Here is a 57671-nt window from a genome sequence, read left to right on the forward strand (position 1 = left end):
GGCCTGACTCCCAGTCAGCGGGGTTTGCCTTCCGGGCTGTTGGGCCCTTCCGACTCCCGAACTCTAGTGGATTTCCCCGGCGATTCATAATCGGCCTTCGGAAATGAATTCGGGCACGCCGAATTCGTTCCCAGTGGGAGATCGTGCTGAGTTGGGTGCCGCAACGAGGCGGCGGGATTCGTTGTCGCCGAAACCTTCCGGCTCAGGGACAACTCGAAGAACCTTACGGATCCACGGGGCTGGTGTCAACCCCGGTGGTCAGCTGGGTGACTGGAGGTCTTCCACGCGGTCCAGCAGGCGGGTCAGCATGTCGCCGAGCACCCCGCGCTCCGCGGTGGAGAGGTCCTGGAGGAGGTCCTCCTCGAAGACCGTGGCCGCGCGCATCGCGTCCAGCCACTTGCTGCGGCCCTCGTCCGTGAGCTCCACGATCACGCGGACCCGGTTGGACTCGTCCCGTTCGCGGGTGACCAGGCCCTCCGCCGTCATGCGATCGATCCTGTGGGTCATCGCCGCCGGCGTGAGGCCCAGCTGCTTCGCCAGTTCGCTCGGGCCCATCCGGTACGGGGCTCCGGAGATGACGAGGGCCTTGAGGACCTCCCACTCCGCGTTGCTGATGCCCAGCGCCGCCGTCTGGCGGCCGTAGGCGACGTTCATACGTCGGTTCAGGCGGCTCAGTGCCGAGACGACCTTCTCCACCTGGGGGTCCAGGTCCTGGAACTCACGCTGATAGACGGCGATCTGTTCGTCGAGGCTCGGCTCGTGGACGGGCGCAGTGCCGTCGGGGGTGTCACCCATGGGTCGAAGTATCGCACGAGCCCGTTGGCATCTAACTCCTTCGATGTGTACTGTTAAGGCTTGAAGTTTAGGTATGAAGTCTTCAGGCTTCAGGTCTCAAAGGCAGGTGAGAAGTGACCAAGGTGATGGGCGCTGCGATGCGGCGGATCCAGGCCGGGAACGCGCTGACCGCGTTCGGCATCGGCTTCACGGTTCCGTTCCTCTACATCTATGTGGCGCAGGTGCGAGATCTGGGTTCCATGGCCGCCACGTGCGCGTTCGTGGCCTTCGCCCTGGGCGCCCTCGTCGCGCTGCCCTTCACCGGTCGGGTCATCGACCGACGTGGTCCGGTGCCCGTGGTCATCGGGGCGGCGGTCACCGCCTCGGTCGGTGCGCTCTCGCTCGGGCTCTCCTCCGGCATCGCGCCGATCCTGCTGTCCGCCCTGGCGCTCGGCGCCGGGCAGGCCGTGATGCAGCCGGCGCTGGCCACGATGATCGTGTGGTGTTCCACGCCGTCCACCCGGACCCGTGCCTTCGCCCTCCAGTTCTTCATGCAGAACCTGGGGCTGGGCATCGGCGGTCTGCTCGGTGGCCAGATCGTCGACGAGAACCGGCCCGGCAGCTTCACCCTGCTGTTCGGCATCGAGGCCGTGATGTTCCTGGTGCTGGCGGGGGTCATCCTCAGCGTGCGGCTGCCGCACGTGCCGACGATCAAGGACGCCATGCCGAAGGACCCGTCCCAGGCGGGCGGCAGCGGCTGGAAGCGGCTGCTCCGGCACAAGGCCATGGTGCAGCTGTGCGTGCTGGGCTTCGTGGTGTTCTTCGCCTGCTACGGACAGTTCGAGTCGGGTCTGGCCGCCTTCGGTACCGAGGCCGCCGGGATCTCCCCCTCCACCCTCGGTTTCGCGCTCGCGGCCAACACCGGCGCGATCGTCGTCGCGCAGTTCGTGGTGCTGCGGCTCGTCGAGAAGCGGCGCCGGTCGCGTGTGATCGCGCTCGTCGGGCTGATCTGGACCGTGGCGTGGGTCATCGCCGGGTTCTCGGGTCTGGGGCACGGCAGCGCCATGATGGCCGCCGCCGCGTTCATCACCACGTACGCGCTCTTCGGCATCGGTGAGGCCATGCTGTCGCCGACCCTGGCCCCGCTGGTGGCGGACCTGGCGCCGGAGGGCTCCGTGGGGCAGTACAACTCGGCCTTCGCGCTGGTCAAGCAGATGGCGCTGGCCCTGGGGCCGCTCGGGGTGCCGCTCGGTGCGGGTGTTCCGATGCTCTACATCGGGGTCTTCGTACTCGTGTCGCTCGGGATCGCCGCCCTGGCGCTGCGGCTCGGCAGGCGGCTGAGCCCGATGCAGGACAACCCCTGGATGGCGAGCAGGGTCGTGGCTCAGGGCGGTCCGGCCGTCGTGGCGAAGGAACCCGCCGTCGCCGGGGCCGTCGCCGTGGAGCCCGTGCACGCGTAGGTACGTACGTATATATGTGCGGGCAGCAGGAAGGCCCCGGTCCTCGTGGACCGGGGCCTTCCGCGCGTCCGGCTACTTGTCCGGCAGGGCGAACTCGCACCAGACGGCCTTGCCGCCGCCCGGGGTGCGGCGGGAGCCCCAGGAGGAGGCGATCGTCGCGATGATCGAGATGCCGCGGCCGGTCTCGTCGGCCGGTTCCGCGCGGCGGCGGCGCGGGAGGTGGTCGTCCCCGTCGGTTACCTCGATGATCAGCCGGCGGTCGGTTCGGCGCAGGCGCAGGTGCATGGGCGGGGTGCCGTGCTGGAGGGAGTTCGCGACGAGCTCGCTGGCGGCCAGGACGCCGAGGTCGCAGAGCTCGACGGGGAAACGCCAGGAGGCGAGGACGCCCTGGGCGAAGGCGCGGGCGCGCGGGGCCGCTTCGATGCCGCCGAGGAGTTCGAGTGCGGCGTTGTGGAAGAGCTCGGCGTCCGATCCGGTGCGGGCGGGCTGCTGCAGGACCATCACGGCGACGTCGTCGTCGTGGTCGGCGTCCACGCCGAGGGCGCGCATCAGACGGTCGCAGATGACGGCCGGGGTGCCCTGGGCGCCGGAGAGGGCGCGTTCCAGGGCGGCGACGCCCTCGTCGATGTCCTCGCCGCGGCGTTCGACCAGGCCGTCGGTGTAGAGGACGGCGGTGGAGCCGGGGCCGAGGGCGATGGTGCCGGAGGTGTGGAGCCAGCCGCCGGTGCCGAGCGGCGGGCCGGTGGGGTCGGCGGCTCTGCGTACGGTGCCGTCCTCGTCGCGGACCAGGATCGGGAGGTGGCCGGCGGAGGCGTACGCGAGCAGGCCCTCGTTGGGGTCGTGGACGGCGTAGACGCAGGTGGCGATCTGGCTGGCGTCGATCTCGGCGGCGAGGCCGTCGAGGAGCTGGAGCACCTCGTGCGGGGGCAGGTCCAGGCGGGCGTACGCGCGGACGGCGGTGCGCAGCTGGCCCATGACGGCGGCGGCGCGGACCCCCCGGCCCATGACGTCCCCGATGACCAGGGCGGTGCGGCCGGCGCCGAGGGTGATGACGTCGTACCAGTCGCCGCCGACCGCGGCCTCGGTGCCGCCGGGCTGGTAGGTGGCGGCGACGCGCAGGTCGTCGGGCTGCTCCAGCTCCTGCGGGAGCAGGGAGCGCTGGAGGGTGACGGCGGCCTCGCGCTGGCGGCGCTCACTGGCGCGGAGCCGGTCGACGGCCTCGGCGTGGTCGGTGACGTCGGCGAGGTGGATCAGGACGCCGGTGCGGTCGGTCTCCGTGTCGTTCCCGTCGCCGGTCTCGCTCTTGGCCGTGGGGAACTCGACCGGGGTGCAGGTGACGGTGTACGTGCTGCCGCCGCCCGGTGCGGCGCGGTTCTTGGCGGTACGGGACTTGCCGCTGCGCTGGACCTGGTCGAGGAGCGGGAGCAGGCCGAGCTCGCCGAGTTCGGGGAGGGACTCGTGCGCGGGGGCGCCCGAGGTGCGGGCGCCGAAGCCGGCGGTGTAGGCGTCGTTGACGTAGGCGACGCGGTGCTCGGGGCCGTGGACGAGGGCGATCAGGGCCGGGAGCCGGCCGAGGACCTCGCGTACGGAGAGCTCGTCGAGGGAGGGCACGGCGGTGAGGACGCCCGTCCGCGGGGACGGGGCCGCGGTGGTGCCTCCGCCGCTGCCGCTGCTGCTTCCGGTCCCGGAGACCGTGGGGTCGGCGGGGTGTCCGTCGCCGGCGGGCGCGGGCCGCTCGGCTCCGGGGTCGGCGCGGCCGCCGCGGGCTGCCGGGACCGCGCCTTCACCCCGCTTGGCCTGGGCGGCGGCGTGTTCGGACCGGGCGGCGGCGCGGCGCTGCGTTCCGGGAAACCGGGCGCTCCAGCGCGTGAAGTTCACTGCGTTCAAGCCTCGTGGTGTCGCGAGTGGTCGCTGTGTCGCTCGTGGGCGGTCGCTGACTGGACGATGTCACTCTGTGCAGGGGTGAGCCCACCTATGGTCACACGTCCAGTGTGGTCGACCGCACTGACAACGTCAGCCCTGGCCGTTCTGCGGGGGGTTGGGGGCGGGGGGCGGGGGTGGGGGTTTGTGGCCGCCGCCTGCAGCCAGTTCGAATTCTGCCCTGGGGTGTTCGAGGGAACCCAGGGAGACGATCTCACGCTTGAAGAGGCCTGAGAGGGTCCATTCGGCAAGGACGCGCATTTTGCGGTTGAAGCTCGGAACGCGGCTGAGGTGGTAGGCGCGGTGCATGAACCAGGCCGGGTAGGCCTTGAGCTTGCGGCCGTAGATGTGGGCGACGCCCCGGTGGAGGCCGAGCGAGGCGACGGAGCCCGCGTACTTGTGGGCGTATTCGGTCAGGACCTCGCCGCGCATGGCGGCGAGGAGGTTGTCGGCGAGGACCTTGGCCTGGCGGACGGCGTGCTGGGCGTTGGGGGCGCATTCGCGGCCCTTCTCGTCCGCGGTGATGTCGGGGACCGCGGCGGCGTCGCCCGCGGCCCAGGCGTGCTCGACCCCTTCGACGGTGAGGAAGGAGGTGCAGGCCAAGCGGCCGCGTTCGTTCCTGGGGAGGTCGGAGGCGGCCAGGACGGGGTGGGGCTTGACGCCTGCGGTCCACACGACGGTGCGGGTGGGGAAGCGGGCGCCGTCGCTGAGGACGGCGACGCGGTTCTCGCAGGATTCGAGCCGGGTCTCCAGGCGGACGTCGATGTTGCGGCGGCGCAGCTCGCGGACCGTGTAGACACCCATCTCGGGGCCGACCTCGGGGAGGATCCGGTCGCTGGCCTCGACGAGGACCCACTTCATGTCCTCGGGCTTGATGTTGTGGTAGTACCGCGCCGCGTAGCGGGCCATGTCCTCCAGCTCGCCGAGGGCTTCGACGCCCGCGAAGCCGCCGCCGACGAAGACGAAGGTGAGGGCGGCGTCGCGGAGGGCGGGATCGCGGGTGGAGGAGGCGATGTCCATCTGTTCGATGACGTGGTTGCGCAGGCCGATGGCCTCTTCGACGGTTTTGAATCCGATGCCGTAGTCGGCGAGTCCCGGGACGGGGAGGGCGCGGGAGATGGAGCCCGGGGCGAGGACGAGTTCGTCGTACTCCATCTCGATGGGACCGGCGCCCTCGTCGGCGGTGGCGAGGGTGGTGACGGTCACGGTCCGTTTGGCGTGGTCGATGCGCTGGGCCTCGCCGATGACGATGCGGCACTTGCCGAGGACGCGGCGCAGCGGGACCACGACGTGGCGGGGTGAGATGGCGCCCGCGGCCGCTTCGGGGAGGAAGGGCTGGTAGGTCATGTAGGGCTCTGCGGAGACCACTGTGATCTCGGCTTCGCCGGCTCTCAGCTTTCTCTGGAGGCGGAGCGCCGTATACATGCCGACGTAGCCGCCGCCGACGATCAGGATGCGCGTACGGGGCGGGGTACCGGGGTTCGTGCCCCGGGAGTTAGCAGCCTTCACCATCCCATGACGCATCGTGGCCGGGAGTTTGTCCACAGGCCCGACAGATTGTGTGACCGGAGGTGGTGGTGGGGCGGGGTGGAAGAGGACCTCTGGTTGTGGCAGGAGTGCGCAGGTCAGGCCGCCCGGAATGGCAGATTCCGGAGGCACGGATCGGAAAAGTGGGGGTGAATGCTCCGATCGGGGGGTGCTCCGTCCGGGGCTGCCTCTTCTGAATTGACTCTGGCTCAACTATGTTCGTATCTCGTCGAGGAGTAGGACCGGGCCCGAGACCGTGGCCCCCTCGGCGTGAAGGCGGGGAGTGTCTCCGGGGGGAGACAAATGATTACCGGGGGATACATATGAACATTTCCGATTTCCATGGTTCCGCGACCACGCTCTCGGTCGAGAGCAGCGGACGCGGCATCGCGGGCGGCACCACGCACGGCGTGGGCCGCTCCACGCCGCTGCGCGTCGACGCCCAGCGCAACCTCGAGCACGTCCTGCGCGCTGCCCGGGAGGTATTCGGCGAGCTGGGCTACGGCGCTCCGATGGAGGACGTGGCGCGTCGCGCCCGGGTCGGTGTCGGCACCGTGTACCGGCGTTTCCCGAGCAAGGACGTCCTCGTGCGGCGCATAGCCGAGGAGGAGACCGCTCGGCTGACCGAGCAGGCCAAGGCCGCTCTGGGGCAGGAGGAGGAGCCGTGGCAGGCGCTGTCGCGCTTCCTGCGCACCTCCGTGGCGTCCGGCGCCGGGCGGCTGCTGCCGCCGCAGGTGCTGCGGGTGGGCTCGACCGTCGAGGACGAGGCCGAGGAGGCGGAGGCCGCACGGGTTCCGCACCAGCGGCAGGCCATGGCCGGCGCCGGGACCCTCGACCTGCGGGTCGTGGGCACGCGCGCGCCGATCGAGGACGAGCCCTCGGAGGACTCGGGTGCGGGTGCGCTGCTCGAGGTCGTCGGCCGGCTCGTGCACCGGGCGCGGGAGGCCGGTGAGCTGCGCACCGATGTCACGGTGGCCGATGTGCTGCTCGTGATAGCGACGGCGGCGCCCGCGCTGCCCGACCCGGCGCACCAGGCGGCGGCTTCGACCCGGCTGCTCGACATCCTGCTCGAGGGGCTGCGGTCCCGGACGGTGTGACGGTGTGACCACGGCGGCCGGACCGCGCTTCGGCGAGTGCCCAGTTGGGCGATTCGCCGAAATGTGCCCGGATGAGTGGATGGTGCGCAGAGGGGTTCGATGCCCGTCCCCCGTGTGACACGCTGGATCGGTGTACCGGTTGAGTGTGTCGTGCGGGAGTCTCCGCGATGAGCGTTGACGGTCGGGAAGAGCCACTCGGTGGCGGCGGCAGCGAGGTCGAGGCGGGCAGTCTGCCCGCCCGGCAGGTGCCGGCCCAGCGCGGCCCGGGAGGGCGGCACGCACGCTCCTCGGACTCCGCCGGACCCGGCAGGCTCGGTGGCCTCGGCGGTCTGCGTGGCCTCGGTGGCGAACTGCCTCCGTCCGACGGAGACTTGATCACCCGGATGCGAGGGGGTGACGACGGTGCGTACGAAGAGCTGTTCCGTCGTCACGCCGACTCCGTGCGCCGCTACGCGCGGACCTGCTGCCGGGACGGGCACACCGCCGACGATCTGACCGCCGAGGTGTTCGCGCGGACCCTGCAGGCGGTACGGGGCGGGGCCGGACCGGACCAGTCGGTGCGGGCCTACCTGCTGACCACCGTGCGCAGGGTCGCCGCGGCATGGGCGAAGACCGCAAGGCGGGAGCATCTCGTCGAGGACTTCGCCCTCTTCGCCGAGCAGGCCTCCGCGGGTACGGAGAGCGGGGCGGTCCTGTCCGGACTGTCCGGGGGCGACACGCTCGAACTGGGCGCGGACGTCCGGGCGATGCACGAGGCCGAGCAGTCGCTGGCCATGCAGGCCTTCCGCAGCCTGCCCGAGCGGTGGCAGGCCGTGCTCTGGCACACCACCGTGGAGGAGGCGTCGCCGAGTGCGATCGCGCCGCTTTTCGGGCTGAGCGCCAACGCGACCGCCGTGCTGGCCAGTCGGGCCCGGGAAGGGCTCAAGCAGGCGTATCTGCAGGCCCATGTGAGTTCGGCGCTGAGCGAGGGCGGCGACTGCGCGCGATACGCGGACCGGCTGGGCGCCTATGCCCGGGGCGGGCTGCGGATGCGGGCGGAGCGGGGACTGCGGGGGCACCTGGAGGAGTGCGTGAAGTGCCGGCTGGCCGCCGGGGAACTCCAGGATGTCAACGCGGGCATTCCCGCGCTGCTTCCGGTCGCGGTCATCGGGTGGTTCGCCGCCGGGTACGCGGGCAAGGTCGCCGGGGTGCTGGCAGGTGGGGCCGTCGCCGCGGGCGGGGCCGGAGCCGCGGCCGCCGCCGGTGGCGGGTCGACCGCGGGAGCCGGGACGGCCGGGGCCGCCGGTGGTGGGGCCGCCGGGGCGGGCAACGGGGCAGGGGGCGCCCTGGCTGCCGAGGGGCTCGGGCTGCCGGCCAAAGCCGCCATCGCCGCCGGGATCGCGGTGGCTGCGGCCGCCGGGGTGGTGTTCGCGCTGGCCGGCGACGACGCCGCGCCGCAGGCCCGGGCCAAGCCCGCGCCCACGGTGGCCGCGCCCGCGGTACCGGATGCGCCCGCCGCGCCGTCGGCCGAGCCGGAACCGCCCGCGCGGGAGGCACCGGTGGCGCGGGGGGCCGTACCTCCGCGGCCTGCTCCGACGCCCTCGGCCCGGGCCTCGGCCGCGCCCTCTCTCCCGCCCTCCCCGTCGCCCTCCCCCAGCCGGGAGAAGCCCTCGCCCACGCCGTCCCCGGACAGACCCTCGCCGAAGCCGACACCGCCGCCGCCCCCGCAGCCCGCGCAGGGCTTCCCGCTGGCCGCTCTGCCCCACTCGGCCTACGGGGACCACCGCGGCCCCGAGCTGGAGACCTGGCGCAGCGGCTGGGTGTGGCAGCGCCGGGGGCTGGAGGTGGGCGGCCGGCGGTTCGCGCACGGGATCACCGTGAACTCGCGTTCCTCGGTGGAGATCGCCCTCAACCGGCAGTGCACGAGCTTCTCGGCGCAGGCCGGGGTGGACGGGCTGTCGCTGTTCACCGACACCCCGGTGCGGTTCTCCGTGTACGCCGACGGGCAGCGGCTCTGGCAGTCGGCCGCACTCGGCCACGAGGACCCGCCGGCGGCCGTGCAGGTCCCTCTCGCCGGACGCAAGACGCTGCGGCTGGTGGTCGAGAGGGCCGGGCCGGGCAGCCTGCCGACGCTGGCGAGCTGGGCCGACGCAGTGATCAGCTGCCGGTGAGGACCGTGGTCAGCGTCGCGGCGAACGCGGCCGGGGTGAGGGCCGCGCCGGCCCGCTCCTCCCGGCCGTAGCGGTCCTGGCCGAGCACGGCGCGGGTCCGCTCCGGGAGGCCCTCCACCGCGGCGTTCTCCGGAACCGAGCGGGGATGTCCCGCGCGCCAGACGGTGGCCGCCGCGAGGGCCCGTACGGCCTCGGCGGGCCGGTCGGCGTCGGCCAGCAGCAGGGCCGCCGCCTCGGCCATGCCGGCCAGGATGCGCTCGGCGCACCGGGCGTCGACGGCGGCGGCGAGGGCGGGCCCGATCCGGGCCAGACCGGCGGCCGGACCCCGTTCGCGGCCGGTGAGGACGGCGTCGACGGTGTCCAGCCCGGCCGTGAGCTGAGCGGGCACGGTGAACCGTTCGGCCTCGGCGCGGGCCCGCTCGCACTCCTCGCGCGCCCGGGCCGCGTCGCCCTGCTGGAGGGCGAGGAGGGCGGAGAGGAGCCGGGCGAAGGTGCTGACGTCGTACACCCCGCCGTACCGGTCGGTCTCCTGACGGGCCTCCTCCAGCAGCTCGGCGGCGCCCTCGGTGTCCCCCGCGCGGTAGGCGGTATCGGCGATCCGGGCGATGGCGAAAGGTGCCTCGACGCGGGCCCCGACCTCGCGGGCGAGGCGCAGGCACTCCTCGAACTCGGCGCGGGCGTCGGCGTACCGGCCGCGCGAGAGGGCGACCTCCCCGGCGGCGCTCGCCACCTGGGCGCAGGTCCAGCGGTCTCCGACGCGCCGGGCGATGTCGTGCAGCTCGGCGAGGTCGGCGTCGACGGCGGCCAGGCCTCCGGTGATGTCGATGGTGACGTGGGTGCGGAGCATCAGGACCATGCCCAGCTCCCACTCACCGGCGTGGACGCGGCAGTTGGCGACGGACCGGTCGAGGTCGGCGTGGAATTCGTGGGGGGTGCCGGAAAGGAAGGTCGTCGCGGGCCAGAGCATCCCGGGGAAGAGGGTGGTCTCGGGGGAACCGTGCCGGAAGGTCTCCTTGATGCGGACGGCGAGGTCCCGGTATCCGGGGGTGCGGAACTTCTCGGCGGAGTTGCTCTCCGCGAGCAGGAACATGTCGAGGACCTGCAGGCGCATGTGGCGCCAGTACGCCGGGGAGCCCTCGGGCGGGATCCGGGAGGTGAGGGCGAGGACCCGGGTGGTCCACTCGGCGCCCTCGGCGCGGTAGTTGCGCAGCCACCAGAACCAGCCGAGGGCGAAGACGAGGCGCTCGGCGACCTCGGTGTCGCCGTGGCTGTCACTGTCGCTGTCGCTGTCGGGGTCCTGGACGGTGGTGGTGTGGAGGGCGGCCCGGAGGTTGTCGAGCTCGGTCTCGACGCGCCGGATCCAGGGGAGCTGGGCGGCGGAGCGGATCAGGGGTTCGGCCCCTTCGGCGAAGGCGAGGTAGTGGGCGGTGTGACGGCGGGCGGTGGCGCGGGCGTCGGCGGGGTGGGCGGCGGCGCGCTCGGCGGCGTACTCGTGGATGGTTTCGAGCATGCGGTAGCGCATGCCGTGGCCCTCGTCCGGTTCGGCGAGGACGAGGGACTTGTCGACGAGGGAGCCGAGGACGTCGGCGGTGTCGTACGGGGTCCCGTCGTACGGGGTCTTGTCGCGCGGGTCGGCGCAGACGGCCTCGGCGGCGTCCAGGTCGCAGCCGCCGGCGAACACGGACAGGCGGCACAGGACGGTGCGCTCGGGCTCGTCGAGGAGGTCCCAGGACCAGTCGACGACCGCGCGCAGGGTCTGCTGGCGGGGCAGGACCGTACGGGCGCCGCTGGTCAGGAGCCGGAAGCGGTCGTCGAGCCGGTCGGCGATCTGGCGCGGGGTGAGCAGCCGCAGCCGCGCGGCCGCCAGCTCGATCGCGAGCGGCAGACCGTCGAGGCGGGCGCAGATCTCGGTCACGGCGGCGGGGTCTTCGGCGGGGCTGAAGCCGGGGCGGGCCGAGGCACCGCGGTCGGCGAAGAGCCGGTGGGCGGGATCGGGCGGCAGGGGCTCGACGGGGCGGACGGTCTCCCCCGGGACGCCGAGGGGTTCGCGGCTGGTGGCCAGGATCCGTAGGCCGGGGCAGTGCGTGAGGAGGAGCTCGGCGAGCTCGGCGGCGGCTCCGATGACGTGCTCGCAGTTGTCGAGGACGAGGAGCAGGCGGCGGTGGGCGCAGTGTTCGACGAGGCGGGCGGCCGGGTCGGTGGCGGCCGCGGTCGGGGCCTCGCGGGCGACGAGGGAGCTCTCGCGCAGGCCGAGGGCGCTCAGGACGGCGCCGGGCACGGCGGCGGGGTGGTCCAGGCGGGCGAGTTCGACGATCCAGGCGGCTTCGGGATGGGCCGCGGCGGCGTGTTCGGCGAGGCGGGTCTTGCCGGAACCGCCGGGGCCGGTGAGGGTGACGAGGCGCAGGCGGGCCAGGTCGGCGCGGAGGGCGGCGAGTTCGGGCTCGCGGCCGACGAAGGAGGTCAGACGGGGGCGGAGGTTCCCGCGGGTGGCCGGCTCGGGGCGGGGCGGCGCCGGGGTCTCCGACTGCGGCTCCGGCTCCGGCACCGGCTCCGGCTCCGGCTCCGAGTGCGGCAGCGGCAGCGGCAGCGGCGGCATTGGCTCCGACTGCGACCGCCGCGGCTGGAGGAGTTCCGCGTGCAGGGCGGCCAGTTCGGGTCCCGGGTCGGTGCCGAGGGCGTCGGCGAGGACGCGGCGCGTGCGTTCGTACGCGGCGAGGGCGTCGGCGGGACGGCCTGCGGCACGCAGGGCACGGAGCTGCTGCGCGCGGAGCGTTTCGTCGTACGGGGACTCGTGGAGCAGTGTCTCGATCTCCGGCAGGAGTGCGGCCGGGTCGGTGGCGCCGCTGCGCAGGTCCGCCTCGATGCGGTGGCGGAGGGCGCCGGAGCGGCGGGCCTCGGCCGCGGCCGCATGGGCGGCACGGGCGGGCTCGGGCAGGTCGGCGAAGGCGGGGCCGCGCCAGAGGGCGAGGGCGGTGCGCAGGGTCCGGGCGGCGGCGGCCGGGTCGTCGGCCAGTTCCTGGCCGCCCCGGGCCGCCAGCAGCTCGAAACGGTGCAGGTCGACGTCATCGCGGGCGGCGGCCAGGAGGTAGCCGCCGGTGGCGGCCAAGTGGACGGTGTCCCGGCCGCCGAGGGTGCGGCGCAGCCGGGCGACGAGGGCCTGGAGGGCGGCGGGGGCGTCCTGGGGCGGGTCGTCGCCCCAGACGTCGTCGACGAGTTCGGCGACAGAAGCCGGTCGGCCGGCCCGCAGGGCGAGGGCGGCGAGGAGCGCGCGCAGACGGGCGCCGCCGACGGGGAGGAGGGCGTCGCTCTGGTCGCGCGCCTCGGTGACGCCGAGGATGAGATACCGCACCCGCCAATTCTGCCCCGCGGCCGGGCTCAGGTGATCGAAGTGTCCCCGTTCGCCTCCAGCAGGGTGCGCAGGGCCTCGGCGACCGTGGCGCAGGTGGCGGGGTCGATCGGGGCGAGCAACTCGGCGTACTGGCTGAGGTGATCGGTGATCAGCGACTCGGTGAGCGCGAGGCTCTGTTCCGTGAGGCGGATGCGGACCGTGCGGCGGTCCTTCCCGTCGCGGACCCGCTCGACCAGGCCCTTGGTCTCCATGCGGTCGATGCGGTTGGTGATCGCGCCCGAGGTCACCATGGCGGCCGGGATGAGGGCGCCGGCGGTGAGCGCGTACGGAGGTCCGGACCGGCGGAGGGTGAAGAGGATGTCGAGCTCGCCGACCTCGAGATCCCGTTCGGCCGCGAAGGCCTTGAGGTGCCGGTCGATGATCCGGTTCATCCGCTGAATGCGGGCCAGCACCTCGACCGGCCACAGGCCGGCCGCCAGTTCGGGGCGTTCGGCCGCCCACTGGCCGACGATCGCGTCCACTGCGTCACTCATGTCGCGTCCTCATCCTCGTGCGTCTTCTCGTCTCGTCCACGCCCCCGAGAAGGATATCTCAACGTTGAGACACTTGACGTTCAGAGAACTGCTCTGATTTTATCTCAACGTTGAGATTCTGAGCATTGAGATGGATCGGAGCGGGCACCCCTCATGACCACGACACCGACGCCGACACCGACGGCAATAGCGACAACTACGCCTACGACCACCGCCGGCCGCGCCGGCGGCCGGTCCGGCCCGGTCCCCGTCCTTTGGCTGGCGCTGCTGGCCACGCCCGTCGCCGCCGCGGCCAACGCACCCGTCCTGATCCTTCCGGACATGGCCGGCTCCCTCGGGGTGGGCACCTCGACCGCCGCCTGGCTCGTCGCCGCCTTCGCCTGGGCGATGGCCGTCTCCATCCCTCTGCTGGCCGGCCTCCTGCGCCGCCGCGGCCTGGCGCCGGTGCTCCGGCTGGCCAGCGCCCTCCTCGTCGGCGGAACCCTCCTCGTCGCCGCGTCCCCCTGGCTCCCGCCGATCCTCCTCGGGCGGGCCGCCCAGGCCGCCGGCGGCGCCGGTCTGGTGGCGGCCGCGATGAGCCTGGCCGGTTCGGCCCGCCGGATGGGCGTCATCAGCGCGGGCTTCGGCATGCTCGGCGCGACCGGCCCACTCCTCGGCGCCCAGCTCTCGCACACCGTGTCGTGGCGGCTCTCGCTCTCGGTGTCCCTGGTCTCGCTGCTGGCGGTGCCCGCGGTGGCCAAGTACGCGAAGGCCCCGGCGGCCGCCCCGCAGGGCAGGTTCGACACGCGCGGCGCCGCGCTGCTGACGGTGCTGGCCACGGCCCTGGTCCTGCTGCCCCACGCCCCGGCCGTCGCCCTCGGCTCCGCGGCCCTCGCCGCCGCGCTGCTCGCGCTCCACATACGGCGGCGCCCCGAGGGCTTCGTCCCGGCCGCGCTGATCCGCAGGCCCCTCTTCCTCGGCTCCGCGCTGCTGGCGCTCGCGCTGTCGACCTCGTACTTCACCCTGCTGTTCGCCGTACCGCGGCTGGTCTCGGACCGCGCGGGCTGGGACACCGGCGCGGCCGGGGCCGGTCAGCTCGTGGCGCTGCTCACCGGCTCCGCGCTCTCCTGGCTGCTGGCGGCGGGCTCGGCGCGCATGGGCCGGGTGGCCGTACGCACCGTGCTGGTCGGGATCGGCGTCCTGGCGGCGCTGACCGCGGTCTTCGCGAGCCACGGGCCGCTGCTGCTGCTCGCCACCCTGGGCGGCGTGTTCGGTGCGACCGGCGCCAACGCCGTGCTGTCGACGCACGCCGCGTCGAGCGTCCCCGACGCCCAGCGCCCCACGGCCATCGGCCTGTTCACCCTCTGCTACCAGCTCGGCGGCGCCTTCGGCCCGGCGATCGCGACCGCCCTGGTCCTCGGCTCCTGAACCGGGGCGCCCGGCCCGAGGCGGCCGGCCCTGAACCTCGGCCCGGCGGCATCACGACACCGGCATCACGACACCCGCATCACGACACCCGCATCACGACAGCGGCGTCACGACAGCGCAGGGCGGTGCACCGGGACTCCCTCCGGCACCGCCCGCCTTCGCGCCGTGGAGGTCCCGGTCCAGCAGGTGCCGCGCCGGGCCAGCAGGCGGCGCAGCCACAGTTCCATGGAGACGAGCTCCGCCAGCCCGTCCAGGGGGACCGGGCGCCCGTCCGCCGCGTCGAGCAGCGCCTGGCGCACAACCCGGGCCTCGATCAGGCCGGCGTCCGCGAGCAGCGGCGACGCGAACAGGTCCAGCAGGTCGCTCAGCGCGGCGCGCAGCCCCAGCCGGGTCGCGGTCTCGTTCGGCATCCTGTCCGTGACGCCCCAGCCCGGCGGGAACTCGCGCACCCCGGCCGAGGACAGGACCGTGCGCAGGATCGCGGCCCGGGCCCCGGGCTGGACCCGCAGCGACTCGGGCAGGGCGCGCGCGGCCCGGACGACCTGGTTGTCCAGGAAGGGGGCGTGCAGGCGCTGGCTGCGGACCTCCACGGCCTGCTCGAAGACCCGGTGGTCGGCGGCGTGGCGGGCGAGCAGTGAGCGGGCCCGGGCCTCCCCCGGCCGCAGCGACAGCGGCGGGCGGCCGGCCGCGGCCGTCAGACGGATCGATACTTCCGCCAGCGCCTCCCCCGTGAGCCAGCCGGCCGCCGGGCCGGGCCGGGACCAGGTCAGGGCGGCGAGGGAAGCGTCCACCGGACCGGTGGAGCGCTCAGGGACCCCGCCCTCGCGGAGCCGGGCCGCGGCGGCCTCCATGCCCGCGCGGTACGTCGTACGGGCAAGTCTTCGGGCCGCCGAGTACACGGTGAGCGGGACCATCAGGGACTCCCCGGAGGCTCCCGAGGCGGAGGCCGAACGGGCCAGCGCGGCCACCGGGCGCAGCAGGTGGCGGCGCCGGCGGTCCATCAGGAGGTCGGCCATGCGGGCCGGGTGGGCGTCGAGGACCTGGCGGGCGCCGTGCCCGGTGAAGTGGTCGGCCGAGCCGGCGGCCAGCCGGCGCCGCTCGCGGGCGGCGAAGACGAGCGAGGGGCCGGGCTCGTCGGTGAGCGGTCCGTCGAGTTCGGCGTACGGGAGTGCTTCCTCGGCGGCGGCCACCACGACGTGGTGCAGGCGCGGGTCGGCCGCGATGGCCCTGGCCCGTTCCAGTTCGGCCTCGCGCCCCTGCGGGGTGGCCAGGTCGTTGAAGGTGACGGCCAGCAGGCGCGCCCCGGCGGGACTCAGCAGGGTTCCCGGGGCCCCGGGCAGGCCGGCCGCCAGCAGGGCCAGCGTCGCGGACGCGCTGCCGCCGGAGAGGTCGGCGCCCACCCCGGGGGCCGGGGCGCCGCGGGCGGCCCGGCGGTCGGCGGGGCCCATTCCGGGCACGGGGCCGGGATCGTACGGCGGCAGGGTGTCGGGAGCATGCCGCGGAGCCGTGAGCCGGGCGCGCACCGCGTCCACCAACGCTTCCCGTACGCCCTCCACCGCGCGCTCGGCGTCGGCCTCGGGGGCGGCCACGGCGAGCGAGGCGACCTGCTCGTAGCCGGTGATCTCGCGGGAGCCCTCGCGCAGGATGAGCGCGTGCCCGGGCGGGATGCGCCGGACCCCGGCGTACGGTGTGCCGTCGCCCAGCGCCTCGGGGCTGTCGGGGCAGGCCAGCAGGGCCGCGAGGTGGCCGATGTCGAGCTGTGCCTCGATCAGGTCGGCGAGGGGGAGGGCGGCGGTGGCGTACGCGGTGCCGCTCGCCCAGGGGGTGTAGAAGACGGGCCGGGCGCCCGCGAGGTCGCCGACGACGGTGATGCGGCGGCCGGCCTGGACGACGGCGGTGTAGCTGCCGGACCACTGGGTGAGGTGGCGCAGGGCGCCGCCGCGGGCGGCGTAGAGCGCGCGCCGCAGTTCGGCGTCGGTGGCGCCGCAGCAGCCGAGGACGGCGAGCCGGGTGAAGGGGTCGGCGGGGTCGGCGGTGACGGTGCGGATCTCGTCGGGGCGCCAGTCGCCGACGGCCCAGAGGGGGTCGGGGTCTCCCCAGAGCAGTTGGGCCCCGACGGGGTGGACGGTGCGTTCCGCGTCCGCGCCCGGGTCGCCCGGGTGGGCGGCGTCCGCGATGCCGCCGCGCAGGGGCGCACCACTGTCGCCGTATCCGCCCTGGCCAGGGCCTTGGCCGGAGACTCGTCCGGCCGTGCCGAAGCTCGCGGCGATACTGCTCCAACCCACCAACCAGCGCACCGCCGCCTCCCCAGCCTGTGGGCACATGACCGGGGCACAGGCAGCACGGACGGCGCAGAGCGCGCGGCCGCGGGACCCCGGGTGGCTCGGGGTCCATGCTGCCACGGGACAGGCGTGCGAGAGTGGTTAAAGGGGGCGCACACGCAAACGAACACGCCCCGGCAACGCGGTATTTGGCGTTCCGTTCCCACCGCCCCATAGGTCGCTTTCAGCCATTCTTCGGCCGCCGGAAGAGCCGTCACGGGCTGCCGGCACCCGGCGCGGGGGCGCGGTCCGGGAGGCGGAAGCCACCCCCCGGACCGTTCCGCCACCCGCGGGGATTGAGGCAGCGGCGTCCCCCGGCCCACCCGGTCCACGCAGCGGGCCGACCCACGCACCGCACATCGAATCGCCGGGTCCCGGGACCGGCCAGAGCGCACGGACGGGCGCACGGCCACACGGGCGGAGCACGCGATGACACGTGCGCCCCGGCGCCGGGGTCGGGGCCGACTGTGCAAACGGACAACAATCCCGCCATACGGAAGTAAGGGCCTTAACGCTTGGGAGGCGGGGAACTACGCTGGGTTTACGAAATGCCGGGCGCCTATGCCCCGGCGGCGTCTGCGTTCCGCGTGTGACGAGGGGTGGCGCATGTCCAGGGAGCTCCGCGAGCCCAATGAAAAGCTCGGCGCCGTCCTCGCCCTCGCGGGCATCAGCAACGCCGGGCTGGCCCGGCGGGTCAACGACCTCGGCGCACAGCGCGGCCTGACGCTTCGGTACGACAAGACGTCGGTGGCCCGTTGGGTGTCGAAGGGGATGGTGCCGCAGGGCGCCGCCCCGCATCTGATCGCCGCCGCCATCGGCGCGAAGCTGGGGCGGCCGGTGCCGCTGCACGAGATCGGGCTGGCGGACGCGGACCCCGCGCCCGAGGTCGGTCTCGCCTTCCCGCGCGACGTGGGCGCGGCGGTGCGCTCGGCCACCGACCTCTACCGGCTCGACCTCGCCGGACGGCGCGGCGGCGGCGGGATCTGGCAGTCGCTCGCGGGCTCGTTCTCGGTGGCGGCGTACGCGACGCCCGCCTCGCGCTGGCTGATATCTCCCGCCGACAGCTCGGTGGCCCGGGGACCGGCGGGCTCGGCTCCGCACCTCGCGCCCCACCGTCCGGCGGACGACACCTCCGCGGCGCACGAGCCCGCGGCGCAGCACTCCATGGTCCAGAGCCCCTTATCAGCGACCCCCTCGGCTCACGACGGGCCGGCGCACGGGGCGACGGCACCGGGTCCCCGGCCCTCCCCGGAAGGCCGCACGACCGGACCCGCGACGGGCCCGATGACCGGACCGGTGACAGGGCCGATGACAGGGCCGGGAGCCGGACCGGGAGGCGGATCCGCCACAGGCCCGCCGTCCACCGTTTTGCCCGCCCAGCCCGGGCCCGAAACGCAGCGCGACCACGCTCAGCGCGTGGGCCACAGCGACGTGACGAAGCTGCGCGAGGCCGCCGAGGACGCCCGCCGGTGGGACTCCAAGTACGGGGGCGGGGACTGGCGTTCGTCGATGGTCCCCGAGTGCCTGCGGGTGGACGCGGCGCCGCTGCTGCTCGGCTCGTACACCGACGAGGTGGGCCGCGCGCTGTTCGGCGCGACCGCCGAACTGACCCGGCTGGCCGGGTGGATGGCCTTCGACACCGGCCAGCAGGAGGCCGCCCAGCGCTACTACATCCAGGCGCTGCGGCTCGCCCGCGCGGCCGCGGACGTACCGCTCGGCGGCTACGTACTGGCCTCGATGTCGCTGCAGGCGACCTACCGGGACTTCCCGGACGAGGGCGTGGACCTCGCGCAGGCGGCCGTCGAGCGCAACCGCGGCCTGGCCACCGCCCGCACCATGAGCTTCTTCCGGCTGGTGGAGGCACGGGCGCACGCGAAGGCGAGCGATCCGGTGGCCGCGGGGGCGGCGCTGCGGGCGGCGGAGGGCTGGCTGGAGCGGTCGCGGGAGGGCGATCCGGATCCGACCTGGCTCGGCTTCTACTCGTACGACCGCTTCGCGGCGGACGCCGCGGAATGCTACCGGGACCTCAAACTGCCCCGGCAGGTGAGGCGTTTCACCGAGCAGGCACTGTCGCGGCCCACCGAGGAGTACGTACGGTCGCACGGGCTGCGGCTGGTCGTGAGCGCGGTCGCCGAGCTGGAGTCGGGCAATCTCGACGCGGCGTGCGCGGCGGGCACCCGGGCGGTGGAGGTGGCGGGCAGGATCTCCTCTGCGCGGACGACCGAATACGTACGGGACCTGCTGCACCGGCTGGAACCGTACGGGGACGAGCCGCGTGTGGCGGAGCTGCGGGAGCGGGCCCGGCCGCTGTTGGTGGCGCCGGCGTAGGACCCGTCTTCGGGGGGCCGCGTGGCCGCGTTGTCGGTGCCGGGGTGCAGTATGCAGGGGTGGGAGGTGTCAGCGTGGGTGGCGGCGTGGACTGCGATGTGCTGGTGATCGGCGGCGGAATCGTCGGCCTGTCGACGGCGCATGCCTTGTCGCGCCTGGCTCCGGGGACCAGGGTGGTCGTCCTGGAGAAGGAGCCGGGTCCGGCCCGGCACCAGACGGGCCGCAACAGCGGGGTGATCCACAGCGGGATCTACTACCGGCCGGGTTCGCTGAAGGCGCGCTTCGCGGTGAGCGGGGCCGCCGAGATGGTCAAGTTCTGCGCGGAGCACGGCATTGCGCACGAGGTGACGGGCAAGCTGATCGTCGCCACGGAGCGGGAGGAGCTGCCGCGGCTGCACGCCCTGGTCCAGCGCGGCCGGGAGAACGGCATTCCGGTGCGCGAGCTGGGCCCGGCCCAGATCACCGAGTACGAACCGGAAGTGCAGGGGCTGGCCGCGATCCACGTCGGCAGCACCGGGATCGTGGACTACGGCCGGGTGACCGCCCAGCTGGCGGAGTCCTCGGGCGCGGAGATCGTCTACGGCGGCGCGGTCGACCTGATCTCCCGGCGCGCCTCGGCGGTGGCGGTCCGCACCACGTCCGGCCTGGTGGTCAGGGCGCGCGTGCTGGTGAACTGCGCGGGCCTCCAGTGCGACCGGATCGCCCGCATGGCCGGAGACGACCCGGGGATGCGGATCGTCCCCTTCCGTGGCGAGTACTACGACCTCGCGCGGCCGGACCTGGTCAGGGGGCTGGTGTACCCGGTGCCCGACCCCGCCTTCCCCTTCCTCGGGGTGCACCTGACCCGGGGCATCGGCGGCGGCGTCCACGTCGGTCCCAACGCCGTTCCCGCGCTGGCCCGCGAGGGCTACGCCTGGTCGACGGTGCGGCCCCGCGACATCGCGGACGAGCTCGCCTGGCCGGGATCCTGGCGGATGGCCGCGCGGCACTGGCGGTACGGGACGGGAGAGATCCACCGTTCGCTGTCGAAGCAGGCCTTCACCCGGGCGGTACGGCGCCTCCTGCCGGCCGTCACCGCGGCGGACCTCCACCCCGCCGCGGCCGGGGTGCGCGCCCAGGCCGTGCTGCGCGACGGCACCCTGGTGGACGACTTCCTGATCCGCGACGCCCCGCGCACGGTCCACGTCCTCAACGCCCCCTCGCCCGCCGCGACCGCGTCCCTCCCGATCGGCCGGGAGATCGCCGCCCGCGCGCTGCGGACCCTCGGCTCGGCCTGAACCGCTGCGGCGGGACCCGGGCCGCGGAAGGCCGGCGGGGCCGCCGGGCCGGGCTGCCCGGGTGTGTCCCGGGAGCTGCTCGCGCAGCGACTCCCGGACCCCCCGTCGTAGAATCAACGCATTGTGTCTGAGTCCCTGAACCCCCAGTCGCCCCGCCTCCCGGACGCCGCGCCGGAGGCGAACTCGTACGTGCCGCCCAAGTGGCGCACCGAGCCCCGCTTCCCCGACGGGCCCTCGCCCGACCCGGCCGGCTCGCACCACGAGCGCCGGATCCGCAGCTTCCAGCCCCGCCGCAGCCGGGTCACCACCGGCCAGGGCGAGGCCCTGAAGCGGCTCTGGGGCACCTGGGGCCTGGACATCGACGGCCACCGGGTCATCGACCTCAAGGAGCTCTTCGACGGCCTCCCCGTCGTCCTGGAGATCGGCTTCGGCATGGGTGAGGCCACTGCCCAGATGGCGGCCGACGACCCCGGCACCGGGATCCTCGCCGCCGACGTGCACACCCCCGGGCAGGGCAACCTGCTCGCCCTCGCCGAGCGCGGCGGGATGAGCAACATCCGGGTGGCCAACGGCGACGCCATCATCCTGCTCCGCGAGATGCTGCCGCCGGACTCACTGGCCGGTATGCGCGTGTACTTCCCGGACCCGTGGCCCAAGGCCCGCCACCACAAGCGCCGGCTGATCCAGCCCGACTTCCTCACCCTGGCCGCAACCCGCCTGGCGCCCGGAGCCGTACTGCACTGCGCGACCGACTGGGAGCCGTACGCCGAGCAGATGCTCGAAGTGCTCACCGCACACCCGGACTTCGAGAACACCCGGCCCGACGGCGGCTTCTCCCCGCGTCCCGAGTTCCGGCCGCTCACCCGTTTCGAGGGCCAGGGCCTCGACAAGGGCCACCTCGTACACGACTTGCTCTTCCGTCGCACGGAGAACTGACAACGTCACCGCGCGTGTCCGAACGGCTCGCTAGGGTCATGGTGTGTTCCGAGCGCCCCACCATGTGCTCCCACGTCCGTCCGGCCGGGTCCGCACGTGCGTGCTCCTCGCCCTGCTCGCCGTCACGGGGATCGCGATCCTCGAACTCGTACGGGAGCAGACCGGCACCCCCGGCTTCTTCGTCGGCCTCGGCCTGGCCCTGCTTCCGGTGGCTCCGCTCATGGCGGCCTTCCGTTGGCTGGGCCGGGCCGCGCCCGCGCCCTGGTCGCTGCTGCTGTTCTGCTTCGGCTGGGGCGCCTGCACCGCGGCACTGATCGCGATACTGGCCAACAACTTCGCCACCGAGTGGATAGCCGCGGCCACCGCCGACGCCTCCGCCGCCGACCGGCTCGGCTCGGTGGCCATCGCCCCGGTCGTGGAGGAGAGCGCCAAGGCGGCGGCCCTGCTCATGGTGTTCGTGTTCCGAAGGCGCCATTTCACCGGACCCGCCGACGGATTCGTGGTGGCCGGCTTCACCGCCACCGGCTTCGCCTTCACCGAGAACATCCTCTATCTCGGCAATGCCTTCGTCGAGGACCTGGCCGAGGGCAGCGGCGTACTGGACTCGGTGACGGCGGCGACCTTCTTCGTGCGGATAGTGCTGTCGCCCTTCGCGCACCCGCTGTTCACCGTGCTCACCGGGCTGGGGTTCGGCGTGGCCGCGGTCGGCGCCCGCCGCTCGCGCAGGATCTGCCCGCCGCTGCTCGGCCTCGCCCTGGCCATGGGCATGCACGCCCTGTGGAACGGCTCCTCGCACTTCGGCGACCACGGGTTCTACCTCGTCTACGCGTGCGTGATGGTCCCGGCCTTCGGGCTGCTGGTGTGGCAGGCCGTGCGGATAAGGCGCAACCGGTTGCGGGCCGTCGCCGGGGAGCTCGCGCTGTACGCGGCCGCGGGCTGGCTCGGTCCGGCCGAGGTGCCGGCCCTGGCCTCGATGCCGGCCCGGTCACTGGCCCGCACCCTGGCCCGGCGCAGCGGGGGCCGGGCGGCCGGACGCGCGGTCGCCCGCTACGAGGCGGACGCGGCCGCGCTGGCGCTGCTACGGAACCGGGCGCGGCGCGGCGGCCCCGTACGGGAGCGGGACTTCGCGGGCCGGGAGCGGGAGTTGCTGCACGGGCTCTGGCAGCGCCGGGCGACGGCGGGGCCCGCGCTGGCCCGGGCGGCGGTCATGGAGGAGCTGATTCCGTCGTGGTTCGACCCGCTGGAGCCGGCGGACACGCTGGATGCGGCGGATGCACGGGCGGACGTACCGGGGCCGCGCCGGACGGACCTCAGACGTTCAGGCCCTTGGACTCCAGCCACGCCAGCGGGTCCATCGTCGATCCGCCCTTGCGCACTTCCAGGTGGAGATGGGGTCCGGTGACATTGCCGGTGGCGCCGACGCGGCCGATGGTGTCGCCGGCGCCCACCGCGCCGGAGGTCACCGACATCGAGGACAGGTGGCAGTACCAGATCTCGGTGCCGTCCGGCAGCTCCAGCACGATCCGGTAGCCGTACGCGCCGGACCAGCCCGCCGACGTGATCTTCCCGGCGGCCACGGCCTTGGCCGGGGTGCCGGTCGGAGCCGCGAAGTCGAGGCCGGTGTGCTGGCCGGAGGACCACATGGAGCCGGAGTCCCCGTAGTGCGAGGTGAGGGTGTAGGCGGAGGTGGGCAGCGAGTAGGTGCCGGCCGGCTTGGCGAGGCGCGCCTGCTCGGCCTTGGCCTCGGCGGCCTTCGCGGCGGCCTCTTCCGCGGCCTTCGCCTCGGCCTGGGCCTTGGCCTCCTCGGCCGCCTTGCGGGCCGTTTCCAGCTTGTCCTTGGCCTCCTGGGCGGCGGCCTGCTGAGCGGCCTGCTCCGCATCCGCCCGGGCCTTCGCGTCGGCGGCGTCCTGCTGGGACTCGGCCTGCTGGAGGATGCGGTTGCGCAGGGCCTCACCGGCGTCCGCGCCCTGGACGGACTGGAGCGCGACGATCCCGGCCCGCTCGTCCGCCGAGCCCCGGGAACCCGAACCACCGTCCGTCTGAGGGGACTTGTCCCCGGTCACCAGGTCGGGCAGGGAAGGCAGAGAGGGCAGGGATATCGCGACCTGGGGGCGGTCCTGCGCGGTGGCGATGCCGCCGGCACCGACCGCCGCGATGACGCCGACACCGAGAACGGTGGAGCTGCGGGCAAGTCCCCCGCGCTGCTTGGCGACCCGGTGCTTGCCCCGGACCGGTCGGACCGAATCCTCGGTGGGATTCCACTCGCCCCAGGCACCCGCGGTGGGCGGCTCCTGGATGTCGATGCCTTCAGGGGCAGGCAAGTTGGAGGCCACCGGGGCACACTCCTCATCGACGCGCATGGACGCGCGCGCGCACGGTGCCGTCTCTTGCGACGGCTGGGACGACCGCGCTGCGTTATCGAAAGGTAATAGACGTAGGGGAGTGATTCCAAGCTTCTCCGCTTGATCGTTCACACCAATCAGCCACGCACTGACTGGCTTTGGCCATGACTTTCTCCAACAAACCCCACTCAACCGGGGCAAAAATCGAGCAAATCCTTTATCTCTTCAGCCACAAGGCCAACATGACGGCCCGTCAATTAGATTGCGGAGAGCACTCCCCTCCTCACGTAACGTCACATCATGTCGTCGCGGGGCACCACCGGCACGGTCCGCCTCCGCTCCGGCTGCCGTTCCCCCGGCCGGCCCACCGCGAGCAGCGCCATGTCGTCCGTCGCCCCGCCCCCCGTATGCCGGCGCACATCACTGCTCAGCGCGCTCAGCAACGCCTGCGGCCCGGAGAAGATCCGCCCGCGCAGCCGGGCCGCCGGATCGTAGAAGTCCCCCGCCCCGTCCCGGGCCTCGGTCAGCCCGTCCGTGTAGAGGAGCAGGGTGGTCCCGGCCGGGAAGGCCCACTCCTGCACCAGGTCCGGCCAGCTGCCCACCTCGCCCATGCCGAGCGGCAGGGCGGGCTCAGCAGGGGCCAGCACCGCCAGATCGCCGTTCCCGTGCAGCAGCAGCGGCTCGGGATGACCCCGGTTGAGCAGCCGCAGCACGTCCGCGCCCGGCGGGATCTCCCCGAGCACGCACGTCGTGAACCCCTCCACCGCGTCCAGGCTGTCGCGCCGGGTGCCCTCGCGGGCCAGTGCCCGCTCCAGCCGCTGCGCCAGCGCCTCCAGCGTGGCCTCGGTGTCCGCAGCCTCCCGGAACGCCCCGAGGACCACCGCGACGGCCTCCACCGCCCCGAGCCCCTTGCCGCGTACGTCACCCACCGCGAGCCGCACCCCGTACGGGGTTTCCTGGACGGCGTACAGGTCCCCTCCGATGAAGGCGTCCGCCTGCGCGGCCTCGTACCAGGCACAGACGTGCAGCCCCCCGATGCGCTCGGCCGGCTTCGGCAGGACCGCCCGCTGCGCCGCCTCGGCGATCCCGCGGGCGGATGCGAGCTGCGCACCGCTGCGCCGCACCACGCGGTTGATCAGGAGGGCCAGCCCGGAGACGGTCACCACGGTCACGAGCTCGGTCACGGCCTCGCCCCTCCAGCCGATGCCGCTGAAGAGCTGCAGCAGGAACACCGCGAGCACGGCGATCGCACCGGTCACGGCCGTGGCCCAGAGGGTGAACAGCGGGGCGGCGATCAGCGGGGCCGCGGTGAAGAGCGGGGATCCGGTGAAGCTGGGCGGGGTCAGTACGGCGAAGACCACCCCGAGGACGATCAGCGCACCCGGCAGCACCCGGACCACCTGACGGGCCACAGCGCTCCCGGTGCCGCCGCCACGGCCGGCGCCACGGCCACGGCCGCCGCCACGGCCAGTGCTGCGGCCGGCGCCACCGCCGTCCGCGCGCCCGTCGCCGCTGCCCTGCCGGCCCAGCCCCACCACGCTGTTCTCCTGCCGCCCGGTCCGTCGCACGGGTGCGGGCCCGCCGCCGCCCCGCCCCTCAAGGCTGGCGGCAGGAGGGTCCCCACGGCGAGCCGGCGGCAGCCGGACGGGTGACGGATCGTGAGAAGGGCGGCCGGACGGGCCGGAACACGACGAAGGCCCGGTTCCTGTAAAGGAACCGGGCCTTCGTACTGAGTAGCGGGGGCAGGATTTGAACCTACGACCTCTGGGTTATGAGCCCAGCGAGCTACCGAGCTGCTCCACCCCGCGTCGGTAAACACAACTCTACGCCATCCGGGGGGAGCCCTCCGCCAATTAACCGCCCACCCGCCCCCGGATCCACATAACCGCAGGTCAGAGCAGTGAAACCGGATCCGAACAGGCCCGGATCGCCCGGCAGTCGGCACGGGTCCGCCGCCCTCCGAAACGAAGATCATCTCTGTTGCGCGCCGGTGACACTGCAGGGATCGTTCCGGGATCCGCCGCGGGCGATGATTCACCTGTCGCAAGGGCCAGGGGGAACACGAACCGGCCGGCGACGACCACCACACCTCTTCCGCCTCGGCGCTCTGCCGATGCTCCTGTGATTCCTGGGGGGAGTCCACCATGTCCGTTCGCACCGCAGCCGCCATCGCAGTCGTCGCCGGCGTTGTCACCACTCTGCTGCCGCTCTCGGCCACCGCCGTGTCCGCCGCACCCGTCGCCGACGATCACGCGGTGCTCCGTACGGAGATGGGCGCTCCCGTCCCCAGCGGCCCGCTGAGCCGCGGCGGCGCCACCGAGACCTTCGACCTCACGGTGAAGAACCCGACCGGCAAGGCCGTCACGTACAAGCCGTGGATGCTCGTCGACCAGACCGGCCCGAGCCGCCTGAAGCACGACGACGTCGTCTTCAAGGTCGACGCGGTGGACGCCCCGGCGACCAAGTCCTCGGTCGGCCAGCAGGACGGCGGCTGGCAGGGCCTGTTCTACCCGGCGACGGCCGGCGGCAAGGAGAGCGGCGCGGGCTTCGACATCCCGGCGAACGGCAAGATGACCTGGAAGGTCACCATCGGTCTCGGCGCGAACTACCCGACCAACGACGGGAACTTCACCTTCACCGCCACCAGCTACAACAACTCGGTGGCGCCCGGCGGCGCGGACTCCCACCTGTTCACGGTCGACCCGCAGATCAAGGCGGGCGAGCTGAAGACCTGGTTCCAGCAGGTCGGCTCCGGCAAGGACGACCCGGAGCAGCTCGCGTACCTGAACCTGAACCACCAGGCCACCGGCGAGGGCACGTTCGACACCGCTCTCGCGACCACCCTGAGCCTGACGCACCCGGGCGAGCAGAAGGCGGACTTCCGCCTCCAGGCCCTGATCGAAGGCCGCTGGCAGGACCTGTCGGGCGAGTACGGCCGCTACGAGCTGCCGCTCATCCCCAAGGGCTTCGGTGCCTCCGCCGGCGTCCGCTCCCTGCCGCTGCGGGTCTGCCTGGGCCTGGACACCCGGCTGACGAAGAAGACCATGATCACGATGGTGGCCGAGACCGGCCACGCCGAGGGCAACACCTACCCCTTCAAGAGCAGCTCGATCGAGTTCCCGCTCACCCCCTCCACCGACCCCGGCCCGTCGGACAAGCCGTCGGACAAGCCCTCCGAGAAGCCCGCCCCGGCCCCCTCCACCACGCCCTCCACCGCCACCCCCGTCGTGCAGCAGGCCGTCGCCGCCTCCACGGGCAACACCGCCGTGACGACCACCGGTTCGTCCACCGGCGCCCTCGCCCGGACCGGCTCCGACTCGGCCACCGGCCTGTACGCGGGCCTCGCCGCCGCCCTGGTCGCGCTCGGCGCGGCTGCCGCCTGGGTCGGCCGCCGTCGCCGCACCGCCGCCTGACCCGTCCCCGTACGACGAAGCGCCCCACCCGAGCGATCGGGTGGGGCGCTTCGCGTAGCGCCGTCAGGCGACGGGATCCCGGCGGCGGGTCAGGACGCGGGTGGTGCTCCCGTCGTCCTCCCTCACGTCCCGGACATGGGTGAAGCCGATGCGCTCCAGCAGCGCCAGGGAGGCCGTGTTGGGGTCGGCCACGGTGGCGTGCACCTCGGCCAGCCCGAGGGTCCCGAAGCCGTACGCGACGATCGCCTCGGCGATCTCGGTCCCGAGGCCCGACCCCCAGGCCCCGGGCGCCAGGGCGTAGATGATCTCGTGCCCGCCGGTCTCTTCGGTCCGCTTGATCTCGGCGTGCCCGACCAGCAGGCCGTCCCTGCGCACCGCCCAGACGTCGAAGAGGCCCCCGGCGTAGACCTTCGAGAAGATCCGCCCGAAGAGCGCCCGGTCCTCGGGCTCGGTGGTGGGCCCGTCCCCCATCCAGCGCGAGACCAGCGTGTCCTGGAAGAGAGCGACGAAGCCTTCCTCGTCCTCGGTGACGTACGGCTCCAGGAGCAGGCGTTCGGTGCGCAGAACAGGGGTCGTCACAGGGGTCATGTCCGGCGACGCTACCGGCTCGGCCCGGCGGCCTCACCTGCATTACGGGCCGCCTGACCGGGCCTGACGCCCCGTCCGTCCCCGTGCCCGCGGCGGCCTCACCGCCGCTTGCGCATCGCTCACGCATTCGGCGGCGCCGACCAGGGCTTTCGGGCCCCTTGTGCCCAGCGGTGGAGCGCTGCACAGGGCCTCTGAACTGCAGGAACGACCGGCGACGGCGACGGGCTTCGTTCCGGTGGGCTCTTCCTGTCTCTCGTTGACCGCTGTTCACCGTCCCTACCAGCACATTGCGGCGCGGCCTTCCGTCATCCGCGCCACTCGAACAGGACGAGCGACGCATCGTCCGAAGTGGTCTCGCCGCGTGCCCTCTTGAGGGTGCGGGACAGGTCCCGGGCCACCCTGCGGATCCCGTGATCGGCCTGCTCAAGCTGGTTCACCCAGTCGATCAGCTGCTTCTCGCCGAACTGCTCCTGCCCGGTTTCGTGTTCTTCGATCAGGCCGTCGGTGAAGCAGAGGACGCGGTCGCCAGGCTCCAGCGCCACTGCGCTGACCTGCGGCTGGGCCCCTCCGAAGCCGACAGGGAGGGTCGTGGGGCTGTCCAGACGGCCTACGACGCGGTGCGCGCGGATCAGCATGGGTGCGGGATGCCCCGCGTTGACCCACTGGAGGCGCCCAGTGTCCGTGTCCAGGCGCATCATCTGGGCGGTCACGAAGTGGTCCGGGTCGAACTGCTCCGCGACGGCCCGGTCCATGAAGAGGTAGATCTCGGAGAGTTCGATGCTGATCCGGCGGGCGTGGCGGTACGCGCCGATGGCCACCGTGGCCATCGTGGCCGCGTCGAGGCCGTGCCCCATGGCGTCGACCATGGCGAGGTGGAGGACGTCGCCGTTCAGGGCGTAGTCGAAGCTGTCCCCCGCCACGGCGTAGGCGGGCTCCAGAACTCCGGCGACGGCGACGTGCGGCATCACCATCGACAACGGTGGCAACAGGGACCACTGGATCTCCGCAGCCACGCTCATCGGTTCACCGCGGCGGGTCCGGAAGAAGAGGTCGGTGAAGCCGTTCTTGGTCTGCAGCAGGTCGGCCGCCAGGCCCGCGATCCTGCGCAGGAGGCGGCGGGTGTCGTCGTCGACCCCGTCCAGGGTGACCGCGAGCACCCCCACCTGGTCGCCGCCGTCCAGCAGGGGCAGGTGGACCCGTATGCCGTCGGGCGTCAGGACTTCGACGGGGCGCGACTCCAGGAAGCACCGGCCGGCTTCGGACCGGTCGATGGGCTGCGGATCACCGGCAGCCCCGCCGTCGGCGGGCAGGGGGACCAACTGTTGCTGTCCGTAGTCCTGAAGCAGGATCTGCGGGTCACGTCCCCCCATGCGGGCCGTCGTCTCCGCAACCAGCGGGCCGACCAGATGGGGTGGCAGCTCGTGCGCCCCGTCCAGGAGCACCCCGAGCAGTTCCTCCCCGAAGCTCTCCGAGCGGTCCGGGTCCGCGCGGCCTCCGACGGTCATCCTGTTGCCTCCAACCAGGCGGCGGGCGGCGTCCGGCTGCACGGGCGGCGTGGCTTCCAGGATGCTCCCCGGCGACCGGGCACGCCACACGGCTTCGATGCTCCGCCCTCAACGGCACTGCCGGGGCGCACGCGGTCGCTGCCGCGCGCGGCCCGGCTCGCATCGGCTGATGATGGGAGTACGGCCGAACACGCGGAGCTGACCATGACGGCGTGGCGTGTCAGGGACTACACCCAGGACGATCTCGAATCGGTGCTCCGAGTCGACGCCGAGAGCGGCACGACCGAAGAGCCACCGCTCTTTCCGCTCTCGGACGCCGTGGCGGCCCTCCAGGCCCTCCACCCGGCGGTGGTGGCCACGGCGGACGACGTGGTGGTCGGTGCCGCGGTGAGCAGGGTGGAGGGTGAGCGGGCGTGGATCTTGCGCATCAGCATGGCGCCCGCCTGGCGGCACCAGGGGCTGGGCAGTGACCTGATCACGGCCTTGGAACACCGGCTGTTCGCCGGTGGAGTCCGAACGGTGCACGCGGCCTTGCCCGACGGCGAGACCGGTGCCGCCGCCCTGTACAACTGCGGCTTCGGCGCCCGTCCGGGCCTGGTCTTCTTCGAGAAGCGCGGGCGGGTGACCCCTCAGGCGGTCAGCATGCTCGCGTCGCTGGGAGCGGAGCTGCCGCCCGGGGGGCTGTGGCAGAAGGTCGCGGGCATGCAGCGGGAGAAGGAGCTCATCGAGCGGCGTCTGGTCCTGCCACTGGCCCATCCCGAAATGGCCGCCCAGCACGGGGTGGAGCTGCCGCGGGCGGTGATGCTGTTCGGGCCGCCCGGAACCGGCAAGAGCACGTTCGCGCACGCCATCGCCAGCCGCCTGCAATGGCCCTTCCTCGAACTGTTCCCCGCCCGGCTGGCCGCCGAGTACGGACTGGCGAGCGGGCTGAACCGGCGCTTCGACGAGATCGCCGGGCTCGACCACGTCCTGGTCTTCATTGACGAGGTCGAGGAGATCGCCGGGACCCGGAGCGGCGCGGACGCGACCGCGGTCGGCGTCGTCAACGAACTGCTCAAGGCGATCGTCCGGTTCCGGGGCCAGGACGGGCGGCTGCTCGTCTGCGCCACGAACGACGTGACCACCCTCGACTCCGCGTTCTTGCGGCACGGTCGATTCGACTACGTCCTGCCGATCGGCCCCCCGGACCACCGCGCGAGGACTGCTCTGTGGGAGAGCTACCTGGCCCGGGCGGGCGCGGAGGCCGACAGCCCGGCGCTGGCGGACGCCAGCGAGGGGTTCACCCCCGCCGACATCGCCCATGTGGCGCGGACCGTCTCCCAAGTCCAGTTCGAGCACACCTTCGACACCGGGACCCGGGCCCGCCCCACCACCGAGGACTACCTGCGCACGATCGCCGAGACCAGGCCCACGGTCAGCGCGGCCATGGCCCAGGAGTTCGCCCAGCAGACCGAGAAGTTCGCCCGCATCTAGGTGTGCTGCCCGGATCAGGCCGGGCCCGTGGCCGTCTCCTCCTCCTCGGCCTCCTCCTCGGCCTCCATGTGCCGGATTCCCTCGTGGGTGAGGGTGACCATCGCCGGGGTGTTGCCGGGTTCCCAGTCGACGGTGATCAGTCCTTCGCCCGCCAGGTAGGTGCAGGCGGCGGCCAGGTCCTGTTCCGGTACGTGGAGGTCGCGCCGCAGCTGTGCTCCGGTGATGCCGAGGAGGCGGTTGCCCTCGACGGCTTCGTACAGGACCCGGAGCACCTGGTCGCGGTAGGTCTTGCGTTCGCGCAGTGTGGCCATGACCGCGTCCTTTCGTGTGTGGGGTGGGGTGGGCTCCGGGGCCGGTCGGGGGCGGGGGCTTGTCAGATCTCGTCGGAGTGTGCGCCGGCGCCGGCGGGGGTCCTGCTGGCGGCCAGCCATGAGGGGGCGGGGCCGGAGGGTGTCGCCGTGTCCACGGTGAGGTGGAGGCGGGTGTTGCCGTCGAGGGCGGGGTAGCTGCGCTGTTCCGCGCCGGCGAAACAGCGGCGGAGCGCCTCCGCGACCGCTCGGGCGGCTTCCGGAGTGTGCGCGATGATCCGGACCTCGGCGTGCCCGAGCGAGGGCAGTGTCTGGGTCTCGATGTACTTCACGTAGGCGTGTTCCCTTTCGGAGTGGGGTGAGGAGGCCGGCGGAGCGGGGCGCCGAGGCGCCCCGACCGCTGCCCCCGGTCGGAGGAAGGTCTGTTCCTCACCGGTCGGCACCCGTGTGGTGGGCTCGACGACCGGTGTCGTCCGGCAGGCCCGGAGGCCTCGGCAGGGGGTCGCTGAAGCGGTAGGCCTCGATCCGCGCGTCGTGCTGGGCGTTCAGCAGGTGGATCCAGCGCATTCCGATGCCGATCATGAGGATGATCACCGCGATGAGGACGACGGTCTCCACGGAGCTCACCTCCAGCCGTTTCCGGACAGCGGCAGGGCGCTTCGGCCCATCGGCTCCCCGAAGGGGGACATGCAGGCCCCGCCCTCGCCCTCCCAAATGTCTTCCCGGCGGCGGGCGTCGCGGATACCGCGCCCGATGACGATTTCGTTGGCCATCAGGACGTCGGCGGCCAGGACACTGCCCGGGATCGCGGCGGCGGCCATCAGCCGGGCCGCGGCCGCGGGCTCGGACTCGGGAGGGATCACCAAGAGGTCCCAGCGCCCGACGGTGTAGGAGAGCAGGATCAGCTTGTCGGGGTCCTGTTCGGTGAACCAGCCCACGTGCAGCACGTGCCCGGCCACGGCAACCGTGCGCGGGACGACCGGCCAGCGGCTGGGGTTCACGCTGACGCGGGTGATGCGCCCCCAGGTCTCGTCCAGAGCGGCGGCGAGAGCGGGGAGCTCGGCTTCAAGGTCACGTGAGTACGGCCACCAGGCACCATCCAGCTGACCTGCGAGGGTGGTCTTCGGCGTAAGGGACAGGCGGGCCGGGCGCAGGACAACAGCCGGCTGCGCAGCGCGGTCGAGGGTCGTGGTCATGTCGCGGACCCGTCCCCGGACCGTTCGTGAACGGTCCGGTGCAGTGATCGCCGGAAACGACGTCCGCGTGGGAGCGGGTGTGCGAAATACTCCCGGTCCCTTCACCGTACTCCGGTTCGCGATCCAGGAAGCCGCTTCTGACCAGGTATTTTCCGGTGCAGTCGGCGAGAGCGGCGCAGTCGGTTCCCCTCGCCGCACTGTGAGGGTGGGCGGAGTACCGTGAAACGACGGAGACCTTCCCCAGCTCAACAGCCTTTTCGACGCCCCTGCCAGCCGTCGAACGGGGGCCGCCGCACCGCGAGACAGGCGGAATCACCATGGCCGCATCCGACAACCCCGACCCTTTGAAGCTCCTCCCGGACGCGATCCACCAAGCGGTCAAGCCGGGCGCCGCCCTGCTCCGGCTGGAAACCACGCAGTCCCGCCAAGGGCTCCTGGACGGCGCCTGGTGGCCTCGCTCCAGGAACGTCACGATCGAGCTGCCCGCACTGATCACGGCACTGACCGCGCACCTCGGGCCCATCACGCGGGTTGGCCTGGACGCCTCCGCCTGGGGGGACGTCCCGACCCGTCTGGTCATCGACGGCCAGGTCGTGCACCTCGACGCCGACCCCGTCGGCGACGACACCGTCCTCGTCACTCGCGGCCACAACGACCACTTCGCCCTGCTGGTGGTCCCCCCGGACACCACCGCCGACGCCGCCCGCGAAGCGATGGCCCGCGCCGTCCGCGCCGACAACATCACGCAGGCCACTCAGATCCTCATCGCCACCACAGCCGAACCTGAGGACGGCGCCGCCGAGGCGGCGGGCTGACCCCGAGTCCCGAGTGGCCGAGTGGTGCGCCGGTCAGAGCCCCTCGTCGTGCAGGTCCTCTTCGCGCAGCAGGTCGTCCTCGCGGCGGCGCGAGGTCTCCTTCTGGCCGGGCTTGTGTCCCTTCTGGCGGGACGACTTGCCGGGCTGGGGGTGCGCAGGGTCTCCGGGGCGATGGTGTTCCTGCGCCTCGCGTCCCTTGCCCGGTTCCTGGCGCTTGTCCTGCCTACCGTCCATGACGGCGACTCCTGTCGATGCGTGGGGTACGGATTCCTCTCCGACCACGCTGACACGCACCGCGACGGCCCGCATCATGTCGACCGCGAAGCGAGGCACACGGATGACGCCCCTCCCCGGTGTGTCAGCGCCGGGGACGGGGACGGGAGATGCTGCACAGCCGGCACCTCGACAAGGGCACCACATGGCGACGGAATGACCTGACGGACATGGTCACCCGTCCTGCGCGGCCGGGTACGCGGACTTCGTCGTCTGCGAGAAGCACACGCGCGATCCGCTGCAGCACGGACTGAAGCGCCTGGGTCGCTCGGACAGGTCTACCGCCAACTCACGTACACCGTAGCGGTCATAGAGGAGGCACTGGAAGCATCTCCCGTCCCCGTCAAGCCCGCGCAGTAGCCCTGAATGGCGCTCCGTCCCGCAGCGTCCGCTCACGCATCGCTCACACACGGGCCCGGAGACGACTGAGCGCCCCATCCGGCCGAAACCAGAAGGGGCGCTCAGGGCCAGGTCGGAGGGAGTTCCCCCGCCTGGGAGCGGTAGGCCATGTCGGACTCGAACCGACAACCAACGGATTAAAAGTCGAAAGGGGCTCGTCCAGCTCAGAGGATCTTGGTCTCGCTCGCCGACTCCTACGCAGGTCAATGGCTATGTCCCATCCAGCTGGGGCAGCCTCAGGGAGTCCGCGAGGGGGCCGATCCAAGGGCATCCGCTCCCGCAATGCTCCCGCATTACGTACGCTCTGATGCGTAAATAGAACCTGGTCAGGGTGGGTGCGGGCTGGCTGACCGGTGGCCGTGGAGGGATGCCGCGTGTCCGGTTCGGCCGGTCAGGCCGCAGACTCGCTCGGGTTGAGGGTGACGGTGTAGCCGAGCTGATTGAGCTGCTTGATGGCCCGGCGGGTGGCCCGTTCGGGGTCGCGTTGGGTGAAATAGTTGCCGCCGAGTTCCTGTAAGCGACGTTGTCGGTTAGCACTGACCTGGACATTACGAGCTCACTGGCACCACAAAGGCTTCAGTTTCGGCCGGAACGAACCCCTCCAGGCTCCCGGACCGGCGTCAGCCCTCGTCAGGGCAGACAGAATCACCTCCGGCACGCGCCAGGGAACGCACCCACTCCGCCGACGCGCACCGAAGGTGCGCTGGTTCGCTGACCTGCACATACGACCAGTTTTCGGCAGGACGATGCGCTGGCGGGCGTGGGCCGAACCTCCATCACAATCCACGAAACCGCCCGGCGCACGGGCCAGCACGCCTGTCTCGGCGACGGGTGAACGGTTCAGCCGCCGCCGGCGGTACCGGGGGAAGGAGTAAGCCCTTTCCATTCCCACGTTGGCCCACCTCTGAACTCCCTCCATCCGAACCCACCACGGTCTAACGCGGGTGGGTGGCGGACGACGCCCACGGATTCCGGAGGGGGCAGCTCGTGGTCACGAGGTGTTCAGGTCGTCGAACATTCCCCCGGTGACGGCCATGTGCGGACGTCGGTCCGCGTCGGAGGCGGGCCACCGTACGCCGACCGCAGCCAGCTCCTCGCGGGTGAAGATCTCGCTGGCGATGACGTCCGTGAGTAGGTCGCTCATCTGGTCTTCAAGATCGACCAGTTGGGTGAGGATGCTGAGCAGGTTGGTGAGTTCGGTAGACCACTGCGAGTCCCACTGAGTGGCGTTCATCTCGTCAAGGGGCGACGTAATACGCCCCTTTGGCTCCGCCAGGCGATAGTTCAGCCAGGAGTCCAGGACCTTCCTGCCTCCCACGGTGTACTCAGCTGCCTGCTTGGTGAGGTGGTCCCACCGCCCGGCCCCCACGTGGAGTGCGTGGCGCGTGGCGTCGTAGCGCCAACTGGTGGGCATGGCGCTCCCTACGGAGACGGCGTAGCTGGGGTGAGTGACGCCGATCGCCGCATCTCGGATGTCAGTGTGCCCGTCCGGGTGTTCACCGGCCTCCCCGTAGGTGTGCAGCCACTGGAAGTGCGCGCCCAGGCGGCAGCCTCGTTCCCACAGATGTGGATCCTTCGTCACAGGAACCCGCACCCCAGGCGTGCGGAGCTCGTCATCGAACTGAGCGACAAAGCCGGAGTGCCCTGCGATGCCCGCAATGTAGGCGAAGACCTCGTCGCCGGCGACAGGTGCGCCCCTACGACGTGAGAGTGCTTCGAGAAGTCCTGGAGCGACGTTCGGTGTGCCGTCAGGATGCAGTTTCGGTAGAGCACGCCCTCCGCCACTGCCGCGGAAGTGATGTACGTCGGGGATGAGGTTGGTGAATACGAGCCCGGGCCCGGTCTTCGGATGCTCGGAGTGGAGTTCAACGGCGAAGACCTGGCCGTCGACGCGCCCTTCCCAGAGGGTGGGCGAGGGCTGACTCAGGAGCCTGGAGTCGGCGATGAGCCACTGCCGGTCGAGCGTCCGGAACCCGCAGCGCACTGTACGCGCTTCGGTAAGCATCGGGATCCGGCCGAACGGAATGTTGGTTGCTTGCTCCGTGTCGGATCCAGGTAGGGCCTTCTTGGTCTTGGTCAAAGAGGCATCGCGCTTCTCCTTGAACTTCTCCGACTTTGCCGCAGGGTCGTCTTCGTTGATGACACTGCGGAGGCGAAAGTCAAGAACGTCGGGAGCAGGGGCGTACACCCAAGAGCGGCCGGCCATGACGCCGTTGGCTCGCCAAGGCAGCAGGTCGTCCACTGCCGGGTACTCGTCCCATTCAGTTCCTGCTGCGGGGGTAAACGGAGCCGTCCACTCGGTCCGGATGCTGCGCCAACGTTCGTCATCGAACGTAAGTGCCGAAAGCTCGTCGAACTTCTGCTTCCTGGTGCCGTGCACATCGATGTACTTGATGTCCGCCGGCTGTTCCGGGTCCGTCCCTTCCTTTCGCAGGAAGAGCGCGATGGCGACGGGTGTCTCGATGTTGAAAACAGCGTTCGAGGACGGGGGCTGCTTCCCCTCAGGTGTGACGTTGATGATCCAGCCGTGGGAGCAGCTTCGGCGGAGGTACTCCCGCATTCCCTTGAAGCCGGGACCCGCGAGGTAGCCAGTGGCCGTGATGAAGCAGATCACGCCGTTGCCGCCATCGCGTACGTCCGGCTGCCTTGTAGATTCGAATACCTTCCAGGTAGCCCACCGCCAGAAGTAAGCATAGAGGTTGCTCAGATGGCGTTCGTGTTTGCCGTTGCCTGCCAGTTTGAAGGCGTCAAGCGGCGGCCTCCCGGTCGCCGGGTCTGCGCCATTTTCGATCCAACCGCCGACGCCTCCTGCGTGGTCCTTGTACGGCGGGTTGCCGATGCACACCTGGATGTTGCGCTCGCGCTTCATCCGGTTGGCTTGCTGGCGTTGCTCGGCGATGAGCTGAGCCGTGAAGGAAAGTTCGCTGTTGCTTGCGCTGTAGGGATCTTCGAGGGTGTCGGCAACGAAGAGATTGAGCCCGTCCGTGGGCAGGTCGGCTCCTAGGTCGCTGATCGTTGAACTGATGCGGAGCTCGGCAACGGAGAACGGACCGGACTGAAGTTCAATGCCGTACATGCGCGAGACAGCATTACTGACGGCCTCGGGTGCGGCTCCCTCGCCGTACTGTTTGGCGGCTTCGCTTGCCACATGCCGCAGGATCGACAGCGGGTAGGTTCCCGTGCCCATCGCAGGGTCGACGATGCTGACGTGAGGGTTGCGGAATCCCTCAGGCTTCCCCATGTGCTTCTTGAGAGCCAGATCCGTGAGCCGGACCATTGCGTCCACCACAGGGACCGGCGTGTAGTAGGAGCCGGAGCTCCGGCGCTTGTCCGGGTCGTACGCGGCAAGGAAGTCCTCGTACAGATGCAGATAAAGCTGGTCACCGCTCTGGCCAAGCCGGTCCCAGTCCGCGGCGGCGAGGACGCGAACGATGATCTCTATGGCTGTCCAGGTCGGAGTCTCCTCGACGTGCTCAGTGAGCAGATTGAGCGCCCTGCCCATGAGCGAGTGGTGACCTTCGAGCTGGTGCGCGATCTCACGGATCGGCTCGTTGTCGAGGTCGATCCCTTCGCTGAGCGCGAGGAGGAGTGCGAAGACGACCGTCTGGGCGAACCCGTCCGAGAATTCGGAATCGGTCGCTTGCGGGAACAGCAGCCTCCGCCAGTCCTTTGAGATGCCCGTAAAAGGCATTCTATTGGCATCGGCGCCCGCCTTGATGGCTCGTCGTTCCGCACGCAGCCCCTCGTGGACCTCCTCGCGAAGAAGGCGAGCCAACGGAGCCAGTACAGTGACCAGTTTGGGCACCGACGAGATAGGCGTGGGGGACCACTGCAGAAAGGCGTTGACGATCAGTTCAAGTCTGCCCGGTGCGGTCAGGCGTCCGGTTTCGCGGGCCAGGTCGACTCGGTGGACGTAAACAGGGGTGTCAACGAGTTCTCCGAAGCGCCAAAGCCGAAACTCCGTACCATTCGTGTGGAGTAGGTTGGGAAGTTCACGGAGGCGCTGCCACTGCTTGTAATTGTGGGTTGAGGATCCGTACGACGAGGGATCGAGGCTGACGCCGGGAGCCTTCAGCTCGACATGGCCGACTAGGACCCCATCGACCCTCACTCCGAAGTCCGGGCGCACGGCTCCATCGAGTTCGGCGACCTCGTTGTGCGCTATTGCGGTGAGACCGAGCAAGGCGCCCGCCTGCTCGACGAAATTTGAGATGGGAGTGACGAGAAGGGCCTCGCGCTCCCCAGGCCCGGACAGCCGCTGTTTGGCGTCCTGACCGTAGGCCGCGACCACTTCTTCGAAATTCATCCGCGACTTCCCCGACAGGTAGACAATGAAAGGCGCCGTCCGACCTGCGGCGATGGGACTGTCGAGCTCGCGTCGCAGCAGGAGTGAGGGCACCTTTAGAGAGTCAGACTCTACTGGATGTGACCGCGAGTTGTCAGCTGCTGTCGGAGTTGAGGTCAAGCGTGCACGTCTGCCCCGAAGGCCGTGTTCCAGTTCCGGATCCCACCGAAAGGCCATCCGCGCCGCTGGCGATCGCAGTGAATCCGGCGCAAGTCAGAGAGGGGTATTGAACTTGATTGGGTGATGTCGGAGCGTTCGCCTCAATTCGTCAGCGTGACTGCCGTGGCGTGAGGTGGCTGATTCATCCCTTTTGTTCGGGCGGGCCTCGAGCGGCCTTCGCGTGTCGTTGCGGCTGCGTCCGGGTTCCACGGCTCAGGAGGGGTGCGGTGGCACTCCTTGCCTGGTCAGGTGTCGTGGCCATGGTCACGACACCTGGGCGCCTCTGGGGAGGGCCCACTGGCCAGCGTCGACGACGAGCAGGTTGCTGGCGAGGACTTGGAGTGATCTCCTTCGGTGCCGCCTCGACAGCGGCGCCATTCGGCCAGTTCGTGCGCCATCGCCGTGATTGCGTTGCGGGGGACTTGCGGGGTCCCTATTCTCGTGGGCAACGCGTAGACGGAGATGAGTAGCCACGGATCACGCGAGCAGAGAGAGCCGCCGGCAGCTGTGAAGGCGGACTCGCACCCATGGTGAAGACCCTCCCGAGCGCGGGGAAGAAAGGCCCCCGGGCCCAATGCCCCGCCGGTTTGCCCCCGTCATCGGGCTGAATGAGGCCGCCGCTGTCTGGCGGTGGCAAAGGCGTGGTGGCACCGCGAGTACCCTTCTCGCCCACGCTTCCAAGGGATCATGACGACGCCCCTGGAGGGCTGCGATGATCCACACCACTAGCCGCGTACTGGCTTCTGACCTACGCGCACACCTCGACCAGACCGTCACCGTCTCCGGCTGGGTGAACGCACTCCGGCTGCAACGCAAGATGCAGTTCGTCATCCTGCGGGACCACTCCGGCATGGCCCAGGTGACCCACAAGCGCGACGGCGGCCCCCTTGAAGCCGTCATCGAATCGCTCACCCCCGAGTCCGCAGTCCGGATCACCGGCCGCGTCGTAGAAGCAGCCCAGGTCAACCTGGGCGGCCTGGAGATCGTCCCCGAGACGATCGAGGTGCTGAACCGGGCGGAAACGCCGCTGCCGATCGACGAGCACACCGGCCCCGAGCACCGGCTCGACTGGCGGTTCCTCGACGTACGCAAGCGGGCCACCGCGCAGATGGTGTTCGCCGCGCAGACGACCCTGGAGCAGGGGCTGCGCGAGTACGCCATGCAGAACGGCTGCACGGAGATGCACACGCCGAAGCTGATGGGCACCGCCTCGGAGTCCGGCGCGGAGGTGTTCAAGCTCGGGTACTTCGACCGCTCGGCCTACCTCGCGCAGTCGCCCCAGTTCTACAAGCAGATGGCCGTGGCCGCCGGCATCGACAGGGTCTTCGAGATCGGACCCGTCTTCCGAGCCGAGCCGTCGTACACCTCCCGGCACGCGACCGAGTTCACCGGCGTGGACGTCGAGCTGTCGTGGATCGACGACGTCGAGGACGTGATGGCCTTCGAGGAGCGGATGCTCGCCCACGCCATCGCGAAGGTCGCAGAGGTCCACGGCGAGGCGATCCAGGAGATCTTCGGTATCGAGGTCGTCGTGCCGGAGACCCCGTTCCCCCGGATCACGATGGCCGAGGCACAGGAGATCCTGCGAGCTGGCGGCTGGGACCCCGAAGGCGTCAAGGAGGACCTGGACCCGGAAGGTGAGCACACCATCGCCGCCCACATGAAGGAGCTCACGGGCCACGAGTTCGTGTTCATCACGCACTACCCGGCCAGCATCCGGCCCTTCTACCACATGCGTCCGGCGGACCGGCCGGACCTCACGCTCAGCTTCGACCTGCTCTGGAAGGGCCTGGAGATCACCACCGGGGCCCAGCGTGAGCACCGCTCCGACGTGCTGCTCAAGCAGGCCGAGGAGCAGAGCATGGACACCGAGCCGATGCAGGACTACATGAACATCTTCCGCTTCGGCTGCCCGCCCCACGGCGGCCTCGGCGCCGGCCTGGGGCGGATCCTGATGGTCATGCTCGGCCTGGACTCGATTCGCGAGGCTGCGTTCCTGTTCCGGGGGCCGAACCGCCTCACCCCCTGAGCTGTGGTGGCTCCTCGGCATGGCCCACGACCCGGGTAGAGAGATGCCGCCCTGCCCACTGCCTTCAGCAATCTTGGGGGTTTTCTTCAACAACTCCGCTAAGCAGGCTGAGGTGTGCGGCGAAGCCGATCCTCAGGCTTTCCAGCACGGCCTTGCCCTTGGCCTCAGTTGCGTAGGACGGATAGCCAATCACTCCGGAGTCGGAGTACGCGCTCATCCCCTGCACGAGGAGGAAGGGGCGGGCGCCGCCATCGTGGTCCGCGTCGGTGTAGCCCTCCCGCACCAGCTCTGGGGCGGCGTGCAGGAGGATGGAGGTCTCGATCTCGCCAGCGTGCATGTCGCCGTGCCGGTCCGAGGTCAGTCCTCCGTAGTCCCGCGCGCGGTCCCAGTCCAATCCGAGCGGGAAGAGGGACACAGCGGGGCCGTCGACGTTGGCCTCCTGAGCGATATTCGACAGGACGTAGTTCCCCCCGTGCCCGTTCACGATCACCAGCTTGGTTATGCCAGATCGTGCGAGGGAGGCTCGGATGTCGTCGACCACGGCGAACAGTGTCTTGGCGCTGATGCTGACGGTGCCTGGGAACGATGCGTGCTCGTGACTGCACGACATGGTGATCGGGGGGAGCAGGTGCACGGGGTAGGCGTCGGCGATCTCCTGACTGATGATGCAGGCGATAGCCGTGTCGGTGATGAGCGGTAGGTAGCGGCCGTGCTGCTCGAAGGATCCGATTGGGAGAACGGCGACACGAGGCTGCTGCTCTTGGACGTCTGTGCTCGTGGCGGTCGGCAGCAGGTTCACAGCACTCCCTCAAGTCGGCTAGGGAGCGACTCTCTTCATGGTGTCCAGCTCCCTGTTCAATTCTGAAACTTCCACTAGCTTGTGCCAACGCGCAAGACGCGTCTGAAGTCGGTACAGCTCGTTGAGAATGCGTGCCGAGCCTGTTCGTTGGGCGATCCCGAGGGCTTGCTCAGCAGCCTGGTGGGCGCCTTCAACGTCCTCGAGGATGGCGTTCGCCGTAGCGAGCCTGGCGAGGCATAAGCCGCGGTCGCGTTCCTGCACGGCTGGCCAGTGGCTCAGGCTCTCCCGGTAGGTCTCCACAGCTTGGGTGGGCCGCTCCAGGCGCACGTCGCAGTTCGCGCCCTCCATCTCGATGTACGCCACCGAGCAGTACCCAGCCATGGGGTCTGCGTCATCGCCTCTGGCGGCAGCGACGAGGGCTTGGTCGATGGCGCGAGCGGTCTCGTCATGTTCTCCGAGGCTGGCCTTGCTGTTCGCGAGTTGGCGCAGCACGACGGCGTGGACCCGGGGTGAGAGCTCCGCGGCGTACCGGAGGGCGGCGCCGGCGAGCCCTGCGCCGTGGCCTGCGTGTCCTGCCTCGGTGGCGATGTTGCTGCGACGCTGGAACAGGTACGCGATCAGCATCGGGTCACCCAGCTCTTGGGCGTACTCCATCGCCAGGCCGGTCCACCGCATGGCCTCGTCCGCGCGGCCTGTGTCCTGATGCAGCCAGCCCAGGAACTCTGTGTATCTCGCGCCGATGCGCAGCACGTCTTCGCGTAAGGGGCCGTACGCATCTCGGCACATCTGCTCGATGAGGGGCATCTGACTCTGGACAGGGGCCATCAGGAATTGCGGGCCGACAAGCGGCTCGGCCTGCGCGTGTTGGTCGAGGAGGGACGTCAGGTACCGCAACATCTCGGGGCTGACAGGCACGGGGAACTTGGTCCGCAGGAAGGACACGGCCGGGTGCGGTGTCTGGCCGCCCAAGAGGAACTCGGACCCCGGGAAGCCGAGCTCCCGGTCCGTTGCCTGGTACGCCTCACGGAAGAGCGGCTGGTGATCCGCGCTCACCGGGCGCCGGCCGTTCTCGTACATGGAGATGAGCGTCTTCCAGCTGGCCGCTGAGGGCGATTCGACGCCGAGGCGCTCAGCGGCGCCGACCAAGGCGTCAATGAGGTCGCCCTGTCTCCATCCGCGGCTCTGCCTTACCTCTTGGAGCCTGCTCCTGGACTTCATCGCTCCCCCGAAACACCTCGCGGTCCGCCCCTTCTCATCATGCTGCCAAAGGGGCCTCTGGCGTGGGGAGTTAACAGTTAACGGAGCCCCTTGTTAACCCTGTCCACTGCCGAGCTGGGGGGAGTCGGGCTTACTTGGCGCAAGCACGGCGGCGGGTCACCTCGCCTCCGTCTGTACCACTCAAGCGGACACGGAAGGCGGAGGTGAGATGGGGTTCAACGTTGAGGCGACCGAGCTAGAGACCGAACACCGTCTCGGTCCGTTCGGGTTGGCGACCGTCAAGCCGTACTCCAGGACGCGGCGGTCGGTGGACGGCAGTGCGCTGATGAAGGTCTACCTCGGCATAGACCCGGAGGGTCGGCGCCTGCGTGAGGTCGAGACGGTCGGGCTCGCTGCGATTCGAGGCTTCTCGGTACCGGCCGTCCTGGCCACAGACCAGGACAGTTCCGGTTCCTGGACCGTGTTCCGGATGCTGCCCGGGACTCCTTGCTCGATCGGCACGGACAGGGCGATCGAGGAGTACCTCGGCCACGTTCTTGATGTGGCTGGCCGGCTGCACCAGCGTGCTGCTGGTCTCCCGCCCGGGTCTGGCTGGACGGCGGGTCCAGGCGACCCTGCGATGCAGCACTACTTCCTCCTGGCCCAGCTCTCCGGACGCTGCAGGACCAGGCCCTGGTGGGCGGCGATGGAGAAGGCCCTCCAGCCGCTTGAGTCGCATTCGGTCGTCCACCTCCATGGAGACCTCAAACCCGAACACCTGCTGGTCGACGGTGAGGGCCTCCATGTCGTGGACTGGGAGGCCAGCGGACGCGGTCCGGCTGTCGTGGACTACGCGGACGTGGTGTTTCACCTCATCCGCGATCTGATCTACGAGGACGCATTGCCTGGCCGCATCCCAGTCGATCGCATGGCAGAGCTGCCGCTGGAGGGTCCGGTGCTGGCCTGGCGCCTCCTCCTCTGGCTCGATCGGCGGCGGCCATCGGACCTCGACTTGATCTCCACGCACGACGTCGACCGGCTCACTGCCGAAGAACATCCCGCAGCCGCATGTATGGAGCTTGCTCGGGTCGTCTCGTTCCTTCGTGCCGCTGGCGTTCCCCGCTGAACCTCCGCTCTCTCGCTCGACCAGGCGCGCTGACGCCTGCGCTCACCCCTTCTCCGATCCTGATTGGGAGTTCGTGATGCCTCGTACGAGCACGACCATCGGAAACAGCCACCTCGTCATCGAGACCGGCAGGGCCACGCCGGACGCGACGACCATCGTGGAGCGCAAGGGCCTCGGCCACCCGGACACCCTGGCGGACCATCTCGCCGAGCGGCTGTCCCGCGCTTACAGCCACTACACCGTCCAGCACTTCGGTGCCGTCCTGCACCACAACTTCGACAAGCTCGCCCTCCTCGGTGGGGCCAGCGAGGTCCGCTACGGCGCCGGCGGGATGACGTCCCCCGTCCGCGTCCTGGTTAACGGGCGAGCCGCGCCCATGTGCGGCGGGGAACGGATCCCCGTCAAGGAGATCGTCGAGGCCGAGGTCGGGGCCTTCTTCGCCGAGCGGCTTCCCGAGGTGTCGAACCACCTCGACATCACGTTCAACATCACCAGCAATTCCAGCCCGGGCGCCGTCCTCACCGGTGACGGAGTGCCGGACCGTACCCGCTGGTTCAACCCGCGCTCCATCGACGACCTCCGCGAGCGGCGGGTGCGGCTGTCCAATGACACGTCCCTCGGGACGGGCTGGGCGCCGGAGAACCCGTTCGAGTCGTTCGTCCGCGAGCTGGTGGACCACTTCTCCGGCAAGAGCGACTTCACCCTCGCCCACGCCTGGTGCGGCTCCGACGTCAAGCTCATGGGCTACTGGGATGGAGACCGGGCGGACGTCGTGCTGTGCGTCCCCCAGAAGTCGCGCCATGTCGCCAGCCGGGCGGAGTACGTCCGCAACTCGGAGAGCGTTCTGGCCGAGTGCCACCGGCTCGCCGCCCTCCGGATGTCCGGGGCGGAGACCCGCTTCCGGCTGAACGCCCGGGACGTGCCGGAGAAGGACGAGCTGTACCTGACGTACACCGGCAGCTCCATCGAGTCCGGTGACGAGGGCGTCGTCGGCCGAGGCAACCGCGTGAACGGCCTCATCACGCCGCTGCGGCCGATGAACCTGGAGGGGGCGAACGGCAAGAACCCCGTCTACCACGTCGGCAAGCTCTACAACATCGCCGCGCAGCGGCTGGCCTCCAGGCTCCACGAGGCGACCGCGGGCCACGCGGAGGTGCACCTCGTGAGCACCACCGGGCAGCGGCTCGATGAGCCCTGGCGCATCCTCGTCCGCCTTTCCGCTCCCGACGCCGAGGTCGACAAGGTGCAGGCCCTGGTCGCGGAGATCCTCACCGAGTTCCCGGCCCTCACGGACGAACTCGTCTCCGACGGGATCGTGCTGAGCTGATGCCGAAGCGGACGCTCGGAGAGATCCCCGCAGGTTGCCGGCGGCGCCTGCTCGCGCACTACGGCAACGGAGCCGAGGGCTGGCTCGATGCAGCCCCGGGCCTGCTAGCGGGGGCTGCGGAACGCTGGGAGCTCTCGCTCGGGGACTACTTCGACGCCGGACACGCCTCGGTGATCGCCACGGCGACCGACGTCGACGGGCGTCCGCTGCTCCTCAAAGCTTGGGTCGACCCCGACCGGTACCGCCATGAGGTGGACGCTCTGCGCCTGTGGGCCGGTGGACCCACGGCAGACGTCTTGGAGGCTGCGGACGATCTGGCTGTGGCCGCCCTCGAACTCGTAGGGGGGCGGCCCGGGGGAGCGGATCGGCCGGCGCGTGAGACGCCGATGGTCGCCGCTGCCCTCCAGGGACTCCACACCCTCGGGCGGCGCAGAAACCGACCGAACGACTTCCCCCGGCTCGCCACCTACCTCGATGGGGAAGTCCTCCCCCGGATCCACCGGCGGGAGCATGCTCTCGACACTGGCGCCTGGCGCCCTCTCGTTGACGCCACGCTCCCGGCACTCACCGATCTTGAGGAAGACCCGAGCCGGGCGACGGTCCTGCACGCGGACCTGTACCGGGAGAACGTCCCCTTCGACTGGCTGGCGCACCCGCGCCTGATCGACCCGCTCCCCATGGTGGGTGACCCGGCGTTCGACTGGGCGTTCTGGACCGTCTACTACGACCTCGCCCGCGGGACCGGGGAGCGGCTGACCACTGCCTCACGCATCTCCCGGATCCCCATCCCCGTACTCGCGCCCTGGTGCCGCCTGCTCGCCCTCGACGGTCTCCTCTTCTACCTGGAGACCGACGACCCGAGAGCACCGCAGATGGCGGAAGTGCTCTCCGACCTCTCGGCATCGACTCCATGGAGCGGAACGTGACCACCTACATCGTTCGCCACGGCCAGACGAACTACAGCAAGCGGTACCTCGTCAATGGCGACCCGACCAAGCACATCCACCTCAACGAGGAAGGCCGGCAGTCACTGAGCCGTGCCTGGACCATCCTCCCCTTACACTCCGTGTCCACGTGGCTGACCAGCGAATTCCCGCGAGCCAAGCAGACGACTTCTCTTCTGATGGGCGTTCCCGCAGCCACGCTGGTTGTCGATGGCCGGCTGAACGAACTCGACTACGGGGAATTCGAGGGCAGCCCGTTCCTCGAATACGCGGTCTGGCTCGACACTCACGGTGCGGGGCAGCGTCCACCCGGTGCCGCAGAATCCCAGCGCGAGGGCATCCGGAGGATGCTCTCCGGGGTCCTCGCCGCCCTGGAGCACCCCGGTCCCCGTGTACTCGTCAGCCACGGTCTGCTCGTCTCCGTACTGCTCTGGCACCGGGACCGCTCGCCAGGCGACCCCATGCCGCTGTTCTTCCCGGAGGCCCCGTACGTCGAGCCGGTCGCCTTACCCGATGACGAGCTCCCCATCCTCATCACGGCACTGTTGGACGATCTTGATACGAGCGTTCACCGCGAATCAGCCACCGATGATGACTCGACGATATTGCGGATCAGTGAGGGGTCGACGGTTGCTACCGTCGATGCGGTATCCCCATCCCACTCGCTGGATAAAAAGGATCTTCCTCATGCATGACGCCCGCGCCCTGATTGAAATGGGTGCCGAAGCAGTTCGTCGGCTCGCTCGTCGCGGTTACTCACTGGACCTGTCCCGGCTGGAAGACCTCCAGTCCCGGCGCAACCAGAGCATCCGCTCAGCCGACGTGCTGCGGGCGGAGGCCAAGCGGGTGGCGAGCGAGGTCCAGCAGACGGCCAAGCAGGGCGGCGACATCTCCAAGCTGAAGGAGCGTGCCCGCGAGCTGAAGGACCAGATCCGGGACATCGATGCCGAGCAGGAGCAGGTGCAGGAGGAGCTGACCGAGCTGCTCCTGACCATCCCGAACCTGCCGGACGACGCGGCCCCGGACGGCGACTCCGACGAGTTCGCGGTCGAGGTCCGCCGCGTCGGCACCCCGCCGGCCTTCTCCTTCGAGCCGAAGGACCACGTCGACCTCGGCGAGAGCACCGGCATGCTCGACTTCGCGCGGGCGACGAAGCTGTCCGGCCCCCGGTTCGTCGTCTCCCGAGGGGCGGGCGCAGCCCTGGAGCGCGCCCTGGCGACGCTCTTCCTCGACATCCACACCCGCCGGCACGGGTACGTCGAGCACGCGGTTCCGTACCTGGTCAGCCGCAAGACGATGACCGGCACCGGACAGCTGCCGAAGTTCGAGGAGGACCTGTTCAAGACCGGCGTAGCCGACCGTGAGCTGTTCCTCATTCCGACGGCCGAGGTACCGCTGACCAACCTCTATGCCGACGAGATCATCCCGGCGGCCGACCTGCCGCTGTCCCTGACCGCGCACACGCCGTGCTTCCGGTCCGAGGCGGGCTCGTACGGTCGTGACACCCGGGGCCTGATCCGCCAGCACCAGTTCGCCAAGGTCGAGATCGTTCAGATGGTCGACCCGGCGGACGCGGACGCCACGCTGGAGACGATGGTCGGCCACGCCGAGGCGTGCCTGAAGGAGCTCGGCCTCGCCTACCGCGTCGTCAAGCTGGCCGCCGGTGACACGGGCTTCTCCGCCCAGCTCACGTACGACATCGAGGTCTGGATCCCCAGCCAGAACACGTACCGGGAGATCTCCTCGATCTCGAACTTCGGCACCTTCCAGGCCCGTCGCGCGAACATCCGCACCCGAGGCGAGGACGGCAAGCCCAAGCTCGTCGCCACCCTCAACGGCTCCGGCCTGCCCATCGGCCGCACCGTGGCCGCGCTCCTCGAGCAGTGCCAGCAGCAGGACGGCTCCCTCGTCCTTCCCGAATCTCTCTTCCCGTACCTCGGCTTCCGCCGTATCTCGGCGGACGGAACACCGGAGGCATAACGTGCTCGTCGGCGTCTGCGACTTCCCTGGTAGCTACGCCTTTCCACCCGCCGGGTACGGCGGGATCGAACGATGGCTGTGGGCGGTCGCCGTAGGCGCCCGGGCCGCAGGCGCCGACGTACACCTCCTGGGGCCGGCCTGGCTCACGGACCAAGAGAATGACTGGGTCCGTAAGCCGGTCCGTCTGGAGGACATCACCGCCGGATCGCTCGCCGAGCGCGAGCTCCGCGGCGCCGGATACGACCTCCTGGTCGTGGGGCACGAGTACCCCTCGCTGCCCGCCTGGACCCGGACGTGGAACGAACTGGACTGCGACGTCGCCACGTTCCAGCACTCGCCGGTCTTCCAGCACGCCGCCACTGCCTTCGACGGCGAGCGGTCACGCCTCTACTGCTACTCGCCCGAGATGATCGAGCGGTACGCGAACCACCAGCCGATCCGCGAGCTTGCCGTCCACCTCGGCCTCAACGAGGAGGAGCCTCCGGCGGTCGCCGGTACCGACCTCGTGTGGCTCGGCCGGATCGACGAGGAGAAGGCTCCGCACATCGCCGTACGTGCTGCTCAGATACTCGGCCGCAGGATCCGGATCGTCGGACCGGTCTTCGACGAGGGCTACGTACGACGCCACGACCGGCTCTTCAGCGCGGACCACGTCAAGTGGGTCGGCGAACTCGGCGGCCCCGCCAAGACCGCCGCCATCCGCGACGCGTCCGTCTTCGTCTACACCTACGCCCGCACCTACGTGGAGGCCGGCGCCGCCGTCTTCGGAGAGTCCCTCCGCGCGGGCACCCCCATGGCCGCCCTCACCTGGCGCACCGGCACCTGCGCCGAAGCCGCCCTCTGCGACCAGACCGGCGCCATCACCGTGGCCAACCCAGACGAGGACGACGAGACAGCCGCCCGCCAGCTGGCTCAAGCCATCGAGCGAGCGGATAGCCTCGACCACCGACAGGTCCAGGAGATCGGGCAGCACCGATTCGATCCCGCCCGGCACTTCCGGGCGATGGCGGCACGGTCAGCATGACCAGCACGGCCAGTGGAGACGGAATGTCTCTGTCGGAACGGATACCCGCTGCGCTCCGTGCGGCGTTAGGCGGGCACTGGGAGTTCACCGTCGCCGACTCCCGCATCGAGATCCGGCATCCGCAGCGCGGCACCCCCTATCGGCCACCCCGCCGCCCGCCCTCATGGCGCGAACTCCTCGACGAGCTGGAGAGCGGCTTTGCAAGGGACGGCGCCCCACGTGCCGCCTGTCTCCCGCTCCGATGGGGCCGTGAGACCGAACTGACCATCTCCGCGGTCCAAGCCCTCGACCCACTCCTCAAAGAGGGCAAGCCTCACACGTACCGGACCGGCTTCCTCCCCCAACCTGTCGTGCGCCTTACCGGCCAGCGCGACACCGCCGGCGCCCTATGCGAAGGATTCCTCACCTCCTTCGTCAACATCTCCCGCGTCCAACCCGTGCAGAACTTGGACGCGTACGGATCCATCCTCGATGGCTGGCTGTCCGTCCTGTCCCAGCTCGGCTTCCACTGCCGGCATCTGAGTATCTACGGCAGTCTCACGACGTGGCGGCGACGACAGGTCGAAGGTGTAACGCTGCGCTTTCGCCACCTGGACCTCACCCTTGGCGACATCGTCCTCCTCTGGAACGTCGAGAGCCCGGAGCACATGGCCGTGGACCTTGGCACCGGACTGGAACGTCTGGCCTGGGCGCGCACCCAACTGGGCTGGCACGACTTGATCTACGGCCGCTTCGCCCAGGCGGCACCAGCAGAGACGCTGGACGCCATCCGCACCGCCACGCTCCTCCTCAGCCACGGGATTACTCCTGCGGCCCGGGGGGCGGGCGGAATCACGCGGCGGGTCATCGGTTCGATTGATCCAGCCGCTGCGCGCCTGGGTGTCAGCGCCGTAGTCCGAGAGCTGTACGACTACTGGTCGCTCTTCGGGACTCCCACCGTCCCGTGGGCCTCTGTCACCGCTGCCATGGAAGCGGAGCTGCATGGCCAGTCACGCCGTCTCCCGCGCGCGGGAGGCTCATCGACCGGTCGCTCGCAACCGTGGACCTAACGAATGGTGGGCCGTTTCCTCTTCGGGCAGTTACACGCCCCTATGACCAGCAGACGTGTGGTCCCTGGACTGATCCGGCACAGGCCCACAATGGGCAGAAGAGGAAACGTTCAATACGCGCGCACGCGCGCGCGAGGCGCGACCGGTCGCGGCATCGGACATAAGGGGACGCCGAGGACGTGGGGGACGACGTTCCCGGTGTCCTCTCTGCCTCTCTTTCCTCCTTGCTTCTGGGACAGAGAAGACAGGGTCCGACAGCGTCCCCCCGCGTACCCGAAACCGGCTTTCGCCTGAAGTTGCTGGCTGGGCGGGCGATCTGGGCGTCGTTCGGCGCGTCCCCCTCGCGTCCCCTTGGTCTCCGGGGCGTCCCCCTCTCGTCCCCCGGCTACGCAGCCGCCCCGGTCCGCAGTGGTCGCGGGCCGGGGCGGCTGGTTGGTCGGAGGGGCGGGCTATGGGGTGAACGTGATCGTGTACTTCCTGCCGTTCTTGTTGCTCGTCGGGGCGATCACGTTGATGCCCCGGGAGCGAAGGGCCGGCGCCGACTGCTTGAGCCGGGCGCTGAGGACAGCGGATGTCTGGGGCCACCGCTCCCCTGGGCTGCAACGGGCAGAAAGCAGCGCGTTCAGCTCGGTCATGGTGCCGGTCCAGCCTTCGGTGGGGAAGCTGGGTGAGCTCACCCAGTCCCGTAGCGCCGCAGTGACCGGGTTCCCGTCGAGAACAGCTTCGACGAGCTCGTCCTGCGAGCCGTGGAAGGTCTCCAGGGCCGTCCAGCCTGTCACGCGGTCCAGCGCGTGCAGCAGCTCGGAGAAGTCGGCCATGCGCGGGCGATCGACCAGGGCAGCCGCAGCGTGGGGAAGGTCGGCCCACACCATGACCGCCAGGTCCAGGAGGGCGCCCAGGATTTGGGGGCTCGCCTGTTCGTAGGCGCCCCACAGCTCCGCCAGGGTGCGGCGCTTGGTGATGCGCTGGAGTTCAAGCGCCATGGAGCGTTCGGCGAGGTCGTTGGACATGGCGCCGGTGTCGATACCGGTGAGCAGCACGGGGCGCTGGCTGACCAGAATGCTGACGTCGTCGTCGCTGTAGAGGGCGCGGCTGACCTGGGCTCCGCCGGTGACGACGCGGCACAGTGCGTCCGACATCCACTTGGGGACTCCCGAGAGGTTGTCGAAGGGAAGGGTCCAGCCGGCCGAGGCGGTGACTCCGAGGTCTTTGAGGTTCTCCGGCGCTTGGCGGAGCGGGATCGCCGCGCCATCGAGGAGACCGACGAGCATCCGCCCCGCAGTGGTCTTCCCGGTGCCCTGTTCCCCGGTGAGGTAGGCGATAGGGCGAGGGAGAGAGGGACGCAGGGCGGCCAGCCACCAGGCCACCGCGAGGGGCAGCGTCGCCGCGGTGAACGGAAGCATCTGGGCGAGGGTGTCAATGCCCGCCTGCCAGCCGCCCTGGGGGCGCTCGGGGAGGGGGAGTTCACCGATCAGCTTGGTGCGTCGCCAGATCGGTCCTTCTCCCGGGTCAGGGTAGGTGAGTGTCCAGCCGTCCGGGGCGATGCGTACGGACTGGCCGTCGGGCCGGCCGAGGTCGAGCCATGTAACCGTCGGGTCGCTCGGATCCGGTGCGACGCGGAGCCAGAGGTTTGTCTCGGGGGCGGACAGGGCGAGGGCGTCGAGGGCGGCCACGGCGTCGCTGAGCGCCGTCTGGGAGGGGGTGCGGTCATGGGCCTGGAGATAGCGGACGGTGAGCAGCTGGCGGACGCTGCCGGTGGAGCTGTGCGCCTTGGCCCTGAGCGGTACGGCGATAGGCGCTCCGTCCCAGGGCACGGCGTAGGGGTCGCCGTTGCTGCGCAGGTACCGGAATTCGTTCTGTCCGATGGCGCGGAGCACCTCGACCTGCGGCGGGCCCTTGTGCTGACCTGGCCGTGCCACGTCGTGCTCGGGGCTGCTCAGGCCCCCGGGTATGGCAACGAGCGAGCGAGCCGCGGATGCCGCGTCGTAGGGCAGCGGCGTGGTCATGCGGCCCCCTTGAGAGTGCGTGGCTGGCGTTCACCAGCGGTCAGGCCCGATCGGATCGCCGCTTCGGCCTCGCGGTCCGGCAGGCCGGCGTGCCGGGCGGCGTCGAGCAGGGCGTCCGCGACCTGCTGTTGGTCGAGAGAGGCGGGAGTCAGCAGCGTGCCGAGGCTGAACGCCGCGCGGTTCAAGGCGTCGTTGCGGGTTCCGGAGCGCGCCTCGGCGACGGCGGTCAGTTCGCGTCGTACCGCAGCGGCAACGTAGCCGCCGCCGAGCGAGCGACTGCGCCACGGCGGCACGATCCGTGGCCGCTCGGGCCGCACTCGGTGCCCGGTGCGGTCGAGCTCGCGGGCCAGCCAGACAGGCAGCTCCGCGACGCTCCGACAGTCACCCAGCGCCGTGTACGTGCCCTTCTTGGTGGTAGTGCCGGGCGCGACGGCATACGAGGACCCGGCTCGGAGGTCGAGCTGCCAGCCCAGCGCACCGGCGAGCGGACGCCACGCCGTGCCGTTAGGCGCCTTGAACCAGTAGTGCACTCCGCCGGACGGCGTCAGGACGGTGAGCGTCTGCTGGCCACAGCCGGGCAGCGGCGCGCGCCGCACTTCGGCGAGCAGGGCGAGCGTGTCACGGCCGTCCGTGACGCTGCCGGGGGTGATGTCGTGGGGCAGGTCGACACCGGGGAGGAGGGCAGCCGGGTTGGAGGGGGCCTGTCCCCCGTGACTGTCCACATCCAGGATCACCAGCCCGGAGGGCCCGGCGGCGATGCCCACGCCGGCGGAAGGCAGGCGGTTCCACCAGCCGTCGATCCGGCCAGGGTCGTTGGTCGCGGCGAGCACTCCGTGGCAGGGACGGCCGGAGGAGATGCAGGGGCAGCCGTGCCCGTCGTGCTCGGTGTACCGGGGATTGGGGCGCTGCTTGCTGCCCTGGGAGCACCGGTCGCATCCGCGTACGGGGATCTTGGTTCCCGGCGTGAGCGGATGGACGTGCCAGCCTTGCGCGGCGGCCCACTGGGCGACGCGCAGGGGGTTCGGTGCGGCAGGTCGGAAGGGGTTCGAGTGTGAGTCGGATTCGGCCGCGCGGGGGAGCTGGATAGGCTCCTGCATGTAGAGGTCTCCTTGCGGCGGCACGGGGCGGGCTTGGTCGTTCGCACCCCGCGCCGTCGTGCTGTTCAGGCTTGGACGGAGCTGGAGAGTTCGAGGGCTCCGGCGGATGCGCCAACATCCGTGCGGAGCCCGGCCTCTTCCTGTGGACGGAGGCCGAGTGCCTCGTGCAGCTCGGCGGTGACGACACGCAGCGCGCGGCCGAGTCGCAGAGTCCGCACCGGCAGCTCTCCCCGCTTGGCCAGGGCGTACGTCGTACTGCGCTTGAGCCCGAACGCGCGGCCGGCGGTCTCAAGGTCGACGGTCGCGGGGAGGGCGAGCAGCTCGGCTCGGGTGAGGGCGCTGCTCATGCCACTTGCTCTCGGTTGCGCTGGTGCTGGGCCAGGTCTTCGAGGACGCGGGCATAGGCGAGCGCCGCTTCTCCCCTCGGGGTCCGCTTCCCTCGCTCCCAGCGCCAGACCGTCGACGGGTCCACCCCGCACAGGTCCGCGATCTCCGACAGCGACAGCCGCGCGGCGGCGCGAGTACGCATCGCTGCCCCCGAGGCAGCGTCGGCCCGCACCTGCGCGAGGCGCAGGACATCAGTTCTGATCATGGACCGAGCTTAGCCGATACCTTGCCTCAACTCCACAGGACTTCCTCACCCGTTGAACCATGATGAACTTTGCCGACAGGCAAGGTTAGATAGGGACAGAGGAGGGCTGAGAGGGAAGATGAGGGACCAGATGAGACTTGATGAGCACAAACAAGGAAAGACCGGGAAAGCAGGCTGGAAGACATGAGGCACGCATGAGAGCGAGCGGGACAGTCATCCTTGCCACTTCCTTGCCTCTCGGGCAGGATTCAGGCATGCAGAATGATGGAGTGCCCGACGGATGGGACTACGTAGCCACCCCCGGCTGGCCCTACGACCAGTTCCGCGGGGAACCGCCCCTCGTCGATCTCGGGCACCTGAAGATGCCGAGCCACTTCACCGGTATCGCCGTGGGGAAAAAGGTCCGCGCCACGGTCGCGCTGTGCTTCCGCGCCGACCCCCAGTCGGGCGTGCAGCTGGTGTCCGTCATGACCGGTGACACAGGAGCCGACTTCGGACTCGAAGCGGTTCTCGAAGCAGCGGGGATCGCGACGTGGAAGCACGCCGCGTTCATGCAGCTGGTGAACAGCTCGGCTACCGAATGGCTCGGGGAGACCCTCGCCCCCCAGGCCGACCAATCGGCTTCCCCGTTCGAGCAGAAGAAGGAAGAGGCGCGGCGGCTACTGGCCCCACTGTTCGGGCTCCTGCCGGCCCAGCAGACGCCTGGACAGCGCCGCAGCCTCACCCCGGACCACCTGACCAACGTGGCCGAGGTCTACCGCGAGGCGCACAAGCAGGGCCGGCCGCCCACCGTCGCGGTCGCCGAGCACTTCGGCGTCTCGCACTCCGCTGCCGCGAAGTGGGTCGGGGCGGCACGCAAGCAAGGCCAGTTGGGGCCCGTGGCGAAGGGGTCGCGGGGATCTGTTGAGGGGGACTGAGATTGAACGGGTCGACTCACCGGCGGTGCAACTGCCGGGACCAGGAGAGCGGGAAGCTGCTCGGGAGTAAGTGCCCGAAGCTCAAGAACAAACGCCACGGGGCCTACAGGCTGCGGCAGGAGCTCCCGCCCACCAGCGAGGGCACACGGCGCTCGTTCACCCGCGGCGGCTACGAGTCCAAGGGGGAAGCCCAGGCCGACCTGGACCACATACGGGCCCTGCTCGCCCTGGCCGATTCGGACGACGACGAGGGCCGCGAGCGCATCGTCGAGCTGCTCGCCAAGGTGGCACAGGACAAGGCACCTCTGCCGGACCTCGAAGAGACGCGGCGTCGGCTGCACACCACGCAGTCCCTCACCATCCGGATCACGGTCGGCGAGTGGCTCGACACCTGGCTCGCGGCGAAGAAGACCCGGAAGACCACGACCAACGGCTACGCCTCGCACCTCAAGGTGCACCTGAAGCCGCGCATCGGGCACCTGCGGCTGGACCGGCTCAACGTCGGGCACCTCGTTGAGATGTTCGACGCCATCGCCGACGAGAACGAGGTCATCGCGGCCGAGAACCAGGAGCGCCGCGATCAGATCGCGCGGTGCAAGCCGAGCAAGGCGGGGCGCCCGGTGGCCGCCGAGCGGGCCAAGCTGGCGCTGGAGAAGGCGAAGCTCGCCGAGATGAAGCCGTTCCGGAAGCTCACGGGGCCGGCGACCCGTCAGAGCATCCGGCGGACCCTGCGGGCCGCGCTGAACGCGGCGATAGCCCGGCAGCTCGTCACCTTCAACCCGGCCGCGCACGTGGAGCTTGAGTCGGGCAAGCGCCCGAAGCCGCTTCTGTGGACCGCTGAGCGGGTGGGGCGGTGGCAGGAGACGGGCGAGAAACCGAGCCCGGTCATGGTGTGGATGCCGGAGCAGCTTGGCGCGTTCCTCGACCACGCGTCAGACCACCGGCTGTACGCGTTCTTCCACCTGATCGCGTTCCGTGGGCTACGCCGCGGCGAGGGCGTGGGCCAGGACTGGACGCACGTGAACCTGGACGCCGGGCTCCTCACGGTCGCGAGCGAGATCGTGCAGGACGGTTGGACGCCGTACGAGTCGGAGCCGAAGACGGACTCCAGCGCGAACACCATCGGCCTGGACAACGACACCGTGGCCGTTCTGCGGGCGCACAGGGTCCGGCAGAACAAGGAGCGCCTCAAGTGGGGCAAGGGCTGGCAGAACACGGGGAAGGTCTTCACCAAGGAGGACGGCACCTGGCTCCATCCGGACACCGTCTCGAAGGAGTTCAGGCGCCTCTACGAGGAGATCGGCCTACCGCCCATCAATCTCCGCGACCTGCGCCACGGGACGGCGACCCTCACCCACGCCGGCGGCGGCGACCTCCACACCATCAAGGAGACGCTGCGGCACTCCACCATCACGCTGACTTCGGACACGTACACGAGCCTGCTACCCGAAGTCGACAAGGCCGCCGCGGAAGCAGCCGCCCGGCTCGTTCCGAGGGCGCGTCCAGCCGTGGCGGCGAACGGGAGTTCCAGCACCGCCGCTCCCGCATCGCTCCCGCACAGAGCCGTGAACGACGAAGCGCCTCGACCGGCCGAAACCAGTCGAGGCGCTAAGTAGCAGGTCAGAGGGGTTAATCTCCGCCTGCGAGCAGTAGGCCATGTCGGACTCGAACCGACAACCAACGGATTAAAAGTCCGCTGCTCTGCCAATTGAGCTAATGGCCCTCCAGGTGCTCACCCCAGAGCATAGCCGGACCGCGCCGGTCAGCCGATCGGGTATCCGCCGACCGGCCTGTCGCCGTCGGTGCGGTGGGTCCTCCCGGGGGTCTGGGGGCCCGGTCCGAGGGGGTGTTACGCACCATCAGCTTCGGGATACGAGGAAGGGCCCGTCCGCACCTGGGTGCGTACGGGCCCTTCTCAGGGGTTCAGCTCAGCTGCGATCAGCCGTTGCGCTTCCAGCGCGGCTTGTCGTCCCGGCGGCCGCCGAAGCCGCCGGTGGAACCGGAGCCGGAGCCGGACGGACGGTGGTCGTCACGGCGGCCGTACGGGCGGTCGCCGCCACCGGAGCGGAAGCCACCGGAGGGACGGTCGTCACGACGGAAGCCACCACCGGACGGACGGTCGCCACCGGAGCGGAAGCCACCGGAGGGACGGTCGTCACGGTTGAAGGTGCCCGACGAGCGGTCGTCACGGTTGAAGCCGCCGGAGGGACGGTCGTCGCGGCGGAAGCCACCACGGTCGCCACCACGGTCATCGCGGTTGAAGCCACCCGAGGGACGGTCGTCACGACGGAAGCCACCACCGGACGGACGGTCGCCACCGGAGCGGAAGCCACCCGACGGACGGTCGTCGCGGCGGAAGCCACCACGGTCGCCACCACGGTCATCGCGGTTGAAGCCACCCGAGGGACGGTCGTCACGACGGAAGCCACCACCGGACGGACGGTCGCCACCGGAGCGGAAGCCACCCGACGGACGGTCGTCGCGGCGGAAGCCACCACGGTCGCCACCACGGTCGTCACGGTTGAAGCCGCCCGAGGGACGGCCACCGCGGTCGCCGCCGCGGTCGTCACGGCGGAAGCCGCCGCGGTCGCCACCACGGTCGCCGCCGCGGTTGTCGCGACGCTCGAAGTTGCCACGGTCGTCGCGCTGGGCGCGCTGCTCCTCGCGGCGCTCCTGCGCGGCCAGCTCGGCGGCAGCGGCGGCAGCAGCAGCCGCGACCTCGGCCTCGGCGGCCTCGGCCACCTCGGCGACAGCGGCCTCCGGGTCCTCGCCGCGCTCACGGGCGGAGCGGGCGACCAGGCGGTCGGCCTCCTCGCGGAGCTCGACGGCACGGCGCGACAGACGCTCGAGCTGCTTGGTCAGCTCGGCGACCTCACGCTCGGCCTGCTTGGCGGCGTTGTTCGCGGAGTCGGCCTGGACCTCGGTCAGCGAACGGGCACCGGTGATCTCGGCGACCTCCGGCTCGAAGGCGCCGGCGCCCTGGACGATGTGACGCGAGGCGTCGACGCCCGCGTCCTCCATCAGACGGAAGATCTGGCGGCGCTGGTGCGGCAGGGCGAGGGAGACCACGACACCCGACTTGCCGGCACGGGCGGTACGGCCCGAGCGGTGCAGGTAGTCCTTGTGGTCGCCGGCCGGGTCCACGTTCAGGACCAGGTCGATGCCGTCGACGTGGATGCCGCGGGCGGCGACGTCGGTGGCGACGAGCGCGTTGACGTAGCCGTCCTTGAAGTCGGCGAGGACGCGGGTACGGGCACCCTGCGTCATGCCGCCGTGCAGCGCGTCGGCCTTCACGCCGGCCTCGACGAGCTGCTCGGCGATGCGGTCGGCGCCCAGCTGGGTGCGGACGAAGATGATGGTGCGGCCCTTGCGGGCGGCGATGGCGGCCGTGACCGGCGCCTTGTCCTTCGGCTTCACGACGAGGACGTGGTGCGTCATGGTCGTGACGTTGCCCTGCGCGCTGTCGACCTCGTGCGTGACGGGGTTGGACAGGTAGCGCTTGACCAGGGTGCCGATCTCGTTCTCCATGGTGGCGGAGAAGAGCATGCGCTGGCCGCCGCCGGGGATCTGGTCGAGCAGCTCGGTGACCTCGGGCAGGAAGCCCAGGTCGGCCATCTGGTCGGCCTCGTCGAGAACCGCGATCTTCACGTTCTCCAGCGAGCAGGCGCCACGGTTGATGATGTCGCGCA

The 57671-nt window shown here is 70.8% G+C and carries 44 protein-coding genes and 2 tRNA genes (1 of these 46 only partly in view); 21 read left to right on the forward strand and 25 right to left on the reverse strand.

The genetic code is table 11. The features are described 5' to 3' along the window. Window positions 1–258: 258 nt before the first annotated feature. Complete coding sequence (locus tag OG753_RS20655) at window positions 259–795, reverse strand: MarR family winged helix-turn-helix transcriptional regulator (RefSeq protein WP_030292304.1); 537 nt, start codon at window positions 793–795, stop codon at window positions 259–261. Window positions 796–920: 125 nt separating this feature from the next. Here OG753_RS20655 and OG753_RS20660 point away from each other — a divergent pair, with 125 nt between their 5' ends. Then, window positions 921–2234: an MFS transporter gene (locus OG753_RS20660; RefSeq protein WP_327266843.1), complete on the forward strand. Its 1314-nt coding sequence runs from the start codon at window positions 921–923 to the stop codon at window positions 2232–2234. Between the two features lie 72 nt (window positions 2235–2306). Here OG753_RS20660 and OG753_RS20665 read toward each other — a convergent pair whose 3' ends face one another. Both OG753_RS20665 and OG753_RS20670 read right to left on the reverse strand, forming a co-directional pair. Continuing rightward, window positions 2307–4112, reverse strand: coding sequence for an ATP-binding SpoIIE family protein phosphatase (locus OG753_RS20665; protein ID WP_327266844.1), 1806 nt, complete (start codon window positions 4110–4112; stop codon window positions 2307–2309). 135 nt (window positions 4113–4247) lie between these two features. Beyond that, window positions 4248–5666 carry an NAD(P)/FAD-dependent oxidoreductase gene (locus tag OG753_RS20670; protein ID WP_383196928.1) on the reverse strand — a complete coding sequence of 473 codons (1419 nt, stop codon included), beginning with the start codon at window positions 5664–5666 and terminating at the stop codon, window positions 4248–4250. A gap of 338 nt (window positions 5667–6004) precedes the next feature. Here OG753_RS20670 and OG753_RS20675 point away from each other — a divergent pair, with 338 nt between their 5' ends. Further along, window positions 6005–6778: a TetR/AcrR family transcriptional regulator gene (locus OG753_RS20675; protein ID WP_405789546.1), complete on the forward strand. Its 774-nt coding sequence runs from the start codon at window positions 6005–6007 to the stop codon at window positions 6776–6778. Between the two features lie 167 nt (window positions 6779–6945). Continuing rightward, a complete protein-coding gene (locus tag OG753_RS20680; RefSeq protein WP_405789548.1) occupies window positions 6946–8928 on the forward strand; it encodes a sigma-70 family RNA polymerase sigma factor in 1983 nt (660 codons plus the stop codon). On the opposite strand, the gene OG753_RS20685 is transcribed toward OG753_RS20680, so the two are convergent. After that, a complete protein-coding gene (locus OG753_RS20685; RefSeq protein WP_405789550.1) occupies window positions 8915–12277 on the reverse strand; it encodes an AfsR/SARP family transcriptional regulator in 3363 nt (1120 codons plus the stop codon). The genes OG753_RS20680 and OG753_RS20685 overlap by 14 nt on opposite strands. Before the next feature lie 26 nt (window positions 12278–12303). Further along, on the reverse strand, window positions 12304–12810 hold the full coding sequence (locus tag OG753_RS20690) for a MarR family transcriptional regulator (protein ID WP_327263226.1): 507 nt from the start codon (window positions 12808–12810) through the stop codon (window positions 12304–12306). A 153-nt stretch (window positions 12811–12963) separates the two neighbouring features. On the opposite strand from OG753_RS20690, the gene OG753_RS20695 reads away from it, so the two are divergent. Further along, entirely contained in the window at window positions 12964–14217 is a 1254-nt protein-coding gene (locus tag OG753_RS20695; protein ID WP_405789552.1) for an MFS transporter, read from the forward strand. A gap of 107 nt (window positions 14218–14324) precedes the next feature. Here OG753_RS20695 and OG753_RS20700 read toward each other — a convergent pair whose 3' ends face one another. Beyond that, entirely contained in the window at window positions 14325–16514 is a 2190-nt protein-coding gene (locus tag OG753_RS20700; RefSeq protein ID WP_405789554.1) for an asparagine synthase-related protein, read from the reverse strand. Between the two features lie 630 nt (window positions 16515–17144). Here OG753_RS20700 and OG753_RS20705 point away from each other — a divergent pair. From OG753_RS20705 to OG753_RS20720, 4 genes are all read left to right on the forward strand, one after another. After that, window positions 17145–18866, forward strand: a complete 1722-nt coding sequence (locus OG753_RS20705; protein ID WP_405789556.1) for a sporulation protein — start codon at window positions 17145–17147, stop codon at window positions 18864–18866. A gap of 44 nt (window positions 18867–18910) precedes the next feature. Next, entirely contained in the window at window positions 18911–20143 is a 1233-nt protein-coding gene (gene lhgO, locus OG753_RS20710) for an L-2-hydroxyglutarate oxidase (protein WP_327263230.1), read from the forward strand. Between the two features lie 189 nt (window positions 20144–20332). Further along, window positions 20333–21079: a tRNA (guanosine(46)-N7)-methyltransferase TrmB gene (gene trmB, locus OG753_RS20715; protein ID WP_327266845.1), complete on the forward strand. Its 747-nt coding sequence runs from the start codon at window positions 20333–20335 to the stop codon at window positions 21077–21079. 43 nt (window positions 21080–21122) lie between these two features. Beyond that, window positions 21123–22481: a PrsW family intramembrane metalloprotease gene (locus OG753_RS20720; protein WP_405789558.1), complete on the forward strand. Its 1359-nt coding sequence runs from the start codon at window positions 21123–21125 to the stop codon at window positions 22479–22481. Here OG753_RS20720 and OG753_RS20725 read toward each other — a convergent pair. From OG753_RS20725 to OG753_RS20735, 3 genes are all read right to left on the reverse strand, one after another. Further along, the gene (locus OG753_RS20725) at window positions 22390–23412 is read right to left on the reverse strand and encodes a M23 family metallopeptidase (RefSeq protein ID WP_327263232.1); all 1023 of its coding nucleotides are present in this window, start codon (window positions 23410–23412) and stop codon (window positions 22390–22392) included. The two genes, OG753_RS20720 and OG753_RS20725, sit on opposite strands and share 92 nt — an antisense overlap. Window positions 23413–23714: 302 nt before the next feature. Further along, window positions 23715–24833, reverse strand: coding sequence for a PP2C family protein-serine/threonine phosphatase (locus OG753_RS20730; RefSeq protein ID WP_405789560.1), 1119 nt, complete (start codon window positions 24831–24833; stop codon window positions 23715–23717). 322 nt (window positions 24834–25155) lie between these two features. Further along, window positions 25156–25229: transfer RNA gene (locus tag OG753_RS20735), tRNA-Met, on the reverse strand. A 336-nt stretch (window positions 25230–25565) separates the two neighbouring features. On the opposite strand from OG753_RS20735, the gene OG753_RS20740 reads away from it, so the two are divergent. After that, complete coding sequence (locus tag OG753_RS20740; protein ID WP_405789562.1) at window positions 25566–26834, forward strand: hypothetical protein; 1269 nt, start codon at window positions 25566–25568, stop codon at window positions 26832–26834. Between the two features lie 63 nt (window positions 26835–26897). Here OG753_RS20740 and OG753_RS20745 read toward each other — a convergent pair whose 3' ends face one another. After that, on the reverse strand, window positions 26898–27422 hold the full coding sequence (locus tag OG753_RS20745) for a GNAT family N-acetyltransferase (RefSeq protein WP_405789563.1): 525 nt from the start codon (window positions 27420–27422) through the stop codon (window positions 26898–26900). Between the two features lie 305 nt (window positions 27423–27727). Then, complete coding sequence (locus tag OG753_RS20750; protein WP_405789565.1) at window positions 27728–28927, reverse strand: PP2C family protein-serine/threonine phosphatase; 1200 nt, start codon at window positions 28925–28927, stop codon at window positions 27728–27730. A gap of 204 nt (window positions 28928–29131) precedes the next feature. On the opposite strand from OG753_RS20750, the gene OG753_RS20755 reads away from it, so the two are divergent. After that, a complete protein-coding gene (locus OG753_RS20755; protein WP_327263237.1) occupies window positions 29132–30400 on the forward strand; it encodes a bifunctional GNAT family N-acetyltransferase/ATP-binding protein in 1269 nt (422 codons plus the stop codon). Window positions 30401–30414: 14 nt separating this feature from the next. Here the strand turns inward: OG753_RS20755 and OG753_RS20760 are convergent, their stop codons facing one another. From OG753_RS20760 to OG753_RS20775, 4 genes are all read right to left on the reverse strand, one after another. Beyond that, on the reverse strand, window positions 30415–30711 hold the full coding sequence (locus tag OG753_RS20760) for a hypothetical protein (protein ID WP_327263238.1): 297 nt from the start codon (window positions 30709–30711) through the stop codon (window positions 30415–30417). Between the two features lie 62 nt (window positions 30712–30773). Next, window positions 30774–31040, reverse strand: coding sequence for a hypothetical protein (locus OG753_RS20765; protein WP_405789568.1), 267 nt, complete (start codon window positions 31038–31040; stop codon window positions 30774–30776). A gap of 97 nt (window positions 31041–31137) precedes the next feature. After that, a complete protein-coding gene (locus tag OG753_RS20770; protein WP_280919043.1) occupies window positions 31138–31326 on the reverse strand; it encodes a hypothetical protein in 189 nt (62 codons plus the stop codon). A gap of 5 nt (window positions 31327–31331) precedes the next feature. Beyond that, entirely contained in the window at window positions 31332–31904 is a 573-nt protein-coding gene (locus tag OG753_RS20775) for a DUF5994 family protein (RefSeq protein WP_327263240.1), read from the reverse strand. Between the two features lie 317 nt (window positions 31905–32221). Here OG753_RS20775 and OG753_RS20780 point away from each other — a divergent pair, with 317 nt between their 5' ends. After that, window positions 32222–32719 carry a DUF5994 family protein gene (locus OG753_RS20780; protein ID WP_327263241.1) on the forward strand — a complete coding sequence of 166 codons (498 nt, stop codon included), beginning with the start codon at window positions 32222–32224 and terminating at the stop codon, window positions 32717–32719. A gap of 33 nt (window positions 32720–32752) precedes the next feature. Here the strand turns inward: OG753_RS20780 and OG753_RS20785 are convergent, their stop codons facing one another. Next, window positions 32753–32953 carry a hypothetical protein gene (locus OG753_RS20785; protein ID WP_327263242.1) on the reverse strand — a complete coding sequence of 67 codons (201 nt, stop codon included), beginning with the start codon at window positions 32951–32953 and terminating at the stop codon, window positions 32753–32755. A 1429-nt stretch (window positions 32954–34382) separates the two neighbouring features. Beyond that, window positions 34383–37697, reverse strand: a complete 3315-nt coding sequence (locus OG753_RS20790; protein ID WP_405789571.1) for a type ISP restriction/modification enzyme — start codon at window positions 37695–37697, stop codon at window positions 34383–34385. A gap of 910 nt (window positions 37698–38607) precedes the next feature. Here OG753_RS20790 and aspS point away from each other — a divergent pair. After that, complete coding sequence (gene aspS, locus OG753_RS20795) at window positions 38608–39924, forward strand: aspartate--tRNA(Asn) ligase (protein ID WP_405789573.1); 1317 nt, start codon at window positions 38608–38610, stop codon at window positions 39922–39924. A gap of 64 nt (window positions 39925–39988) precedes the next feature. Here aspS and OG753_RS20800 read toward each other — a convergent pair whose 3' ends face one another. Both OG753_RS20800 and OG753_RS20805 read right to left on the reverse strand, forming a co-directional pair. Next, entirely contained in the window at window positions 39989–40723 is a 735-nt protein-coding gene (locus OG753_RS20800; RefSeq protein WP_405789575.1) for a creatininase family protein, read from the reverse strand. Window positions 40724–40741: 18 nt separating this feature from the next. After that, window positions 40742–41800: a hypothetical protein gene (locus OG753_RS20805; RefSeq protein WP_405789577.1), complete on the reverse strand. Its 1059-nt coding sequence runs from the start codon at window positions 41798–41800 to the stop codon at window positions 40742–40744. Window positions 41801–42149: 349 nt separating this feature from the next. Between OG753_RS20805 and OG753_RS20810 the strand changes: the two genes are divergently transcribed. From OG753_RS20810 to OG753_RS20840, 7 genes are all read left to right on the forward strand, one after another. Further along, window positions 42150–43046, forward strand: coding sequence for an aminoglycoside phosphotransferase family protein (locus tag OG753_RS20810; protein WP_405789579.1), 897 nt, complete (start codon window positions 42150–42152; stop codon window positions 43044–43046). A 76-nt stretch (window positions 43047–43122) separates the two neighbouring features. Beyond that, window positions 43123–44373, forward strand: a complete 1251-nt coding sequence (locus OG753_RS20815) for a methionine adenosyltransferase (RefSeq protein ID WP_405789581.1) — start codon at window positions 43123–43125, stop codon at window positions 44371–44373. Beyond that, window positions 44373–45299, forward strand: coding sequence for an aminoglycoside phosphotransferase family protein (locus tag OG753_RS20820; RefSeq protein WP_405789582.1), 927 nt, complete (start codon window positions 44373–44375; stop codon window positions 45297–45299). The genes OG753_RS20815 and OG753_RS20820 overlap by 1 nt, the downstream gene beginning before the upstream one ends. Then, window positions 45296–46012, forward strand: a complete 717-nt coding sequence (locus OG753_RS20825) for a histidine phosphatase family protein (RefSeq protein ID WP_405789584.1) — start codon at window positions 45296–45298, stop codon at window positions 46010–46012. The genes OG753_RS20820 and OG753_RS20825 overlap by 4 nt, the downstream gene beginning before the upstream one ends. Beyond that, window positions 46005–47297 carry a serine--tRNA ligase gene (gene serS / locus OG753_RS20830; RefSeq protein WP_405789586.1) on the forward strand — a complete coding sequence of 431 codons (1293 nt, stop codon included), beginning with the start codon at window positions 46005–46007 and terminating at the stop codon, window positions 47295–47297. The genes OG753_RS20825 and serS overlap by 8 nt, the downstream gene beginning before the upstream one ends. A 1-nt stretch (window position 47298) precedes the next feature. Then, a complete protein-coding gene (locus OG753_RS20835; RefSeq protein WP_405789588.1) occupies window positions 47299–48321 on the forward strand; it encodes a glycosyltransferase in 1023 nt (340 codons plus the stop codon). Continuing rightward, the gene (locus OG753_RS20840; protein WP_390405658.1) at window positions 48318–49370 is read left to right on the forward strand and encodes a hypothetical protein; all 1053 of its coding nucleotides are present in this window, start codon (window positions 48318–48320) and stop codon (window positions 49368–49370) included. Before OG753_RS20835 ends, OG753_RS20840 begins: the two co-directional genes overlap by 4 nt. A 449-nt stretch (window positions 49371–49819) precedes the next feature. Here OG753_RS20840 and OG753_RS20845 read toward each other — a convergent pair whose 3' ends face one another. From OG753_RS20845 to OG753_RS20860, 4 genes are all read right to left on the reverse strand, one after another. Continuing rightward, on the reverse strand, window positions 49820–51376 hold the full coding sequence (locus OG753_RS20845; protein ID WP_405789590.1) for a hypothetical protein: 1557 nt from the start codon (window positions 51374–51376) through the stop codon (window positions 49820–49822). Beyond that, window positions 51373–52473, reverse strand: coding sequence for a bifunctional DNA primase/polymerase (locus OG753_RS20850; protein ID WP_405789592.1), 1101 nt, complete (start codon window positions 52471–52473; stop codon window positions 51373–51375). Before OG753_RS20850 ends, OG753_RS20845 begins: the two co-directional genes overlap by 4 nt. Before the next feature lie 65 nt (window positions 52474–52538). Further along, complete coding sequence (locus OG753_RS20855; protein ID WP_405789594.1) at window positions 52539–52820, reverse strand: integrase; 282 nt, start codon at window positions 52818–52820, stop codon at window positions 52539–52541. Then, window positions 52817–53065: a helix-turn-helix domain-containing protein gene (locus tag OG753_RS20860; protein WP_405789595.1), complete on the reverse strand. Its 249-nt coding sequence runs from the start codon at window positions 53063–53065 to the stop codon at window positions 52817–52819. Before OG753_RS20860 ends, OG753_RS20855 begins: the two co-directional genes overlap by 4 nt. Before the next feature lie 254 nt (window positions 53066–53319). Here OG753_RS20860 and OG753_RS20865 point away from each other — a divergent pair, with 254 nt between their 5' ends. Together OG753_RS20865 and xerC are read left to right on the forward strand one after the other, a co-directional pair. After that, a complete protein-coding gene (locus OG753_RS20865; RefSeq protein WP_328789772.1) occupies window positions 53320–53982 on the forward strand; it encodes a hypothetical protein in 663 nt (220 codons plus the stop codon). Window positions 53983–53984: 2 nt separating this feature from the next. Further along, window positions 53985–55598 carry a tyrosine recombinase XerC gene (gene xerC / locus OG753_RS20870; protein ID WP_405789597.1) on the forward strand — a complete coding sequence of 538 codons (1614 nt, stop codon included), beginning with the start codon at window positions 53985–53987 and terminating at the stop codon, window positions 55596–55598. Between the two features lie 34 nt (window positions 55599–55632). Here the strand turns inward: xerC and OG753_RS20875 are convergent. Together OG753_RS20875 and OG753_RS20880 are read right to left on the reverse strand one after the other, a co-directional pair. Beyond that, window positions 55633–55705, reverse strand: a tRNA-Lys gene (locus tag OG753_RS20875). A gap of 215 nt (window positions 55706–55920) precedes the next feature. After that, window positions 55921–57671 carry the 3' portion of a DEAD/DEAH box helicase gene (locus OG753_RS20880; protein ID WP_327263243.1) on the reverse strand. 607 nt of this gene lie beyond the right edge of the window, so only the last 1751 of its 2358 coding nucleotides appear in the window; the start codon falls outside the window, past its right edge; the stop codon is at window positions 55921–55923.

It is taken from the genome of Streptomyces sp. NBC_00029 (assembly GCF_045160505.1).
GTDB lineage: Bacteria > Actinomycetota > Actinomycetes > Streptomycetales > Streptomycetaceae > Streptomyces.

Coding starts and splice junctions, on each gene's coding strand:
- OG753_RS20655 (WP_030292304.1), bottom strand. CDS start 795: ATGGGTGACACCCCCGACGGCACTGCGCCCGTCCACGAGCCGAGCCTC.
- OG753_RS20660 (WP_327266843.1), top strand. CDS start 921: ATGGGCGCTGCGATGCGGCGGATCCAGGCCGGGAACGCGCTGACCGCG.
- OG753_RS20670 (WP_383196928.1), bottom strand. CDS start 5,666: ATGGTGAAGGCTGCTAACTCCCGGGGCACGAACCCCGGTACCCCGCCC.
- OG753_RS20675 (WP_405789546.1), top strand. CDS start 6,005: ATGAACATTTCCGATTTCCATGGTTCCGCGACCACGCTCTCGGTCGAG.
- OG753_RS20680 (WP_405789548.1), top strand. CDS start 6,946: ATGAGCGTTGACGGTCGGGAAGAGCCACTCGGTGGCGGCGGCAGCGAG.
- OG753_RS20690 (WP_327263226.1), bottom strand. CDS start 12,810: ATGAGTGACGCAGTGGACGCGATCGTCGGCCAGTGGGCGGCCGAACGC.
- OG753_RS20695 (WP_405789552.1), top strand. CDS start 12,964: ATGACCACGACACCGACGCCGACACCGACGGCAATAGCGACAACTACG.
- OG753_RS20705 (WP_405789556.1), top strand. CDS start 17,145: ATGTCCAGGGAGCTCCGCGAGCCCAATGAAAAGCTCGGCGCCGTCCTC.
- OG753_RS20740 (WP_405789562.1), top strand. CDS start 25,566: ATGTCCGTTCGCACCGCAGCCGCCATCGCAGTCGTCGCCGGCGTTGTC.
- OG753_RS20745 (WP_405789563.1), bottom strand. CDS start 27,422: ATGACCCCTGTGACGACCCCTGTTCTGCGCACCGAACGCCTGCTCCTG.
- OG753_RS20750 (WP_405789565.1), bottom strand. CDS start 28,927: ATGACCGTCGGAGGCCGCGCGGACCCGGACCGCTCGGAGAGCTTCGGG.
- OG753_RS20755 (WP_327263237.1), top strand. CDS start 29,132: ATGACGGCGTGGCGTGTCAGGGACTACACCCAGGACGATCTCGAATCG.
- OG753_RS20760 (WP_327263238.1), bottom strand. CDS start 30,711: ATGGCCACACTGCGCGAACGCAAGACCTACCGCGACCAGGTGCTCCGG.
- OG753_RS20775 (WP_327263240.1), bottom strand. CDS start 31,904: ATGACCACGACCCTCGACCGCGCTGCGCAGCCGGCTGTTGTCCTGCGC.
- OG753_RS20780 (WP_327263241.1), top strand. CDS start 32,222: ATGGCCGCATCCGACAACCCCGACCCTTTGAAGCTCCTCCCGGACGCG.
- OG753_RS20785 (WP_327263242.1), bottom strand. CDS start 32,953: ATGGACGGTAGGCAGGACAAGCGCCAGGAACCGGGCAAGGGACGCGAG.
- OG753_RS20790 (WP_405789571.1), bottom strand. CDS start 37,697: ATGAATTTCGAAGAAGTGGTCGCGGCCTACGGTCAGGACGCCAAACAG.
- aspS (WP_405789573.1), top strand. CDS start 38,608: ATGATCCACACCACTAGCCGCGTACTGGCTTCTGACCTACGCGCACAC.
- OG753_RS20805 (WP_405789577.1), bottom strand. CDS start 41,800: ATGTACGAGAACGGCCGGCGCCCGGTGAGCGCGGATCACCAGCCGCTC.
- OG753_RS20810 (WP_405789579.1), top strand. CDS start 42,150: ATGGGGTTCAACGTTGAGGCGACCGAGCTAGAGACCGAACACCGTCTC.
- OG753_RS20815 (WP_405789581.1), top strand. CDS start 43,123: ATGCCTCGTACGAGCACGACCATCGGAAACAGCCACCTCGTCATCGAG.
- OG753_RS20820 (WP_405789582.1), top strand. CDS start 44,373: ATGCCGAAGCGGACGCTCGGAGAGATCCCCGCAGGTTGCCGGCGGCGC.
- serS (WP_405789586.1), top strand. CDS start 46,005: ATGCATGACGCCCGCGCCCTGATTGAAATGGGTGCCGAAGCAGTTCGT.
- OG753_RS20840 (WP_390405658.1), top strand. CDS start 48,318: ATGACCAGCACGGCCAGTGGAGACGGAATGTCTCTGTCGGAACGGATA.
- OG753_RS20845 (WP_405789590.1), bottom strand. CDS start 51,376: ATGACCACGCCGCTGCCCTACGACGCGGCATCCGCGGCTCGCTCGCTC.
- OG753_RS20850 (WP_405789592.1), bottom strand. CDS start 52,473: ATGCAGGAGCCTATCCAGCTCCCCCGCGCGGCCGAATCCGACTCACAC.
- OG753_RS20855 (WP_405789594.1), bottom strand. CDS start 52,820: ATGAGCAGCGCCCTCACCCGAGCCGAGCTGCTCGCCCTCCCCGCGACC.
- OG753_RS20860 (WP_405789595.1), bottom strand. CDS start 53,065: ATGATCAGAACTGATGTCCTGCGCCTCGCGCAGGTGCGGGCCGACGCT.
- OG753_RS20865 (WP_328789772.1), top strand. CDS start 53,320: ATGCAGAATGATGGAGTGCCCGACGGATGGGACTACGTAGCCACCCCC.